The organism is Candidatus Spongiihabitans sp., from assembly GCF_965237845.1.
GTDB lineage: Bacteria > Pseudomonadota > Gammaproteobacteria > Arenicellales > Poriferihabitantaceae > Spongiihabitans.
Genome location: NZ_OZ250154.1, coordinates 1,382,483 through 1,438,523, shown reverse-complemented (window position 1 = coordinate 1,438,523; position 56,041 = coordinate 1,382,483). Strand labels below are relative to the sequence as shown.

Below are 56,041 nucleotides of genomic sequence, written 5' to 3'. Positions count from 1 at the left end.
GCCAATGTGGAAAAAATGATGCCGCGAAGTTTTATCACCAAAGATGGGTTTGGCATTACGCGGAAATGCCGCAATTACCTTGGACCATTGATGATGGGGGAAGATTATCCGCCGTATAAAAATGGATTGCCGGATTATGTTCGATTGAAGAATGTGCCGGTGAAGAAAAAACTGAAAACCGAATTTAAGTTATGACACTCGACAAAGCGCGAAAATTACTCAAAGTGCAAGTCGATTTCGGCGGCTCGTATAACCGCCACTCGGCGCAACTGATCCTCGCCGAAGTGGTACGCGAACATGGTCGGAAAGCGGCGGATGATTTGATTGTGGATCTGGAGTTGAATCGAGTTTTTGATTTTGTGGTTGGGGGCGATTTGTAAAAGCGTGCAGGCAGGATTACGCCGACCCGGTTTTTAGTTTTTGCTTTATTTCCGGTATATGTTTGTGAAATGCCCGATGCATTCTGATGGCACTATCAATCAAGAATTCGGTTATTTTTCCCCAGTCCGCTTCTTTGGAACCATTGACCCCCTTTAAACAATGCTCTACTTTGGATGCCTGACGGTTTTCCAGTCTTTTCCAGACGAGTTCGCCTTGAAAATCAGATTCAATCTGAATTTTTTTAGCAAAAAACAAATCATAGATTTTTTTATTTTCCTCCTTATTTCCTTTGGCTATGTATATTTCCGATCGTGCATGCTGGTTGGTTATCACAAGATACACGCCTACTCCGCTTATGCCGGTCGATATTGTGAGCCAACTATTTTTTCCCGGATTGATGTTTTGACAAATTGAACTTTTTTCATTTATTTTTTCAATAAATTGTTTCCAGAATTTATGTTTCAACGTATGCTGTTGCGCGGATTTCTTTTTTTGCGCCCCAATTTGTTTAATATCAGTATTTGGTTTTGTAACAACCGTGAAAAGCGGCGCCGCCATCATCTCGCTTTCAATTCGTATGGCCTCTAACTGTATTAGATAAAAAGAAATATTATCCGGTGTCGTTTCGTTCAACCAATCTATCGCCCGTTTATGCTCTTCAACGGGATTACTCGAAATCCAGATCGCCGTTTTTGCATCGAGATTTGTCAGATAGGTAAGAATTTGCCCAAGATGGGTGTGGTTGGTTTTTTCCAGTTGATTTTCGATGATGACCTTGTCACCATTGTCGTCCTCGCCATATAAATCAACACTAAATGGCCCGATTTTCTTTTCCCGGGATTCAATAGTTATATCGAAGTCAAGAACATCGGTCAGGTAATCGATGTTTTCTTCGAGCCACTTAGTAAAGTTTATGTTTTCGCTTTTCCAAAGTTCGCGCAAATCAACCTTGCGGATTTTGCCAATTTTTGTGTTCATAATAGCCAGTCTCACTGATCCAATATTTTTTTCAGTATTTGCTCTTCGCTGTATTTTTCTGGAATGTGGTCATCTATGCGTTCGACGCTTTTTTTATAAAACTTATTGGTGCCGTCGATGTTTTTACACAGCAAGGCCACTATAACCCTGTTTCCAAATTCCGCCTTTATCTTGTTAACCACTTCTCGTGACGCATAGAATTTTTTTGCAAAATCTTCCGAGCGTATGCGTCGCCCTTCGACAATTTCCCGTTGCTGCACAAAATTCCATGCTGTCATCGGTGATTGATATACAAACAAAATAAACACATCCCGATTCTTATTTAATGATCTTTTGATATTTTCCCTCGCTATGTTTTCATTGGCAAAAGTGCCGTCAAGCAAAAAACTTATTCTGTTTTTCAGCGCCGAGTTGTGTATTTCGTGCACCAATTTAGTCGCCGCTTTCTGAAATAAATGAGAGTTGGATTTTTTATAATCATGGAAGTGGTTGCGCAATTCATCGGCATCAATTCTGAGCATATTGTCGATGTTTTTCAACAATCGCATTGAAGTCTCGGTTTTACCTGCCCCTGGCGAACCAGCCATAAAAATGGAAACGGGATTTGTTTCCAAGTGAAAACCTTCCGTTATCTGTGCAACTATGGTTTTGTGGTTTTCCTTAGCGTATTGCAACGCTTTATCAGATATTTCCTTTTCACTAATGTCGGCCATGATGTATTGACGAATGCGCTGACCAAACGATGATCGCGCAAAAAGAAACGCCGCTTGAAGGACAGTTATTAGCCAGCTTTATGAGAGAGGCAATCCGCATCCATTTCTTGTTTCTTTCTCCTCTCGGCTCTTATTTGGGCGGCGCGCTCGATGATTTTTTGCTGGTCTTTGATTGATTCCTCAATAACTTTCTTGAACACCCGCTTGTGCTCTCTGGCAGAACCATTTCGCATGAATTCTGCAAGTGCATTATCTATTGTTGCTGGCTTTTTCTTGAATAAGGAAAACATTTTTGAATCTCCAACTGTTGGCGGAAAACTATAACAAATATTAACGGAAAGTTGAAAATAATATAGGGGCGATTCCACAAACCTACAACAACGGCGCGATCACCAAACTGACGATTGCCATTACGTTGATCAGGATATTCATTGAAGGACCGGAAGTATCCTTGAATGGGTCGCCAACGGTGTCGCCGACCACAACAGCCGCGTGCACATCGGAGCCTTTACCGCCCAGATTTCCTTTCTCAACGTATTTTTTGGCGTTATCCCAGGCACCGCCGGCATTTGCCATAGTCAATGCCATCAATACACAACCCAGCAACGCGCCGCCTAACATGCCGCCCAGGGCTTCAGCGCCTAATCCGAAGCCGACTATCGGCGGCGCCGCCACCGCAATCACGCCGGGCAGAATCATTCTCTTCAGCGCCGCCCGCGTTGCAATATCGATACATCGATCCGAATCAGGTTTTGTGGCGCCTTCCATCAGCCCTGGAATTTCGCGGAACTGCCGACGAATTTCATGAATCATTTCAAATGCGGCGGCGCCTACGGCGTTCATGGTAATGCTGGAAACCAGAAATGGGAATATGCCGCCGATAAACATCCCCGCCAATACCTGCGGGTTGCTCAATTCCAACGCAAATCCAGGTTTCAGATACGCCACCGTTTCAATGAAAGCCGAAATAATCGCCAGGGCGGCCAAGGCCGCGGCACCGATGGCAAAGCCCTTGCCGATGGCGGCGGTGGTGTTGCCCAACTCATCAAGAGAATCGGTGATTTCACGAACTTCCTGCCCCAATCCAGACATTTCCGCTATTCCGCCTGCATTATCCGCAACCGGCCCATAAGCGTCAATGGCCATAGTGATGCCCACAGTCGCTAACATACCTACGGCGGCGATGCCGACGCCATAAAGACCAGTAAGTTCGGTGGAGATTAAAATGATTGCAGCGATAATCAGCAAGGGAACGACTACCGATTCCATGCCAATTGCCAGCCCGGCAATCATTACCGTTGCCGGGCCGGTTTCACCGCTTTTAGCGATATCGCGTACCGGCTTGCCGCCTGTGTAGTACTCGGTGATTAACCCGATACCGATACCACCTACTGCACCCACGGCAACGGCAGCCCACACATTTACGCTGACATCAAAATATTTTATCACTGCGTAAGCGACCGCCATAAAAATTATCGTCGCCCCGATGGTGCCGATTCGCAGAGCCAGTTCGGGCGATCGGGCGGTATTCATTTTTACGATGGCAATACCGAGGATGGAACACACCAAGCCTGCTGACGCCAACGCAAGCGGCAAGAACATCAGGGTAGAGCGCTCGCCCATCACCGCAAATGTTGCCACAGGCAAGGTCGATGCAATGGCGATGGTGGCGATTATTGAACCACAGTAGGATTCAAAAATATCCGAGCCCATACCGGCAACATCGCCAACATTGTCACCCACATTATCGGCGATCACGCCGGGATTTCTGGGATCATCTTCGGGTATGCCGGCCTCGATCTTACCCACCAGGTCTGCGCCAACATCGGCGCTCTTGGTGAAAATGCCACCGCCAACCCTGGAAAATAATGCCACCGATGAAGCGCCCATACCAAATCCGTGGATAACATGTGCGGTTTCAGGATCGCCGCCATACAGCAAATACAGGAAGCCAATACCCAACAAACCCATGGATGCGACACACAAACCCATCACTGAGCCACCAAAGAAGGCGACCGCTAATGCGCTTTCTGCACCCTGTTGTTGTGCTGCCGTTGTGGTTCGGACATTGGCGCGTGTTGCAGCAATCATGCCGAGATATCCGGCTATTCCAGAACATGCCGCACCAACCAAAAAAGCCAGCGTGGTTTTTGCGCCAAGCTCGGAGATGAATATCAGTGCGGCGACAATAACGACAAATGCCAATAAATAAGTATATTCCCGGCGCATAAAAACCATTGCACCGCGGTGGATTTGTTCCGCAATGTCTGCAACCTTGCCCTCTCCCGCAGGGTACTTTAATACCATTTTGTATACCAGCAGGGCGGCAAACAGGCCGACGACACCCAGAATTACAGGCAGTGTTTGAATCATTGAATTTGCTCCGTAGAAAAGCGCTAATCTGTGAAAAAATTGACCGCGAACTATATCCGTGATGGGCCTGGATATCAAATGGGGTCGATGGACTGCCTATTTCGAAGACTTGCGCGCTCGGGGATGCGCGTTGTCATAGACCTTGGCAAGATGCTGAAAATCCAGATGGGTGTATATTTGTGTGCTGCCGATATCTGAGTGTCCCAGCATTTCCTGCACCGCGCGCAGATCACCGCTGGATTCGAGAATGTGACTGGCGAATGAGTGGCGCAACATATGCGGATGCAGTCTGCGACCAAGCCCTTTTGCTTTTGCCCATTGGTTTAATCGATATTGAATACCGCGCACACTCAACCTTGTGCCATTTTGATTGACAAATAATGCATTTTCCGGCTGCGTATCATTCTGCGGCTTTGCCAGATTTTGCGGCTTCACCAACTCGTGCCGCCTGGTCAACCAAGCTGTCAGCGCGGCAACGGCTTTGCGACCCACCAGGACTATCCTTTGTTTGTTGCCCTTGCCGACAACGATAATTTGGTTTTGTTGAAAGTCGATGGACGTGTCATTAAGAGAAGCCAGTTCGGACAATCGCAACCCTGAAGAATAAAATAGTTCAAGCATGGCATGATCGCGCAAGGATAAAATGGAACTATCGTGTTGCTCAAGCAACTCACTGAGTTCATCAACGCTTAGCGTCTGGGGCAATTTTTTCGGATATTTTGGGGCCGCTATCCCGGCAAATGGATTAACCTCCGCACCGCCTTGTTTTAACAGGAAACGATAGAACGCCCGACAGGCTGAGAGCATACGCTGTATACTGCGCCCGGATAATCCGTGCTGGTGTAGTTTTGCTGGAAAAAATCGCGCTTGCCGGATTGATAACAATGACCAATCCGAAATTCCCTTGTCATTGGCAAATTCAATTAGCTGCCGCAAATCACGCCGATAAGCATGGATTGTGTTCGCCGATAGTCTTCTTTCGCGCTCAAGGGCATTGAGGAATTGCCTGACCTGGCCTTGCAGGCGAGCATCTTGCGGACGCGGCATGGATTATTTGCCGCTCTGAAAATAGCTGCCTACCAAAAGGCCCAATCGGTCAAGAAACATAACCCCGATTCCTGGTTGAAAGCGCGCTTCTGAAGTTGAACCAAGCACCATAACGCCCTTAATTTCATCTGAAAAAATTAACGGGACAAAGGCACAGGATTTAATTGCCTTGAAGTTATCATTAAACAAAGATGCAAGTAAATTACTTGAAACCCGGTCATCACAGATACTGCTTTGATGGACTACCCGTTGCCTGACATCGTCGTACTTGGGATGACCGCAGGCGCCCTCCTTCTTATTCAATAGAATCGCCACATCGTTAACATTAAATTGTCGCTTTACCAGCGCGATGACTGTTTTAACCGCGTCTTTTTTATTTTGCCGACCGCTGAGCAGACCAATAGCCATCTCCAGCAAGTCAGACTCCAACCGCTGATTGGTTTCTGCGCTATCAACGATTAAATCAATCTTGGTTTGCTGTTGATTTTCCCGGTCTTTCCAAACCTTGCGCTGCCTTTCATAAAATGGCGCGACGCCTTTTCCATCGCCAAAATCCAAATAGCGCAGCAACTCCTGATTTTCCTCGAAGAAAGACGGATGTTGTTTTAAATAATCGATTACTTCCTGGGTTTTGGTCATTATCTGAGTATTAGACATCATGTTTATTTGAGAAATGGTTTTACGTTAGCGGCTGATTATACCCTGCAACGGTTTTCCTAAAAACGCTCAAACTAATGGGAATATATTAGATTTCTATACTGCCTTCGTAAACCATATGCACCGGGCCCGTTAGATAAACCTGGGATTCCGCTCCCAGCCAATCAACTTGGGCACTTCCACCGGGCAATACAACTTCAACCCGGGAGTCGAGCAAGCCGCTGCGGATTCCGGACACCACGGCAGCACATGCACCACTTCCACACCCCAAAGTTTCTCCGGCACCACGTTCATGGACTCGAAGTTTTATTTCCCGGCTTGAAATTATCTGCCTGAACCCAATGTTGGCCCGCTCAGGGAACAGATGATGGCTCTCCAACAACGGCCCAAGGGTCGCGACATCTGCATTTTCGACGCTATCCACCTGAATGACACAGTGCGGGTTACCCAGAGATAGCGCGCTAAATTCCACCTCCCCGAACTCGGTAGTGGCGTGGTAACTCGGTAATTGCCCGGCAACCGTCAATGGTATTTTTTCTGGCGCAAATTCCGGTACGCCCATGGCCACGGTAACGGTATCATTCTGATTCAGGTGTAACTGTAATGTGGTGGTTTTTGTCTGCACCTCGATAGTTGCCTCATCTGATAATCCCTGGTCATGTAAATATCGGGCAAAACATCGCGCGCCATTGCCACATTGCCCAACCTCGCTGCCATCGCTATTGAATATTCTCAATCGATACCCACTGTTATTAATACGCTTGCGGCCTAACGGTTGTGCAACCAAAATCTGATCGCAACCAATTCCAACATGACGATCCGCGATATGCATGGCAATCGTTTGTGTCATTTCGATGCGCTCAGCAACCCCATTGAGCATCACAAAATCATTGCCGAGAGAGTGCATTTTAGTGAATCTGCATTTCATATTTTTGTTTAGATTAATTTATGATACAACCTATCATCATACGTTATGCCATACCAAAATAAACCCGTGCCAAACAACCTGATAAAATCATTCCAGTGAATCGCCGATTAAAACCGCTTTTTGAATATGTTAGGTCTATGCCGTCTTTACCGAGACAAATTCTCGGTATATTACTATTGCTGGGCGGACTATTTTGGTTTTTACCCATACTCGGTTTGTGGATGATACCATTGGGGCTGCTGATATTATCTATCGACTTCCAATGGGCGCGCCGTGGCTACCTTTCGATCATTTCCTGGCTGCGAAAACGGCGTGGTCACCGAAAAAGAAAAAAAGCGGATTAAGTGCAGCCTATCCACCTATAGCCTGAGTTCGTCGTTTTACCAGTGACATCCCTTTTAACATGTTCAACGCTTCCCCAAGTTGATGATCTTTTTTAGTTCGCTCTGACAGTTGAATTTTCTCCTCATCCGCTGGGTTGTCTTCGAATTCGCCATTTTCCAAATGCCCGGCTAAATCAGATTCGCTGATTTGCTTTTCTGTATCATGGATGGTGTCATCATCGGCTTTGGCATCCTGCGTCGCCTTGCATCCTCCATCCCTGGTGTCGTCGGCTGAAAAATCCGCCTGTTCAACCGTGATATCCGGCACAATTCCTTTAGCTTGAATGGATCGGTTCGACGGCGTGTAGTACCTCGCTGTTGTGAGTTTTAGTGCACCGCCATTATTCATCGGTACCACCGTTTGCACCGACCCTTTCCCAAATGTTTTTGTCCCCATTATGATTGCGCGCTGATGGTCTTGCAGGGCACCGGCAACAATTTCCGAAGCCGACGCAGACCCGCCGTTCACCAATACCACCATGGGCGCATCATCAATCACATCATCGGGGCGCGCCAAAAAACTTTGACCTGAGGTTGTGGTTCTGCCTCGGGTGGAAACGATCTCACCCTGTACGATAAACATATCGCTTACTTGTACCGCACCCATGAGTACTCCGCCGGGATTGTTACGCAAGTCCAGCACCAACCCTTTTAAACCTCCTTCGCTTAATTCGTTTAATTGTTTTATTTTTGAACGTAAACTTTGCACCGTTCCACTTTGAAAGCTGGATAGTCTGACATAGCCAAACCCATCTTCCAGAATCTCGCCTCGGACGCTGTTTATTTTAATGATCGCACGCACCAGTTTAATGTCCAAACGATCATTTACGCTCTCCCGAAAAATTGTGAGCTTGATTTTAGATCCCGGATCACCTCGCATTTTGTCCACCGCATCTTTCAAGCTCAGGCCATGCACTGAGACATCATCTATCATCAATATTAGATCGCCAGGCTTAACTCCGGCATCAAATGCGGGGGTACCGTCGATGGGTGTGACGACTTTAATTAACCCGTCTTCCGTGGTCACTTTGATGCCAAGCCCGCCAAATTTACCCTCCGTGGTGATTTTAATTTGCTCAAAGTCCTCGGGCTCTAAAAACGTGGAATGGGGATCCAACCCAGCCAGCATACCCTGAATCGCATCGCGCAAAAGCGTTGTGTCATCAACCTCATCGACATACTCGCTCTTAATCCTGCCAAACACTTCTGAAAACAGTTGAAGGTCTTCCAGCGGCAGAGAACTCGATGCCGGTGCTTGAGTTTGTTCTTGAGTTTGCGCCTGAGTTTGTCCCTGGATGGACAACACAGAAGTCGCGCCTGCTACAAAAATTAGCAACGACAAAAACCCGATTCTATGTTTCTGCTTTATAGTTTGCACTTTTATATCTTTCACTATTTCACCTTACATTTCTGGGGCAATAACCACGCTACATTATCAAACAAATCTTAAGAAAACTCGGATTGATTCAGAGCATCCTCAAAGCATCCTGATGAGCACAAGGATGTGCGAGCAAAATCGCCCTTTTGGATTTTCTTGCTCAGATAACGCTAGGATAGCATTATTCAGCGTTTCTTTAAGCGGCTTGTATTGGTTACAGTATGCCCATTTGGATTGGCACCCAAATCCTTATGCTATCGGGCTGGTGTATAATTGGCTTTTTAGATAGCGACGCTCATACCCCACTGCCCAAACTGTCTCCGCACCCGACCGCACTAGGGGATAATTTCCGAAACTTTTCAATTTGATTTTAAAATGTATATCGAATTTATAACCGAGTACTGGTATTTATTTGCCACGCTCTTTGTCATCATCTTGTTACTGAATTTTGATCCGGGCACACGCGGTGTGGGCGGCTCCAAATTAGTTACGCCTGCACAGCTACCTCAACTGCAATCGCGTGAAAACGCGGTAATAGTAGATGTCAATGAAGCGGATAAATTCAAGCATGGGCACATTCCCCAAGCCATAAATTTACCCTTTGGGCGTTTCGGCGATTCCATCGGAAAATTAAAGAAGCACAAGAACAAACCCATCGTTCTTACCTGCGATACCGGCACTAATTCCAGGAAGGCGGTTGCCATTTTAAAAAACAATGAATTTTCTGATATCTATGTGCTTTCCGGTGGTTTGGCGGCTTGGAGAAAAGATAACTTGCCGTTGGTGAAAAGCTAACCTTCAAATATTTTTGACAAATCAACAACTACTCAACTATGGCCAAAAACGAAACTGATTCAAAAACCAGGTCAGCCTCTACTGCTCAAGCTATTGCTATATTCGACACAAAAAATATACCTTGAAGAATTAAATAATTTGATTACCAAGGGTGGATTCAGTGCCTTCCTATTGATTCGGCAATGCTGCCTGAGCGCGTAACCGTTATCGGAGCGGGTTCATGGGGTACGGCGTTGGCGATTCTGCTGTGCAGCAATATCGCTCGAGTTTTATTGTGGGGAAGGAATGCGAAAGCCATGGAGAATATGGCGAAAGCGCGCGCTAATGCCCGGTATTTGCCTAGCATTGCGTTTCCCCGGAACCTCGAAATCCAATCTGATTTTCAACGCATTGTTACTGATGACCTTTGTTTCGTCGTAGTGGTGCCGAGTCATGGTTTCCGACAGACGCTGGAAAATCTTAAAAACCATATTATCAACCAAGGATTTCAGTTAGACGACGCTACGATAATTTGGGGTACAAAAGGATTCGACACTGCGACCGGGCGCCTGTTAAGCGAGGTAGCCGATGAAGTGTTGGGTCATTCGGTTGGTCGTGGCGTCATTTCCGGGCCAAGCTTTGCCAAAGAGATGGCGAATTCCCTGCCAACCGCATTAACCTTGGCCAGCGCCTCCAATGCGAATGCCGAAAACATGGCAAGTTGGTTTCGCACACCAACCACGCGGGTGTATTTTAGCGATGACCTGGTGGGCGTACAGCTCGGTGGCGCTATAAAAAACGTGATGGCAATTGCCGCCGGGATAAGTGACGGTTTAGGCTATGGTGCAAACGCCAAAGCCGCATTAATCACTCGAGGACTATCGGAACTCACCCGGCTGGGATTGGCCCTTGGCGGCAAAGCAGAGACATTTATGGGACTCACCGGGGTTGGGGATTTGATACTGACCTGCACCGATGACCAGTCCCGAAACCGCAGATTTGGATTGCGGCTCGGCACCGGCAAATCAAAAGCCGAAGCAATCGCCGAGATTGGACAAGAAATTGAGGGCATCAATACGGTGCGGGAATTGTTTGAAATCAGCAAAAATCTTGATGTGGACATGCCGATTACCGAGCAAGTCTATAAAATTATTCACCAAAACAATGATCCCGAGACTGCGGTGCAGTTATTGCTGCAACGAAACCCGAAAGCGGAATCTGATTGACGCTTTACGGTTTGCGTGCCGTGCCAGCAAAATTATTCCCCGAAAATCCGTGTTGACGCCAGGCTTCATACACCACAATCGCAACGCTATTCGATAGATTCAGGCTTCGACTGTCTTTTTGCATGGGAATCGTCAGTCGGTTTTCAATCGCAACTTGCTCTCGAATTTCCTCGGGCAGCCCATGAGTTTCCGACCCGAATAGAAGAACATCCCTGGGTTGGTAATTGAAGTCGCTGTAATGCCGCTGATTCCTGGTAGAAACCGACAGCAATCGACCGCTGGCTTGTTGATGGAACTGGTGCCAGTTTTCCCAGGATTTAACCTCGCTATACTGATGGTAATCCAAGCCGGCCCGGCGTAATTGTTTTTCGTTCATACTGAACCCCAAAGGCCCAATAAGATTTAACTGACAACCGGTATTCGCGCAAAGGCGAATTATATTTCCGGTGTTGGGGGGGATCTCAGGCTGATACAGCGCTATGGAGAACATTCAAAAAGGCTTTACCACTGCTAATATGATAATCCCTGCAAGGAGCAGTACCGGCAGTTCATTCATCCAACGATAAAAAACCGGGCTACGGGAATTGGCATCCTTTCTAAATGCAACCAATGCGTTATAGCACCACAGGTGATGAGCAATGACCAATACCACCAGCAATAGCTTTATATTGAGCCAGTTTCCGGAAAAACCATAACCCATCCATAGCCAAAATCCGAATACAATGGTCAGAATCGCGCCCGGGGTCATAATCCCAAAAAACAGTTTTCTCTCCATCACTTTAAACCTGTCGATACTGGTTTGGTCGCTGGACTGAGCATGGTAGACAAAAAGTCTGGGCAAATAAAATAGCCCGGCAAACCAGGTCACCATGAAAATAATGTGAAAAGTCTTGATCCAGAGCATAAGGATGGCAGCAAATGATTTACCGGGAATTCTAGCAGGCTTTGCTGGATTGATTTCCCGGGCAATTAATAAAGGTGCCAGTATGCTTTACGCATAAAAAAAGGACGTTCGGGGAGAACGTCCTGAGTGATAAACACCAATGGAGGATAAAACTTTATGCGGCTCGTCGAAAATCCGCGGATGTATCAGGTTGGCTGGTTGGTTGTACGGCCAGTTGTGTCAATGTGCCTCGGGTACGAACCAATGCATCAATCTGATAACGCTCGACACCGATATCGCGAAGCAGTCTGTCGGGCAGGGCATTCAAATGACGAATTGCTTTTTTGCGTTCAATCAAAGCCTTGACCCGGTGAAACGCCCGAATCACTTGAGACAATAGTCCCCGACCGAATTCGCCGTGTACAACCTTTGAGTTGTCTTTCATATTTACAGTATTTTTCATATTCGCCTCCTAATTGACCAAGAACATGATGATGGTTAATAATGTGAGGGCACCTACGCACGCAACACCCACTTTGTTAAATAATTCGTTTGTCATTTCTCTACTCCCACTAAGTTGGTTGTTTAAGTTAGTTTCGCTATGTATTAGCAGATGGTCAGAATATAATAGTAGAAGCCCTTGCAGACAAACGAAAGTTTTTCATACAATACATGACTAATTACTCATGTATTAAATTCGTAATGTTAATCTATTGCATTAAATTAACTCGGGATTGAATGTGGCAATTCGATTCCCGCCGATGGCAGCCCTGCGCGCTCTGGAAGCGGTCGCCCGACATTTAAGCTATACCCATGCGGCTGAGGAGCTATTTGTCACCCAAAGCGCCATTAGCCACCAGATCAAACACATCGAAGATCTGTGGGAAATCAGGTTATTTGAGCGACGTGGGCGGCGCATCGTGCTTACCGAAGCCGGGCATGCTCTGGTGCCCGTAGTGCGTGATTTTATCCGCCGCATCACCGCAACCCTGGAGGAGATTACCGAAAAAGACGGCAGTCCGTCGGCCCTTCGAGTCACTCTGCTGCAATCTTTTGCCTTCAAATGGCTGGTGCCGCGGCTCGGTCACTTCAACCATGAATATCCTGATATCGACGTGTGGATATCAACCTCAGATGAACTTGTCGTTTTCGATTCGGAAAAAGCTGATGTGGGTATCCGCCTCGGTTATGGGCGTTGGGGAAATCTCTATGAAGAACTGTTGCTGCAGGAATATGTTTTCCCTGTGTGCAGTCCGCACTTCCTTGAACAATACGGTGTACCGGAAAATCCTGAAGATTTATTAACCCTTCCTCTGTTGCGCCGCAATGCCGTGGACATTTTACAACGATGGCGTGATTGGTTCACGGATGCCGGTGTGGTGGTCAGCAAAATGCCCAAAGGCACGCAATTCCCCGAAACCAGTCTAGCGCTTCAGGCGGCCATCGACGATCAAGGGGTTGCTCTGGCTCGCAGCGCCCATGTCCTAGATGATGTTAAAGCGGGTCGCCTGGTGCGGTTGTTTCCGGAGGTCAAAAGCAAGTCAGCCGTATCCTATTTTTTCGTTTGCGTTCCGGGACGCGAAAGCGAACCACAAATTGCAGCATTCAGAGATTGGCTCAAGCGCGAATCTGCACAATCAGAAAAAGAATTTGAGGAAATGTTAAGCTGATGCCAAACAGGAATCTGGCGTGAATTCATGAATCATGCGAATAACCTCATCGTTGTCCAGGCGAGACAAACAATGGCGGGAACAATGACGGTTATCGCATACATCGCATCCCGGTGCACGAATAACGCGATTCCGCTCACCCAGCGGGCCCACCTTGTTTTCGTCAGTGGGGCCGAATAAAGCGATCACCGGAGTTTGTTTTGCCACGGCGACATGCATTGGAAAACTATCACCGGTGAGCATCAAGGACGCTCGACTGGTGAGTTCAACGAACTCAAGCAAGGACTGCGCGCCAGCCATATTAACCGCACTTTGGCAACAGCCATCCTCCATGCCCCGGTCAATCTGAATTTTTCGATCAGGCGATCCGGTGAACACGACCTGATAGGCGTTGGATACGGCTTCACATACTTCCATATAATTTTTCAACGGCCAGTCTTTCGAAGGCCATCTTGAAAATGGACTGACAATGAGTATGGGTTTGTTTTCGAGGTTAATTTTCAACAACAACCGATCTACCGACAGCTTGTCGTCGTTGCCAACGACCAACTCCATGGTCGTGTCCGTGGTCGGGATGCCAGCAACCTGCAGGAGTTGATCCATTTCCTTTATTGCGTGCAACTTTTTATTCCTGAACCCTTTTAACCCCCACCAGTTTCCCTTGACAAATTTATTTTCGGCTTTCGCGCCATAAAGAAAAAACACCGACTTGGCCAGCCCCTGAAAATCAATGGCGAGATCAAACTTGTGTTGACGAACCTTGGACAGCGTCCGCTGCATTTCTTTTATTGCCCTCATCGGTTTTTTGCGCCAATTCTCCTTGATGCTATCACGATCGACCAGTATTAATTCGTCAACCCAAGGGCTGTGTCGATAAATATCGGCTGAAGTATTGGCGGTTAACAAAAACAATTTGCTGCCTGGGCATTGTTTTTGGTAGTGTTTTTTAATCGCCCGAATATGACCACTGGCGTGAAGCACATCGCCCAGAGAGGTTTGTTTTATCACTAAAATATTCATGCCGTGATGAAAATATCATGTCTGGACAGCTATTTATAAAAATCAGGCTTTTCATCCGGCTGGGTTCGAAACCAGCGAAAAGTCCACATGTACTGTTCTGGAGCATCGAGTATTAGTTTCTCCATTGCCTGATGCATATTTGTCGCATCGGCGACATAATTACCCGCCGGGAAATTTTCCAGTGGCGGGCCTATTGTAGTCCGGTATCGGCCAGTTTCCGGCATCAGTCTGCATATACTCGGGATGACCACCGCATCGGTAATTTTAGCCAGCCGGCTGATTATGTTCAAGGTCGAGCGTTGTTGCCCAAAAAATGGCGCAAATACGGCGTGCTTTCCATCTCCAAAATCTTCGTCTGGAATAAAGTAGCAAAGTTTGCCGTTGTTCATGCCCTTGATAATTCCGCGCAAGCCCTGATCGCGCATCAAAACAAGCACCTTTTTATAGCGGGTTCGTGAGCGATACAGAAACCAGTTAAGCACCGGATTTTTGTCACGTTTCATCATGGAAACCAGATCTATGTCAGCCAACACTAAACGCCAACCCATGTCCAAAGTGGTGGTGTGATAGGTAATAAGCACTATTTTTTGCGTTTTCGGTAATGCCTTCAAATTCTCAAATCCAACCACGTCCGAATATTTTTCAACTCGCCGGACCGATCCCATCATCGCCAAACCCATGTCCACCAACCCCCGGCCATAGCAACGAAAATGATCCTTGACCATTTGTTGCCGCTGGATTTCCGAGAGATTGGGGAAACACAATCGAATATTAACTTCGACAATGTGACGGCGCTTGGAATTGCGCCGGCGCATTTGATCGCCAACAAATGCGCCGATCTTCATAGTCCATTTTCTTGGCAGCCAGATGACCAGCCATAAAAATGACAACATCAACCAGGTGCCCCAGTATTTCGGTTTCAAAAACAGGGGTTGAAACTTTATCGTCGGGGCATAGAAATAGGTCTGCTTGGCGGACATGGGAAATATGGGTGTCATTCAAAATTATAAGCCAAAACTACAAGCCTGTTCCGATAGTGACGTAAACTCGAAACCCGAAAAAGGGGTTATGATAATCAGATCACAAACCCCTGATATCTTTGATCCTGCGACCCAAGCCAGCATAGATCGTCCCAATTATCGATGTCGCGCAATTCGGCACAGTGCGATACCGCGATACCCAGGCGTTGGAAATTTCCACAAATCCTGGACAATACTTGATTGCCTCCCCAATCAACCCCTTCAAAAATCCCCTCGTCTAGCCTGCTGAGTCCCAATAAATAAAACCCGCCATCGCTGGCCGGGCCGATGACATTATTTTTTGCTGCCAATAATCGATGGACCTGAACCAATATTTCATTGGTTATCTGCGGCACGTCGCAGCCCATCACCACTGCGCCGCCATGTTGTTCGATGCCATTTCTAAGAACGAACAACAACCGCTGGCCCAGATCGCCTGAAATCTGGACCTCCAAATCCAGATTATTATTTCGCGCAAAATTTTGAAATAGCGGGTCATTAATGCTGGGCGAAACAGTTAGAATCAATTTCCCGGGCCAGAACCGGCACACTTTATCCACTGATTGTTCCAGCATAAGCGTTGCCAACTGTGCAGACTGATTTTCGCTTAAATAGGGATGCATCCGGGTTTTTACTAACCCCGGAATTGGCGCCTTGGCAAATAAGTACAGCGGTAGTTGAGCCTTAGCGATCATTTGCGCGATCATTTTCATACATGCTGGCAAGCCGATTGGAATCCACCCCTATCCAAAACAGGAAACGCAACTTCCACATCAGCAAAATGGTCTCTAAAGCCCCTTTGTTTTGCCAGCGACGGGCCGAGGTGACCACGGCTTTTTTTATCAGCCCGGGCCGGGAATGTCGATTAAGCTTTTTACAGATTGCGATATCTTCCATTAACGCGATCCGCGGATAACCTTCGCATTTATTGAACAAAGATGATGCAATAAACATCGCCTGATCGCCGGTGCCAATTCGACGTACTCGAGACCGAAGATTGACCATTCGTTCTATTACCCGATAAATCAATCCTTTCGATTCCAGGGATATATCAAATCGACCCCAGGCATAACCGTTTTCAATAACCCGCCGAATCAACTGCATAGCGTCGCCAGGCAAGCGTGTATCGCAATGCAAAAAGACCAAAATATCACCATCGGAAGATTTTACCCCCAAATTCATTTGCGCGGCGCGACCTGGCTCATTGCTGGCAACCAAACCAATCTTTGAGGCGTTGGGCGATGATTTCGGCAGGGCCTGCAAGGTGTTCGTTACTATGGCTCTGGAATCCGGTTGATCGCTGGCATCCACCAGAATCGCCTCATGGAATCCCTCTAACCGCTGCAAGTGTTCAACCAACTTAACCACATTACTGCCTTCGTTATAAAGCGGAACAATGATTGAAATTAATGCAGCGGCACTCATTTAATGCGGGGGCAATATGGGTTAGTTTAGTCAGCCTCAAAAATCGGTATTCCGCTTTCTGTTTGCAGCAATACGAAGACGTAGCGCGTTCAATTTAATAAAGCCTGTGGCATCTGACTGATTATAGGCGCCGGCGTCTTCCTCAAACGTCACAATTTTTTTATCAAATAACGAATCCGAAGCCGATTGGCGGCCAAGCACATCGACATTGCCTTTGTACAACCGTATTTTAACTTCGCCGTTAACCGACTCCTGAGTGGCATCAATCATTTTTTGCATCATCAATCGCTCCGGGCTAAACCAATAACCATTGTAAATTAATTTCGCATATCGCAACATGAGCTCGTCTTTCAAATGCGCCACTTCCCGATCCAGGGTCAACGATTCCATGGCGCGGTGCGCTTTCAGCATAATGGTTCCACCAGGGGTTTCGTAACATCCTCGGTTTTTCATGCCCACATAGCGGTTCTCCACAATATCGGCGCGCCCGATGCCATGTTTGCACCCCAATGTATTGAGCGCGGTTAAAACCCCAGCCGGGGTTAACACCTTGCCATCGACTGCGGTGATGTCGCCTTGGCTAAATCCAATAATCAATTGTTCGGCTTCATCCGGCGCGTCCCTGGGAGAAGTTGTCCAGCTCCATACCTGATCGTCCGGTGTCTGCCAGGGATCCTCTAATTCTCCGCCTTCATGGGAAATGTGCAGTAAGTTGGCATCAATGGAGTAAGGCGAACCGCCGTCTCTTTTCTTTTCAACCTCGATACCATGCGTTTTGGCATATTCCATCAATCTTTCCCGGGAAGTTAGATTCCATTCTCGCCAAGGCGCAATAATTCGAATATCGGGGTTTAATGCGTAGGCGGATAACTCAAAACGCACCTGGTCGTTGCCCTTGCCGGTTGCGCCATGAGCAATCGCGTCGGCACCGGTTTTGTGCGCGATTTCAACCAAACGTTTTGCGATCAACGGGCGGGCAATGGCTGTTCCCAGCATATATTCGCCTTCATAAATGGTGTTTGCGCGAATCATCGGGAATACATAATCGCAGGCAAACTCTTCTTTTAAATCCTCGACAAAAATCTCCTTGACACCGAACTTCCCGGCTTTTAATCGGGCCGGCTCAAGGTCTTCCCCCTGACCAATATCCGCGGTGAAGGTCACCACTTCACAGTTATATTGGTCCTGCAACCATTTCATAATAATCGAAGTGTCCAACCCGCCTGAATAGGCAAGCACCGTTTTATTTATCTCAGACATCTTGATTTGTATTGTGGGTAGGTAAAAAGGTAAAGTATATCATTGCACCTGATACATATTCTCTTTATAAGGAAACGGCACGAGCCAAACTGAAAATACATAACTTGAATTCACGGTATCTTGTGCCCTTTATGCCCTCATGGTTTGGGTATATATAAGAATATTGTTAAAAAGGGGGCACCTGATACATATTCTCTTTATAAGGAAACGGCACGAGCCAAACTGAAAATACATAACTTGAATTCACGGTATCTTATGCCCTTTATGCCCTCATGGTTTGGGTATATCTAATAAATATCATGAAAAAGGGTAGAAAATCATTGTCGTTCAAGTAAACTACACTGACAATAGGCGCCGATTTACTGGCGTTTTTTTGTTTACTTGCTAACAACAAGCCAGCAATAGAAATTACCGCCATGTCGATTCGACACTTTTTAAGTTTGATGGATTTAACCACTGCAGAAATTCGGCTGATAATCTCGCGCGCTATCGAATTGAAAGCCGAACTGCGATTGGGGACGTTTTCAACGCTGATGCAAAATCAGTCCGCGGTTTTAGTTTTTGAAAAATCGTCCACCCGGACACGGGTGTCATTCGAAACCGGGGTCACCCAATTTAGTGGCAATTCAATTTTTCTTGCGCCATCGGATTCCCATCTCGGCCGCGGTGAGCCGATAGAAGATACCGCTCAAGTGCTATCCCGAATGGCAAGTCTAATCGTGATGCGAACCGGTCCTCATGAACGCATTGAAAAGATGGCGCAGTATGCAACCGTTCCGGTTATAAACGGCTTGTCCGATTTTAATCATCCGTGCCAGTTGCTTGCCGACATCCAGACATTTACTGAACACCGTGGAGATATTCGAGGACGAAAAGCTGCCTGGATCGGCGATGGCAATAATGTATGTCACTCCTGGATGAATGCCGCCCGACAACTGGATTTTGAACTTCACATTGCGACCCCAAAGGATCATCGGCCTGACCAGAACTTGATTAAAGATTGCTCAAACAATATTGTGCTTACCGAAGACCCCAAAGCGGCAGCGAAAGATGCTGCCCTGGTGGTAACCGACACTTGGTCGGGAATGGGTCATGAAAAAGAAAAGGAAACGCGAGAAAAAATATTTGAAGGCTATTGCGTGGATGAAAACTTGATGAGCGTTGCGGCGAAGAATGCCTTGTTTATGCATTGCCTGCCCGCTTATCGCGGCAGCGAAGTGACGGCCGGGGTCATTGACGGAGCGCAAAGTGTTATCTGGGATGAAGCGGAAAACCGGCTGCATGCGCAAAAAGCATTAATGGAATTTTTGCTGACAAACAGCCATGACAAACAGTTATGAGATAACTCAATGACTCCCGAAAAGCATTATCAATGACGAAAGTTTTAATACTCTATTACACCCGCCACGGATCAATTTCTGAACTGGCTAAACATGTTGGCCGGGGTGTTGAAAGCGTCGATCAGTGCCAAGCAGTCATGCGCACGGCGCCGGCGGTATCCACGGTATGCGAAGCAACGGCAAGTGAAATTCCTGAAAGTGGCGATATCTATGTGACCACAGATGATCTCGAAAACTGTGATGGCCTGATTCTCGGCAGCCCGACGCGGTTTGGAAGCATCGCTTCGCCGCTGAAATATTTTTTCGACCAAACCGCGCCGCAATGGTTAAGCGGTACGCTGGCGGATAAACCGGCCGGGGTGTTTACCTCGTCATCAAGTATGCACGGCGGTCAGGAAAGCACCTTGTTAGCGATGATGCTGCCGTTAATCCATCACGGCATGGTAATGGTCGGCATCCCATATAGCGGGACGCCGTTGGCACAGACCAAATCCGGCGGCAGCCCATATGGCGCCAGCCATGTCGCCGGCGGCAATAACGCCAATCCGGTCTCGCAGGAGGAAAAAGCGCTGGCGGAAATCCTGGGTCGCCGAGTGGCGAATTGTGCTGCTGCTTTATCCAATTGTAATCTATAACAGCGTCACATCAATGTTTTGACAAAGGGAATGGTGATTTTTCGGTGCGCCTGAAGCGACCCGCTGTCCAGTTTATCCAGCAATGCAAACAAGGATTTGGTGTCGCGTTGGTAACGTGACATGATGAACCGCACCACGCTGTCGTCCAGTGCAAAGCCGCGCTTGTCCGCTCTTAATTTTAACGCGGTTCGCTTTTCATCGTCATCCAACGCATAAATATTAAAAGCGCCGCCACTGGATAATCGGGATTCAAGATCCTTTAATGTTATACCGATTGAACCCAGTGGGCTGGTTCCACTGACCACGATAGCGCCCGCGCCATGCATGATTTTCTCGTACAGGGAAAAAATCTGGTTTTGTCCTAGCTCGGAACCTGCAATTTGCTGTAGATCATCGATACAAACCAGCGCGTCTTTATGCACATCACTCAGTTTCTCAAGTCGCCCACCATCTCGCCCACCGTCCTGTTTAAGAGACGCATATAAATTTTGCATACCCGATTTTCCTGCCGCCCGGCAACACGCATTGAGCAGATGGGTTTTGCCGCTGCCGCTTTCCCCCCACAGATACAATACCCGCTTGGCGCACACGCCAGCTAGGAGATTTTTTAGTTGCTCTATTAAAGGCTGGTTTCGTTGGCTGTAAAAGCTCTCCAAACTGTCATCTTCAATACTAATTGGAATAACGGTTTGTCGACTCATTTTTCGGAAGCGCCCTCAAATTCCTGACGAATGCCCCATAACCACACGTATTGAACCCCGCTGACAACCGTCGTAATCAATACGCCAAATATCAATGCATCCACGATCAGCGGGACTTGGACAATTGAAACTTTCTCTAACAACACCACAACCATCAATGAAATCTGAACGAAGGTATTTACCTTGCTGCTATAGGTCGGGCGCACGGGAACATCAATCCCCATCATTACAAAAATAAAGTATCCGACGACGATCACCAAATCACGGAACATGACCACTATCAGCAACCAAAACGGGATGTCGCCCAGAATCGCCAGCATGATATAGGTGCTGGCAATCAGTAATTTATCCGCAACCGGGTCAAGCACTGCCCCGAAATTTGAAACACAGTCAAATCGTTTGGCAATATAACCATCAAGACCATCGGTAATCCCGGCTGCCAGAAACAGCACTAAAGCCAGCTGATAATTTCCATTATGCAACAGCAAAACCAGAATAGGACAAACCGCGATTCGGGCCAGTGTCAATAGATTCGGGATTTGGGACAGCAAATTTTATTTCCTATTGGTTAAACAATTAGATGAAGCGTCCCCATACCAAATACAACGTTTTGATGCAAACGAGAACACTCACATGATCGCCGATTGTACGACCCTTTTGAAGGAAATCCACCAGCAAATCTACCAAGAAATCTAAAACAGCTATTTTAGCGGTTTGGGTTGTTGGATGTTGCTCTGATAACCTCAGGATGGCATTATCGGAACTTCCCATATTTATCGCACTCGTCCGCACTCGCCCATGCGCCGCCAAACCAACGTAAATGAATCATTGAGCTATAGCGAAAGCGGTGTCAATATAGACGCGGGTAATGAACTGGTAGAAAGGATCAGGCGCGCAGCACGGGAGACATTTCGTCCCGGCGTGTTGCAGGGCCTAGGCGGGTTTGGCGCATTGTTCGAGATTCCCGCCCAACATTATAAAAACCCGGTTCTGGTATCCGCTACCGATGGTGTCGGCACCAAGCTGAAACTTGCATCCATGCTGAATCGCCACGACACCATTGGCATTGACCTGGTGGCGATGTGTGTTAATGACATCATCGTCTACGGCGCCGAACCATTGTATTTTCTCGACTATTATGCCACCGGAAAACTGCAGCCTGAGCAGGCCGAAACCGTAGTTCGAGGCATCGCCCAAGGCTGTCTGCAAGCCGGCTGCGCGCTCACTGGCGGGGAAACCGCCGAGATGCCGGGAATGTATCAATCCGGCGACTATGACCTCGCCGGCTTCGCAGTCGGCATCGTTGAAAAAGATAAAATAATCACACCAGAGCGGGTAAAAGCCGGAGATCTGATTCTAGGTTTGGCATCCACCGGGATCCATTCCAACGGCTATTCGCTAGTCCGAAAAATAGTTGAGGTTACCCGTAGCGATTTATCTCAAACATTCGAAGATACCAGCTTGGGGGAAAAATTATTGACACCGACACGAATCTATGTGAAATCGATCCTGACCCTGCTCGAGTCGGTTCGAGTAACCGCAATATGTCATATTACCGGCGGTGGCATCCTGGAGAATCTGCCCAGAGTACTGCCCCAAGGGGTGAGTGCGAAAATATCCAAATCTTCCTGGCCCCTGCCCGCACTGTTTCAATGGTTGCAGGAGAAAGGCAAAATCGAAGAAACCGAAATGTACCGCACATTCAATTGCGGCATCGGTATGGTGATATGCGTCGACCCCAAAGACGCGGACGCTGCCATAGCCGGCCTTGAAAAATCCGGTGAACAGGTTCACACCCTTGGAGAAATAAACGCATCCGAGCATACCGAAGTTGTGTGGCACCACTAAGTCGTGTGATAAATGCCTAATAAATGCCTAATAAATGCTTGAGCGAATCATCAATCTGGTGGTACTCATTTCCGGTGGCGGCAGCAATCTTCAATCCATCATAGACCGCATCAATGAGGGCTGCCTCAATGCCAAAATTGACCTGGTGATCAGTGACCGGGAACAGGCTTATGGACTGGTGCGCGCCCGCGATGCCGGTATTGCCGGGCTTGTCATTCGGCCTACGGGTTATGCATCCAAAGTCGAATATGAAAATGCACTGGCCAAAGCCGTGGCCAACTATGATCCTGACTTGGTGATACTTGCGGGATGGATGCGTATTCTTGGCAGAAAATTTGTGCAGCAATTCCACGGGCGATTGGTGAATATTCACCCGTCTTTGCTACCCAACTACAAAGGTCTCAATACCCATCAACGCGTTATCGACGCTGGCGATAAGACCCACGGTGCAACCGTACACTTTGTCACCGCGCAACTTGATGACGGCCCGATAATCATACAGGCACAGGTTGCGGTTGATGCCAATGACGATGCCGTCACGCTGCAACAAAAAGTCTTGCACGAAGAACATAAAATTTATCCCAAAGCCATACAGTGGATCGCCGAGGGGAAAGTCAATTTTGCCCACTTGATAAAAACGCCCGCCGCATAAATATGAATGTGATTCGGCTAAATTTAAAAGCCATTAAATCTAAAACGGCGTTAGCTGTTTGCGGTCTGATGCTGTTAGCCCACGGCTCCCCGGCTCAGGTCATGTCTCAGGCCATGTCTCAGGCGGTAGCTCTCAAAAGCCAAACATTGCGCTATTCGATTAAATATGGAAAACATAATGCGGGTGAGTTGGAAATTGTCATTGAGCGTAGTCAACAACAAATCAAAACCACTGCCATTAGTCACTTGAATATCCTCGCCAGAATGTTTATCACCGGTTTGACGGTGGAAAACTGGTTCGACATTGAACACGAAAAAGTCTATCTGAAAAGCGGGCATATGCTCTCCCATGACCATAAAACCGTCGAGCGCAGCTTTGTCATTGATCGAAAACAAGGACTCATCAAACTTCAACCGGGCGAACAGGTTATCCCAATAAATATAGAAGATATTTTCGAGTCGCCCGCCTTCCCGATTACCTTGATAACCAGCGACATTGAATCCATCCAAGGGCAAACAGTCCGGGAAATCAGCCCCAAACGCATCAGGGAATACGTCTATTTAGCGCCCGAACAACACACTCTGGAGCTCAACGACAGACGATTTGAAACATGGAAAGTGACGCGCCAAAAACTGGGAGACACCACGCGCACGGTAACATTATGGCTGGATAAAAATAATCAGCAAATTCCAGTGAAAATCATTGCCACAAAGAAAAACAAGGACACGGTTATGACTTTGTTGCCTGAAGCCTGAGAATCCAACTTTGTGCGCTATTAATCATGCCTGCATCGAACCTTGAAAATTGCCCAGAATGCACCATCTTTATGCAATTATCCTGAGCAAAATAAATTCAAAAATAACTCATGGTTGCCGCGCTTACCCTGTCCAATCTAAAAAAAACCTATGACGATGGACATGTCGCACTAAATGGCATTGATATGACCGTTGAACAAGGAGATTTTTTTGCGTTGCTTGGCAAAAACGGCGCCGGCAAATCCACCACCATCGGCATTATTTCTTCTTTGGTCAACAAATCCGCAGGTTCGGTACAGGTTTTTGACGCGGATATAGATGTCGACTTTGCCAAGGCAAAATCATACATCGGTATCGTGCCTCAGGAAATCAACTTCAGCGTTTTCGAAACCGCCGACCAAATCGTTATGAACCAGGCCGGGTATTATGGCATATGCCGTAAAATCGCCAGGCAACGGGCCGACCATTATCTCAATCAATTGGGGCTGTCAGGGAAAAAGGATGTGCCTACAAAATCATTATCCGGCGGCATGAAAAGACGATTGATGATCGATCGAGCACTGGTCAACGAACCTAAGCTATTGATCCTGGATGAACCCACTGCAGGCGTTGATATTGAAATCAGGCGCTCAATGTGGGACTACCTCGCGGAAATAAATGAGAAAGGCACAACAATTATTTTGACCACTCATTATCTTGAAGAAGCGGAAAGTCTGTGCCGCAACATCGCAATTATCGAAAGCGGCGAGCTCATAGAAAACACCAGCACCAAAACCCTTCTTGCACAACTCAAACAAGAGACCTACGTACTTGACCTGATCGACCCACTGGACAAATTGCCAGATCGGCTGGCTCGGTCCGACGCACAAATCTGGACCTTAAAAAATGATATGACTCTGGAAGTTGTGGTGCCAAAGTCTCTGGGCATTAATCCATTCTTTGAAACCCTGACCAACAACAACATTCGAGTGCAAAGTATGCGTAACAAAACCAATCGATTGGAGCAGTTGTTCCTGGAAATGACCGACCACGCATCAAAATCCAACGGCATAAAATCCAACGGCAGGGGGAACAACGCCCGATGAACTGGCAACAGAATTGCATCGCATTTATGACCATTCTGCGTAAAGAAATTACACGCTTCATGCGTATCTGGCAACAAGCGATCCTGCCGCCGGTAATAACCACATCACTATACTTCATAATTTTCGGAAATCTTATCGGCCCCCGAATTGGCGATATGGGTGGCCATCCGTATATGGATTTTATTGTTCCGGGATTAATTTTAATGTCGGTAATCACCAACGCCTACGCCAACGTGTCGTCATCTTTTTTCAGCGCAAAATTTCAGCGCTCCATCGAGGAACTACAGGTTTCTCCCACCCCAAACAGCATCATACTGCTCGGCTATGTAGGCGGCGGCGCGGTACGTGGCCTTATGGTCGGAATAGTGGTCACCGCCGTCTCATTATTTTTTAGCAAACTGTCTGTGCACAACCTGACAATAATGGTGAGTATTGTCATCTTAACTGCGATACTGTTTTCTCTGGCCGGTTTCCTGAACGGTATATTCGCCCAGAAGTTCGACGATGTAACCATCATACCGAACTTCGTCCTTACTCCACTCACCTATCTTGGCGGCATTTTTTATTCCATCAAATTACTCCCCGATTTCTGGCAGACCGTATCCCATATCAACCCCATCCTCTATATGATTAATGCTTTTCGCTATGGTTTCCTCGGCATTTCCGACATAAATCTCGGCCTGTCTTTCGGTATCATTCTGGGGTTTATCGTGCTCCTGTTTGTGATTAGCCTCCGGTTACTCAACTCTGGATTTGGAATAAGGCAGTAATTCAGAATCGCCCGACTAACCAAAGTCATTGACATGCGGAAGGCGCATAAGCGGATTTAATATCCTGCCTCAATCCACTGTTTCAATCTCCTGTCGCTTTCGGAAAAAATTCTGGAACGAAGTTTTGGTCACCGAGCGGCGGCCGCACATAATTTTTTTCAATCGGCGGGCGCGTATCAAGCTCTACTTTTTGGGGCGTGAGATCGTCGTAGTCGATCAGGCTTAATAAGTGTGTGATACAGTTTATTCTAGCGGTTTTCTTGTTATCAGAATTCACGACATACCAGGGGGCTTGTTTGATATCCGTATGCGCAAACATAAAATCCTTGGCCTTGGAGTATTCCACCCATCGCTTTCTTGACTCCAGATCCATCGGACTGAGTTTCCAGCGTTTTGTTGGTTTTACCGATCTATCCTGGAACCTCCTTTCCTGCTCTTCGTCGCTGACCGAAAACCAGTATTTAATCAGTTTGACTCCGGATCTGACCAGCATGCGCTCGAATTCCGGACAACTCCGCATGAATTCCTCATACTCTTCGTCGTTACAAAACCCCATTACCCTTTCCACGCCACCGCGGTTGTACCAACTACGATCCAGAATAACCATTTCGCCGGCAGCGGGAAGATGGGCAGCATATCGTTGAAAGTACCACTGAGTTTTCTCTCTTTCCGTAGGCGCAGGTAACGCCACTACACTACAAATTCTGGGGTTAAGGGATTCAGTAATTCGCTTAATAGTGCCCCCTTTTCCGGCCGCATCCCGGCCTTCAAAGATAACCACCACCTTCAATCCTTTGTGCTTTATCCACTCTTGTAATTTAATCAGTTCAACCTGCAGCCTTCCCAGCTCTTTTTCGTATTTTGCATTAAAGGCTTTTTTCTGTTTTTTCCTGGCTTTTATTTCTTCGGTAGTTTCAACATTTGACATGATATCTCCTCTTAAAATTAATGGGTCCAAAATTGAAGTTTTGGGCACCTTGATTGACCGGGTTTAGTTTACCTAATTATTGCACAATTTTGCAATATCATCATATATAAATGTTCAAGATGATCCAGGCGCTTCGCGAGTAAACCACGGGTTGGCTGGATGTGGCGCATAATTTCGAGCACTCAGCGACTCCGAGCGCCCTGTCATTGCCAACTATGGATTGGGTATTTGGCTTCGTAAGCGTGAATAAATAAATCAAAGCCTGCCTCAACCCAGCTTTATGAATCAAATATGTCAATCGGCCAGTACAGTTGCACAAATTTGTTTTTGTGCGCCCAAAACCGGGACAATATGGGGCAATATCAGATCATTCTCCCACAAGAGTGGAATCAATCTTGGGGATAATGGGTTTTATTACGATTTTGGATCAAAGAATTCGCACGATGTTCGGATGATCATCGCAACCGTGCGTTGACATGGAGATTAGGAGGAAACAGGATGAGTATTTTTCGGAGTGGGCTCGCGCACTGGATGGGGGGTTGGGTTGGGCTGAACCGATTCACTGCCGATTTGTAGTTAATCCAGTATCTGTTTAGCGAGGGTGTTGCTTTGTTACTACTCTGTCGCCCCGAGCCGGTGCGGTTTGCAGAGACTAACAGCAGGCGCTTCAGGCGAAAGCTTACATCAGCTAAGGGCCGAAGGCTACCTGGCAATGTAATTGAATGTCCCAATAAATCAGCCATTGATGACCCGTGTCCAGATTCCAGAACGACACCGAATTGAGACTACGACGAGAGCGAGTTGAAACGAATCGGGTTCACCGCGCCATGACTTGTTGGTGCGGAGTTTTTCAGTCCAGATTCTTTCTCTTTAACCGAGTGCCGCGTTGCGCGCCGTAGTGTTCAGACAAGTAATCGAGGATTTTTGGTTCGTCTTTGCCCAACAACCACAACCCTTGTTCTTCCTGCATCCAGCGGACGGTCTCTTCCCATGCGCTCCTGTCCAGTCCGATTTGGGTGATTAATTTTGCGGAGTGGCAAGCGGTGCAGTGTACTCGAACCACTTGCCAACGTTTTGCATCATCAATGATCAGACCGCTAACCGAATCAATTTCCTGCACGTCGTCCTGTGCATGAGCTCCGGTGGCAATGATGATCGTCGTCGCGAATGTTGTTACTAGGCGAAGCCAGGGCGACGATCGCAACAATGTGCCGGCGGGCCGCATTCAGGCCGCGTACACCGCTATCCTGTGGCATGAATTGTTGAGGTAGCCCTTGGGATTCCAGCCCGGTACCACCATCGGTTGCGACCTGCCGGTTTCATCCACGGCGCGCGCCCATACCTCGTAATAGCCGGGGTTGGGAAACTCCACGGATAAATCCCAGTTCTGCCAGGCTAGGCGATTGGCGGGTTTTTGCAGCCTGGCTTTGCGCCAGGTCTGCCCGAAGTCAATGGAAGCGTGCAATGCGCGCACCTTGTGATCGCCCGCCCACGCATGGCCATGCAGATGCAGGGGCTTTGCCGATGGGTGCCTTATACCGCTCTCGGGATAAGTGATTAGCGACTTCACGGGCATGGATTCGATGATGCACATGTCCGCGTCGGCCACATTGGAGCCGGGCGCCACCGGCGTGCACGGCACACGATAAGATTTTCCCACCATTTTGGGTCCGTCGTGGATCTTGTCGCGTACCGAAATCCGCTTGAGCCATTTGCCGGAAGTGGATCCCGGCCAACTGCCAAAGACCAAGCGCAACGGATACCCGTTCATCTCGTGCAAGTCATAGCCGTTCATGCCCCAGGCAATCATTGATTCTTCTTCCAGTGCCTTGTTCATCGGAACGCCTCGCGAGATCGGCAACTTGTCCGGTTTGCCGCTCAAATGGGTGTCGGCACCGTAGTAGCCGATGTACACCGCGTTTTCCTGATAGCCGCAATCTTCCAACACGTCCTTCAAGCGCGCACCATTCCAGCGGGGACACCCGACCGCGCCCAGGGTCCACTGGTTGCCCTTGGCTGGTGGATCGAACTCGAACCTGCCGTTACCACCGCACTCCAGCGTCAGTTGTTTGCTGATCGGGGTGAAGCGCTTCTTTAGATCGGCAAGGGTATACGTTTTGGGGTTTACTACGGCCTCGCCGTCAATGGTCAAGGTCCAACGCAGGGTATTCACTCCCTGCGGGGGAACGCCGTTGTTGCGAATGAACAGGCGTTCAGTCGGCGTTACGTCGTCATTCAGCAGGAACGCCGGGGTTTCAGCGTTCAGCGGACGATCATTCAACAAGGTCAGCCCATTCTTGCCCTGGATACGAAAAGGCTGCGAGGAGTTGGCATAAGCCGCCGGGATTAGGCCCGTAGGCATGAACCTTGCAAACACGATTTCAGCGCCGATCACCGCCGACAACTGCGCCAATCCGCTCAGGAAGCCACGACGACTGGATGGCTCCGATTTTCTGCCCCAAGCTTCCCGGTCGGCCCGTTCCGGGTCGGTGGCGAAGTATTCATGGATGCCCCGTTCTCTGTTCATCGTATTAAGCCCCCGCTCTGCGCTCTGAGTTTCCGAATTTTGAGTTAGTGTTGACTATCATGAGAGGTACTTGAGTATAAGAAAGTAAGTATACGCTACTTTGTAGAAATGCACCAACCAACATCGGCTGACATGTTAGTAATACATTAACTGTTCGCTTTTGTACACAATAAATGCGTCCGGATTTATAGTGACTGGTTTTGGAGGTTGCTATGCGCTGGGCGCGTTGGTTACAGCAGGCAAAACCGATGTGATATGAATAAGCATATGAAGGTTATCAATGCAAACGATTAAGCCATGAGGCGGTTTCGATGTTGCTGGACGTGTGCTCGCGGACAGATTAAAGCCATCTGTGTCGCCACGAGGGGTCGGGGGTTGGCGGGGTTGCTGGATAAGCGGTTGAATCGGGCCTAGCGCCACAAAGCGCCTGTCGATGAAGTGATGCGGCTGGTTGATTTATACCGCGGGCGTTATCGCGGGAAAGAATATGAAACACTTTCATGCTTGGTATCGGCGCGACCACGGCGGCGGCCGTAGTTGTCGTTGGGTTAGGAATGTGTGCAACATGCCAACCTGGCAGGCCACATAGAAGTAGATGAGTCGTATTTTGGAGCCCCAGCGCATTCGTGGCAAACGCAGACAGGCGCTGGCGGCAAAACTATCGTATTTGGTTTGTTCAAACGCAATGGCTGGATATGCACAGAAATTGTGCCAAATGCACGAAAGTCCACGCTCCAAGCGGTTATCCGCGGTAAAATTAATCTATATAGTGTGATTTATTCCGATGGTTGGCGTGGCTGCCATGGTTTGGTTGATGTCGGCTATGCACAGCATTTTCGGGTTGAACATGGCTGCGATGGATTTGCTAATGAGCATTCTCATATTAACGGCATCGAGTCCTTTCAGGCTTACGCCAAATTGCGGTTGAGCAAGTCGAAATGGATTCACAAACCCAGGTTTTATTACCCTCTCAAAGAAACCGAATTTCGTTTTACTCACCGCCGTGACAACCTTTATCATGTCATACTCAAACTGCGTCGTGAGAAGCCAATTTAACGTCTTAACTTTCTATGACCCTTTTATATTATACTTGTCAAATAATGGTTCATTATGGCATCATTAATATTCAACGATTTCCATCAGAGTCCTGACAAATTAGTTGCGGGCAGTCCATCGGCTTAATTTCTGGAGAATCTTATGTGGGGTTTTCATAATCCAGTGCGAATCTGTTTTGGCGTCGGCGCATTTGATTCTGTCAGCAATCTCATTAACCGGCGCCCTTATTGCCTGGCGACCTACGACCAACCCTATTTTGTTCGATTGGGTACGGAATTGGCGGACAAGGCGGGCAAGCCCGAAGCCGTTATCAACAACATTACGCCAAATCCCGACTTTTTAACCTTGGCGGACTCCTGCCAAACGTTTGCCCAGGCGGTCACTAGCGATACGGTCATTATTGCTCTTGGAGGCGGCTCGGTTATCGATACGGCCAAGGTATTAGCGTCCAGCGACCAAGGCTTTGCGCCGGTGCGACGGTTTCTGGAAACGGGCGAAGACGAGGAGCACTTGGCCGCTTATCCGATCATAGCCGTGCCAACTACGGCCGGGACCGGCAGTGAAGTAACCCACTGGGCGACGGTATGGGACCGGGAGGCGCAAAAGAAATACTCGTTGGCGCGCTACGCCCTTTATCCGCGGCATGCGGTTATTGACCCGGCGCTGACGCTCGCAATGCCGAAGGATCTGACAATCAATACCGCGCTGGATGCGCTGTCCCATGCGCTTGAAAGCCTGTGGAATCGTAACAGCAATCCGGTTTCCGCCAATCACGCGGTATTCGCGGCAACGGAAATGATCGCGGCCCTGCCGCTGCTTGTCGATGACCTTAAGAATGTTGCGCTCAGGGCACGGGTTGCAGGCGCTTGCCTGTTTGCCGGGTTGGCCTTTTCCAATACCAAAACGGCGTTGGCGCATTCGGTCTCCTATCCGATCACCCTCAAATACAGCATTCCCCATGGCTTGGCCTGCTCCTTCAGCCTGCCAATGGTCCTGGCCAGTGTCATCGGCGAAAACACGGAGTGCGATCGAAATCTTCGCCGAATTTTTGGAGACGATCTCGATTCCGCCGCAACAGAACTGGAAAATTTCCTGAACCGTCTGGGCGTTGCCACCAAAGCATCGAGTTATGGCATTCAAAGCGACGAATGGAAAGAACTTGTGACCGCGGCCCTCGCTGGCGAGCGCGGGCGCAACTTCATCGGCACATCCGAACGGGTGCTGGAAAAATTCACCGCATAGGAGTAATTTTATAGTTTGGGAAAAACCAATCGTCCAATCCCACCGCCCAATCCAACCGAAAAGGGCGGAATCACGCAAGCAACACCAATCACCGGAGAAAGAGAAATGCAAATGAAACTTCAAATATCATCACTTCCTGTTACTCGGATAAGAAAAAAATTGATGGTTGGCATCGCGACAGCGATCTGGATCAGCCTTGGCCTTGCCGTAAATTCAGTCGCCTTGGCGGCCTCATGCGAAAACCCCGATACGCTGACATTCGCCATTATCCCGACGGAAGAGACAGTGGCGGAACTTCAACTGTACAAACCGGTAACCGACCGGATGATGGCGCTGACTGGCAAAAAAATCGCCTTCTTCATGCCCACATCTTATGCTTCGGTGGTCGAAGGATTGCTGAGTGAGTTTGTCGATGTTGCGGTTCTGGGGCCATATTCCTATGTAATCGCCAATGGCAAGGACGAAAATATTGAAGTTTTTGCAACATATGCGAAAAAACCGGGCTATCTTCAGGAAGAGGGGCCTGGTTACAAAGGGGTGCTGATTTCCAAAAAAGGGTCTGGTCTAAAGACAATAGAAGACCTCAAAGGCAAACTTATTGGCCTTACCGACCCTGGGAGCACGTCCGGGAACCTGGTTCCGCGCGTGGTTTTCTCTAAAGTCATCGGCATGGATATCGACGACTATTTTAAGAAGACTGTGTACACCGGGTCGCACGAGCTTTCCACCGTTGCTGTTCATCAGGGCAAAGTTGACGCCGCTTTCGTCGCTTCCCATCGGTTTGACAACGTCGTCACCAAAGGCGAAGTGAAATTGGAGGACTTCAATATAATCTGGTCTTCGCCGGCCATTCCACAAGATCCGTTTGTTTATCGCAGTCCGCTTTGCGAGGACATCAAGGCCAATATCCGCGAGACTTTCCTTGGCCTGAAGGACGAGCCCGGCGCAAAAGCGTTTCTTGAAAACGTCAAGTCGAACACATTCGTGGCCATGGCTTCATCGGCTTATGATGTGATTCGTGATCTGAAAAAGGCCAAGGATGCGCGCAAGAAGCAAGGCGGCTAAACCGGCGCGTTTCAGCGAACAAGCGTTGCATACCGCGTATCCGTCTGCAACGCATCTCGCAGACAACCGCTCATATTGGCCGACATGCCAAGTCCGATTGTTTAGCCGATTGTCTCGCCGCTTGCCTGTAAAGAGACCGGGAAATGGCCATTCTTGAAGTGAGCGATCTGAGGGCCAGATACAATTCAAAGGGCCCGGAAATACTGAAAGGGATTAGTTTTCAGGTCGAAGAGGACGACTTTTTCGCCATCATCGGCCCCAGCGGAGCGGGGAAATCAACCCTGATTCGATGTATCAACCGCCTGCTTGAGCCTGTTTCCGGAACCATCAAACTGCATGATGTCGATGTATTAAAACTTGGCGGCAGGGAATTGCGCCGCCTGCGTCGTCATATCGGCATGATTTTTCAGGAGTTCAATCTGATTAACCGGCTGTCCGTTATGGACAATGTCCTGTCCGGGCGGCTTGGATACGTCGGCCCGTTGCGAAGTGTTTTCAGGGTGTTCAGCAACAAGGACATTCAGCGTGCGCTTGAATTGCTGGAGCGAGTGGGGTTGCAGGATCATGTCGATAAACGCGCCGACGAGCTTTCCGGCGGACAACGTCAACGCGTCGGCATTGCCGGTGCGCTGATGCAGGAGCCCAACCTGTTGCTGCTGGATGAGCCGACTTCCGCGCTTGACCCAAAAATTTCAAGGGAAGTTATGGATCTGATCAAAACCATTGCAACGGAACTCAGGATTCCCGTGTTGTGCAATATCCACAATGTTGATCTCGCCAAGGAATATTGCAACAAGATTATCGGTTTGCAGGACGGCAATAAAATGTTTGACGGACCAACCGAGATTCTCAAGCAGGCGAATCTTGAGGAAATTTACGCGATGGAAGTCCTGTAACGGAAACACACGATGCCAAACGAGACACCGGTGTCAACAGTGGACGATATCGTGAGACGCCGCAAAAAAAGCAGCGAATTCAGTTTGGATTTTACCTGTTTTTGCTCGCCTTGATCGTGTGGAGCATTAAAGCGACCGTTATCGATGACACCGACTGGGATAGAATCGGGTCGCTGGCGGCTATCGGCAAGTCCATATCGCATTTCATCGGCATCGATTTTCCCCTCATCCCAAATCTGCTGGGACCTACCATCGAGACCTTTATGATCGCTTGTATCGGCACGTTGTTGGGCTTTATCATTTGTCTTCCGGCGATCTGGTTCGGCGCATTGAACGTAACGCCGTTCAAATCAGTGACCTATCCGATTGCGCGTGCGGCCATGACCATCAGTCGATCAATCCATGAAATCGTGTGGGCGTTAATCTTTGTCTCCGCCGTGGGACTTGGAGCATTTGCCGGCATTCTTGCCATTGCAGTGCGCTCCCTCGGATTTATTGCGAAAATGTCAGCCGAGGCGGTCGAGAATATCGACCCTAAGCCGGTTGAAGCGATCCGAGCGGTGGGAGGCAATAATCTGTAGGTGATGCTGTACGGAATTTTGCCTCAAGTCTTGCCGGTTATTCTAGGGATTGTTATTTTTGAATGGGAAATCAATATCCGTCGTTCGGCGGTTCTTGGCCTGGTCGGCGCTGGCGGCCTGGGGTTGGTTTTTTTCCGGCAGATGCACACCTTCAATTACCCGGGCGTGACCACAGTCATCATCGCCATCTTCGGGTTGGTGCTGATTGGCGAGGTGGTGTCCCACTATTCCCGAAAAGCGCTGATTTGAAGCGCTGATTTGAACAAGGAAAAATGGAATGAACCGGTCTGACCAACTGCAAAATTATTCAATACAAGGTGACGATGTTCACCGTGAATGGAGCCGTTTCAAATACCCGCAAACGCTGGTCAAGTATGGTGTGCTGTTAAGCATTTTGGTGTTTCTTGCCTACTCGATACAGTACCTGAACATCCCCCTGGACCGAATCCTGGGAATGTTTGGACGCCTCGGAGATGTTCTGGCCAACCGTTATTATCCACCCGACCTGGAGTATGTCGCAGAGCGGGAATATCTGTGGGCGATTGTCGAGACCATACAAATGGCCTATTTGGGGTCGCTGTTTGGATTGCTGTTTTCAATCGTGCTCGGCTGGTTTGCGGCCCACAATGTCAGCCCGTCGCAAAGGTATGTCTATCCGCTCGCCCGGGTGATCACGATGGGATGCCGCTCGGTGCATGAGATGATATGGGCGATCCTTTTTGTCACGATTCTGGGGTTTGGAATGCTGCCCGGCGTGCTGGCATTGACGATGTTCTCGATCGGCTTTGCCGGAAAACTGTTTTCCGAGGAAATCGAGGCCATTGACATGGGAGAAGTGGAGGCAATTCGCGCCGTGGGCGGCAGCCACCTGCAAGTATTCGTCTATGGCGTTTTTCCGCAAGTCCGCACCGCCTTTACCGGCATCGCCATTTATACCTGGGATGTCGCATTTCGAGCGGCCACAGTAGTCGGTTTCGTCGGCGCCGGCGGAATGGGTTGGTACTTGAAGCGCAATGTCATGCAAATTGAAACCCATCGAACGGCGGCAATTCTGCTTTCCATCATCGTGCTTGTCATCATTTCTGAACTGGTTTCCGCGTGGGCCAGAATTCGTGTTTCCAAAGCGAAATAAGGCCGTTGCGCCGCTGTCATCGCAGCATGGCGCTTATATTGCGTCGTTGATATATGCGTCGTTGACCGCCGCCAAATGGTTGCAGGAAAATCTGAATCAACCCAGGTTTCCCAAGCCTCCGCGATTCATTGAAGCGCCAATTCATTTTCATCGGTGTGTTCAAAAACTTTGCCGTAGATATCCACTTGCGTGGTTTGTGAATAGGCCAGCTTGCCGCCACCTACCATTATGGTGTGACGAAATGCGGTGGTGCGCGCGTTTTCTTGCATGAATGGCGATTGAATTATTTGCCAATCATGGTCATCAATATTTGCTGCGACTTCCATTATCACGCGCCCCTGCGCGGTTTTTTCCTGCGCATATTTTCCTCCGGCAAGTACGCATACCGCACGGGGTATGGTCAGCGCGTGCATAATTATTTGCGCTTTTGGGTCCCACATCCAGTAGCCGGTTTCATCGTGAAACACCTCGTCATTTGATTTACGCTGGACGATTTGTCGATAGTGAACCGCCGACAAAACTTGTGATTCGGCATTGGTGACATCATCATCCACAGTGGTGTAAATAATTGTCTCATAATAAGGGTTGCTCTCTGCGCCATCCGGCTCCGGCGCCACATCGAAACCCTTGCTTCCCTTCCAAACACCAATTAACGCTTTCAATGGACCATAGTCGATGTCTTTTCTATTGCTCATTGGTTTCTCCGGTTATCGGCGGCGCTATAAATTGTCGGTCGTCCAGCGAAATGTTCGGGGACAATAACGTTCTTCAAGATACTCAGTCCAACAGGATAGTCAATAGAGACGCACTTAACCGAAAAGCACCAGCGCCCAAACCAGCAACGCCATTATTATGCTGATCAAAACCGCTGCCGAGCCCAGGTCTTTGGCATTTCCGCTTAACGGATGTTGCTCTTCTCCAAATCGATCGACGACCGCTTCAATGGCCGAGTTCAGCAGTTCCACCAGCACGACTAACAACACCACAAATATCAATAGTGCGCGCTCAAGGCCGGTCTCTGCCAACCATAAAGCCAATGGAATCAAGACCGCGCAGCCAAACAACTCCTGGCGAAAGGCGGCCTGGTTTTGCCAGGCTGTGGTAAGGCCCTGAATGGAATAATCCAGGGCCTTGTAGATTCGTTTGAGGTCGGTGGATTTTGGTTTCGACACTATTGGCGCCCGGAATTTGTTGGCGCACTCTAAAAACTACGCTCGAACAGCCTCATCATTGCCGCCCAGGACTCACGCTCCGCTTGCGCGTTATAGCCTACCGGAATACCGTATTTTTCCCTATCTTTATCTGCTTCTTTGCTGGTGAATCCATGTTGCGCACCTACGTGCACGATAACTTCATAGTCAGCACCGGCATCGTCCATTTCCTGCTTGAACGTGGCGACATCATCCATTGACACCTTCGCATCATCGCCGCCATGACATACCAGCACGCTGGCTTTGACTTCCCCGCAAGCGGGCTTATGAAACGATCTAAGCGCACCATGAAAACTGGTTACCGCATTTAGTGGCAACCCGATGCGCGCCATATGTAATGCCATGGCACCGCCAAAACAATAGCCAATGGCCGCGGTTGTTTCCGTATCAACCTGAGGTTGTTCCAGCAAAGCGTCATAGCCGGCTTTTAGTCGGGTAGTGCCCATTTTCATATCCCCCAATACCGCGTTCATCGCCTCTTCGGCCTGAACCGGATTTTCAGCGACCCGACCTTCACCGTACATATCGATGGCCAATGCGCAATATCCCTGCTGCGCCAACCTGTCGGCGCACCCGCGAACCTGGTCTCCGAGGCCCCACAAGTCATGGATGACGATAATTCCAGGGCGTGGGGTCTTGATATCCTGGTCCCAGGCCAGATAACTACGATGGCGCACGCCTTTGGATGAGTATTCGATTATTTGATGGGTTAGATTCATTGATATACTCCAGTTTGTTTGATCGGTTTGTTTGATCGGTTTGTTTTATGTCAGATGTTTTTAGCTTCAGGCTCTATGGTTGCACCTCGTTTTAAGTATTCTTTTTGTTCGGGCGCAAGTGTTTGTTATATTAAAGCGCTTCATAAGAAAAGGCTCGGCGCTCGTTCCTCAAAAATATTCATGCCCGAAGTGCGCGCAAACCGCACTATCTTATTACCCGTTTATTTCGCTGATGAGTTGTTTTATTACTTTTTGGTCGGCGGTTTTTAACAGCCTGTTAACTTTGGGTTCAATCTTGGCGGTATCAGTTAGCCGAATCTGTCGTTTCACTTCCAAAAGCGCCGAGGGATCCATGCTGAAATCGCGCAAACCCATGCCAAGTAATACGCGCGTATATTCAATATCACCGGCCATTTCGCCGCACATCGAAACCGGAATATTTGCGGCTTTCCCAGCATCGATGGTCATTTTAATCAGCCTCAATATCGACGGATGCAACGGGTTATACAAATAATTCACTTCATCGTCAATGCGGTCTATGGCCAGGGTATATTGAATCAGGTCGTTGGTGCCAATAGATAAAAAATCCAGCTTGTCAGCAAACAAATCCGCCGCTATCGCCGCTGCCGGGACTTCCACCATGCCGCCAATAGGGATGTCAGGATCAAAGTCATAACCCTGGCTGGTAAGTTCTTGTTGCACTTCATCGAGTAACACAAATAATTGCTCCAGTTCGTCAATGTTTGACATCATGGGTATCATTAATCTCGTTTCACCGTGCATCGAGGCACGATAGACTGCGCGTAATTGAGGTTTGAATAAACTTAAATCATGCAAACACAAGCGAATCGCCCGACGCCCCAATGCCGGATTGGTAGTGATGGTGTCACCAACTCTGCCGCCATCGACCTGTTTGTCGGCTCCCAGATCCAAAGTACGAATAGTTACCGGCCTGGTGGATTGCTGTAATACGCGGCTATACATCTCGTATTGCTCTTCTTCGCTTGGCATTGTCTCACGATTCATATATAGAAACTCTGTTCGATACAAACCAACCCCCGCAGCATTTTGAGCTACGCTTTCCAGAATTTCTTCGGGAAGCCCAATGTTAGCGTTTAACGATACCGACACGCCATCCAGCGTCTCTGCGGCGGCATTGAGTAACGAATCCATCTCCTGAATGCGCCTGGCAATTTTCTCCCGTCGGCGGTGGTAGGTGATCAAAGCCGCTTCGTCTGGATTAACCAACACCACTCCGCGCTTGCCATCAATAATCAATAAATCGCCGCTGCGCAGATATCGAATTGCACCATGCAACCCGACTATGGCCGGGATTTTCATGCTGCGCGCGAGTATCGCGGTATGGGAAATCGGCCCTCCCAGATTAGTAATAAACGCGCCAATTCGATGTTTTATCAGTTCGATGGTATCGGCCGGCGTTAAATCATTGGCAACGATAATTTGGTCATCAAATTTTCCTTCGGGCTGTGCGGTCAAGCTCCCTTGCTCATCCAGCAGCTCGCCCTGTATTCGATTAATAATCTGGGCGACGTCCGCTGATTTGCTGCTCAGGTAAGGATCATCAATATCATTAAACATCTTTTCAAGATTGTCGGCGTGTTGCTGTAACGCCGTTTCGGCATTGATGCTCTGAGCGCGGATGATGCTGCTCGATTCCTGGCTCAACATCGGGTCTTGCAGCATTAACAAATGCGCCTCGAGAATGGCCTTGACCTCATCGGCGCCTTCGGCAGGCATCTGCTTTTTAATCGTCTCCAGCGCCTGGATTGCGCTTTCTATCCCATCGGTAAGGCGCTCGACTTCCTGATCAATCTGTTCCGGCTCAATGTTGTATTTGGGAATTTCCTGGCCCGGCCGATGGATAATCCTCGCTATTCCGATGGCAATACCTGCCCCAACTCCATTTCCATGTAGCGTGAACACTAAACCATCCTCCCTATTCTCCTTCGCCAAAGCAGTCATTAAATAATGCCGCAATATCTTCGGCGGCTTGTTCTGCATCGACGCCTTCGGCAATTAGTTTTAGTTCAGTTCCCTGAGCGGCCGCCAACATCAGCACGCCCATAATGCTTTTCGCATCAATCTGTTTATTGCCATTATACAATTTGATGATGCTCTTGAAACCGGCGCTTAATTTTACTAATTTCGCGGCGGCCCTGGCGTGAAGCCCCAACTTATTGATGATTTTAATTCGCTTCTCTATAATCATTTGGCTAATTCCCGATGCCTGACCTGGACTATGATGTCTTGTTTGGAAAATAAATTCTCCAGTTGTTCGCTGATGTAAACTGAACGATGTTGACCGCCAGTACAGCCAATAGCCACAGTTATATAGCTGCGGTTTTCATTGGCGAAACCCGGCAACCATTTACTAACGAACTTAAAAATTTCGATGGTCATGTCCTGAACTTCGGGGTTGCCTTTAAAAAATTCCTGTACCGGCGCATCTATACCCGTTAACGGCGCCAAATTTTTATCCCAATAGGGATTGGGCAGACAGCGCACGTCAAATACAAAATCCGCTTCCCGTGGCGTGCCATTTTTAAATCCAAACGATTCAACTAGAAACAACGGCGCAGACGACAATCCGGCGCCGGCAAAATCCCGAATCAGCCCGCGTAATTCATGCACAGTGGTGTCCGTGGTATCGATGACTTTCTCGGCTCTATCGTGAAGCGGCTGCAACAACGTGCGTTCCAGTCGAATGCCTTCTATCAAGGAGGTTTGGTCATCGGTAAGCGGATGCTTTCTGCGCGTTTCGCTATACCGCCGAACCAGCTTTTGTTCCTCGGATTCCAGAAACAAAATTCGATAATGGATGCCGTGGTTTCCCAGCTTGGTTAATGTGGCATCGAGTCCTGACAAAAAATTCTTGTTCCTGGAATCAATGCTGACCGCAGCGCCAGGAAATACATCTGTATCGGAGCCGTCGATACGTGGCAGCAGCCGAGCCGAGAATTCGAATAACAGCGCCGCAGGGAGGTTATCTATGCAGTAATAGCCAATGTCTTCCAAAGACTGCAACGCAACACTCCTGCCGGAACCCGAAAGACCGCTAATAATAATCATGTCTGTGGTCGTGTTATTCATCGCATTCAGATGCTGCCATTATCCGACAGGCACAACAAATGCGCCCACCCTGCCGCTTCCAACTCCCGTGCATTCATAGATGCTTTTAAATATCGGAAAACAGATTATAAATCTCCGTGGTTGAAACGGTTTCCTTAACTTCATGAACAAAATCATCATCATCAAATTTGGCTGCCAGAGTGGCCAGTAAATTCAAATGGACATCATTGGCTTCAGCGGGTACTAACAGACACACCGCCAGCCAGACCGGCATCCCGTCAGGCGCATCATAATCCACCGGGTTTTCAAGTTTGGCAATGGCAATGACCGGCTGCGCTAGCCCGGCAATTCGACCATGGGGAAGAGCAATACCCTTGCCAAGTGCAGTACTCCCTAATCGCTCACGGTCATGTAAGGTGGCGAATATTTGCTCAATATTTGGAACGTTTTCACTATGCTCAGAATTGCAGATGGTCGTGTTAGCGGTGATTAACTCGGCGAATTGTTCGAGCAATCGTTTTCGGCTTGCTATGCACAGATTCACGACCACGAGATTTGGTTGTAGATATCGGGGGCTGACCATGGAAGAGGTTTGCGGCTCACGATTGCTGTGAGCCACATCTGAAACTGCGTCAGTCATTTGAGTCAGTCACTCAGGGATTTGTTTTATCGAATCTTCATTTCTGTGATGGTCGTTAAGCTTTTCCTTGTGCTTGATGACCTGTCTATCCAGCTTGTGTGCCAATGCATCTATTGCGGCGTACATGTCTTCCGCTTCACTGGAAGCGTGAATCATAGCACCTTTTGTATTGACAGTGGCCTCGGCAATATAGCGTGTTTTTTCTACATGGAGAACCACATTGGTGCGGGTAACGTGATCGAAATGGCGGGTTATTTTCTCTACTTTTTCTGAAACATGGTGATGTAACGATTCTGTAATTTCCATATGTTGTCCACTGATTGAGATTTGCATAAAACATACTCCAAAATTTGAGGTTATTGAATGATTGATAGATTTATCGACTTGCTAATGCACCGACTTTCAAATGCGCGGATCGTCCCAGATGGATTTGTCAGGATCGGAAAGTTGATCAAATTGAAACTGTGTAATATCTATTTCGACGACCTCAGCAACCGCACCCGATCCGGAATCTATGGCATTGAGATTATCTTCTATCGGTTCGGGCAGATCTTCGCAACGGAAATCCGACTCCGGCTCGCTTTCGTCCTTCATCTCCAGCAATGGGTTGGTTTCGCGTGCGTATTGCAGATCTTCGCTCAACTCGCTTGCGGACATTTGCAATAACTTGACCGCCTGCTGCAATTGCGGCGTCATCGTCAATTTCTGACTTTGTCTTAAATCAAGCGCTTGTTTCATAACATGGAACTTTCACTCCCGGTGTTTTCCCGGCGGGTGTTTTCATTGAATTTAGCCCAGTTTGATCTAAAAATAATAATCAAATTTTCGTGCTATGCTTGATTGGTTCTAGCGACTCAAAATCTATCGGCAACAAATTTTATTTCTCGATCTGAGTCTCCACATTACATCCTGAAATCATTTCCCAGATACACATCCCGGGCTCTTTTATCGGCCATTATAATCTTTGGCGCACCCGATATCAGCACTTCTCCGCGATGCAAAATATACGCCCGATCACAAATTCCCAGAGTCTCCCGAACATTGTGATCGGTGATTAACACACCAATTCCCCGGCTTTTCAACACTGTAATTATGTGTTGAATGTCCTTGACCGCAAGCGGATCAACCCCGGCAAACGGTTCATCGAGTAATATAAATGCCGGCTCCAAGGCCAAGGCGCGGGCAATTTCAACGCGTCGTTGTTCACCACCGGAAAGCTGTATTGTTTGTTTATCTCTAAGTCTGGTAATCCCGAACTCTTCCATTAGTTTGTTGCAGATATTGTGCTGATCCGCCTTATTATGTTTTGCTGCGGCTTCAAGAACCGCTAGAATGTTTTGTTCTGTGGTTAATTTCCTGAACACCGAATGCTCCTGGGGCAAATACCCGATGCCTTTGCGAGCGCGCTCATGCATAGGTAATTCAGTGATGTCCTCATTGTCTAACAATATTGCGCCGGAATCGTTGCGCACCAATCCAATCATCATATTGAAACAAGTCGTTTTACCTGCGCCATTTGCACCCAATAGCCCAACAATCTCGTTATTGGAGACGCTAAGATCAACCCTATCAACGATGGTGGTGTTTTTATATTTTTTAACCAGTTTTCTGGCAGACAAATTTTTCATTGCTGGCTATTATTTCGGGAAGTTCCAAAATTCCGATCAGGATTCTGGCATAGAGTGCAGTTAAAACGACAACCACTATTCATTTGTTTTCTTTTTACGCGGTTGGATCGTCAAACTAGACCGGGTGCTTTCTGAACTTGCTTGTTCCGCCACGGTTGACTTTCCAGGGGTTGACTCTCCAGAGGTTGGATCTGAAGACTGTTCGCCATCCGCGGTTTCTGTCATAGCTTTTATGCCTTGGGACCCACCGCCTTTGACAGACGCCTTTTTGGTAAGCTTATTGTAAGTAATGATTGGTCCGGTTATGGTCAAACCACCCTGTACGACTTTCGCCTGACTTTTGAGTGTAACCAAATTTTCAATTTCATCCATTGTAATTTCCATGGCAGACCCGACGATGTCCACTTCGGAATCTTCCGGTCGCTGTATAAATATACCCGGGCTACCGATACATATACCTCTATCTAATTCAGCGTCATCATTTAGATAAGTGGTTAATTCATCGCATGTCAACTTAATACTGCCCTGTCGAAAAACCACGTTGCCACGATATATTCTGACCCCGGTATTCAAATCTATTTCGAACTCATCGGCATTTAAAGTCGTTGGTTGTTCGGAATCGCTATCCAGAGCATAGCCTGTCTGGCAGAACACGCCCATTAACAATCCGCCCATTAACAATTCAACCATCCGCCTGTTCAACATTTTGACCAGCCTCTAAATTAAGATGAGCCTTTGTCTCTAAGATGTATCACCATTTTTTGTACTGCTACCGTACCACTCGCACCACTCGATTGCATGCCGTTCAATTGATTGTCAATTACGCGAACGTTGCCGGTCAGCAACACGGTAGATTGATTATCGTATAGCCAACCCGATTCCGCATAAATATGCTTTGGGTTATTGTTTAAATCATATTGGATGATATGGGGATTATCCAGCAGCGCCCGGCGGCCAACCGGGTAGTGAACCATGCGATCGGCAATAATCCGGTACTTTTTGCCCGATTCATCCATCCCGGACGAGACAAACATTTCAGCGTAATAATCCGGATTATTTTTCTCCGCTTCAGTGATCCCGGCGTTCGGCTCCTCTAACAATCCAAACTGCAGCCAGATTGACAACAAAACCAGGCACAGGAAAACAGCGCCGATTAAAATGTTATCTTTAAATTCCATTGCTCAACTGACTATTTATGCGTGGCCCGGCAGAGTTAGATTCGGCTCTAGATCACGCCCGCTCTCAGTAAATCATGGGTGTTCAGCGCACCAATTACGTGATGGTCGTCATCGACCACAAACATGCTATTAATAGCATGGGGGCCGTGCTGTGCGTATTCTCGCATTATCTGAATGATCTCTTCTGCCAGAGTATCTGCATGAATCGTAAACGGATCGACACTCATCAAATCGCGTGCCTTGCTTTTATAAATGTCGATACCCTGCCCTAGACCTCGACGTATATCCCCATCGGTGAACATCCCCAACAGCTTTCCGTCGCCATCCACTACGCCAGCCATGCCTAATGATTTCGAGGTCATTTCCAACAGCAATGTGTCCATGGTTGCGCCTTCATCTACCAATGGCAATTCATCACCGATGTGCATTAAATCGCCGGCGAACAACAGCAATCGTTTCCCTAAAACACCGCCAGGGTGAGTGCGGGCAAAATCCTGAGCAGAAAACCCACGCAGCCTTTGCACCGCCACGGCCAAAGCATCGCCCATGACCAATGCTGCGGTCGTGCTCGCGGTTGGCGCCAGATTATGCGGGCAGGCTTCTTTATCCACACTGACATTTATGCAAGCGTCTGATTTTTGAGCCAGTGTTGAATCGACATTCCCTGTCATTGTTATTAATTTAACGCCCAGGCGCTTGACGATGGGTAAAATAGAAACCAATTCAGCGGTTTCGCCTGAATTGGAAATAGCGATAACTAAATCATGGGTAGTAATCATCCCGACATCTCCGTGGCTGGCTTCACCCGGATGAACGAAAAACGCCGGCGTGCCGGTACTCGCCAGCGTGGAGGCAATTTTCCCGCCGATATGTCCTGACTTGCCCATTCCAGTCACCACAACCCTGCCCTCGCATTTCAGAATCAGGCTGCAGGCCTTGTCGAAATTATTATCCAGCCGCTCAAGCAGCGCGGCAACCGCCGCCGCTTCAATCTCAATGACGCCTCGAGCGTGCTCTATCGGTGAAAGACTGGATTCGGAAATTGGCATAGATAATTGGAGGTTTTTAAAGGTCAAGTATAACAAATTGCTAAATTGTTTCCTGCCAACAGTCGTAGTTCTCCCTCGCCATCCCCCCCCGAATCGGAACCTAAACCAATCCTGATGCTTCAGAACCAAAAGCAAGTTTTAATTACCCGTGGAAAAATAGTCAGTATCAGACCCATAATGTGGTGGACTTGCACATAAAGTCGAAGAAGGCTTGATTTGGGGTAGAATGACAGGACGGTTTTTCAATCAACCTTGCTAATAGAAGCAATATCAATGAAAAAGATTTCTCTAATACTCGTCCTCGGGTTCATTGTTCTGCATGTGACCAGCACACCTGCAAGTGCCACTTCGGAGCCAATCTATACTTCACGGGATATTGAAATATTGCGTAGCAGAGCAGAACAAGGGGACACGGTATCGCAATATTATTTGGGTTATGCATATGCTAACGGCAAGATCGTTGCCAAAGATGAGCGTGAAGCGGTGCGTTGGTATCGCCAAGCAGCGCAACAGGGACATGCAGAGGCGGCACGGCGACTACAAGAAATCGAAAGCAGTCAGCGCACATCCGCTGGAAAACCTGCCGATAATGTGAGTGTCGCCAATGCCTTCCCAGCAATGAAACCACAGAGTGCCGCCAACATATTTGAAAAAGTATGGCAGTCGGTGGTGGTGGTTTATAACGGCAATGGACACGGTAGCGGCGTAGTCATTCAACCGAATGTTGTGGCGACCAACTGTCATGTCGTCAATCAAGGTAGTAGCATTGTCGTGCATAAATCTGTTAATCGTCGTGCAGATAGAAATTCCGTCTTTCATGCGGCAATGCGCCATGTCGATCAAGAACGGGATATTTGTTTGCTGAATGTTAACGGTTTGCAAGGCATTCCAGCGACAGTTCGCCGATACAATACAATCAGAGTCGGCGAAAGGGTCTATGCCTTGGGTGCGCCCTATGGATATAATTTATCAATTTCGGAAGGGATTGTCTCGCAACTGCGAACAGACAGCAATAACAGCTGGATTCAAACGGATGCCGCCATATCGCCCGGTTCATCAGGTGGGGGATTGTTCGACGGTGACGGCAATTTAATTGGTATTATGACTGTCAAGATCTCCGATGAAAGCGTCGAGGGAATTGGCTTTGCGATTCCTGCGGATTTGGTGTTGAGGCAGTGATGAATAAGATGCATCGCTACCACTTTGCCCGCTACATACGTTACTGCTCCATCATTTTAGCTATTGCATCGGGGCACCCGCCCAAAGTTACGGGCAAAAAGATACTACCCTTAAAATACTCTTTCCACATACCTCTGTGGGCGTTCTTTTTTTCGGCGCGTTTGAGGATTGTGTGACTACTAGGCTGATAGCAGAGCAACACCTCATCGAAATTGTTTTTCGGAGGTGTTTTCATGTGGTCGGGAGCATATTTTTTTCGCCTCTGATTAATGTTGTCTATTGTCCATGAGCCGTGCTGCTCCCGATATTGGCTAAACCAGTTGGCATTTTGTATCATGTCGGAGAAGACAATAAGCCTTATCGGTACATCTCTCGGACCGCCGGAGGCATCGCTTATAATGTCTTCTATGCTACCGATAATGTAGGAACGTTTTTGCTCGGTGTTTCCTCCAGGGACAGTTTTCACGGCATCCTTGATCTTTTTATTCAAGTCATCCCGGTCTTTGCAAATGCCTCGAATACGTTCACGAGTTGGATCACCCACGCGAGGGTGAAACTTGAACTTTTTATTGATTATGTCATGGCAGTCTTTCTTAGGATAAACGCTACGTCCGACTGCATCTGTAATGCTCTTAATATCAACCGAATTGCACAAATTAAAAAGGGGAACTCTAGGGTTGTCTGGATCGGGTTCCATGCGGCTAATGGATATCCGTTCATGCTTTTGCAGATTCTCAGATGCCACTTCGATTAGTTTTTGCAACTCGCCTTGTTGCAACTCCGAGAGCGGCTCGCTGAGATCCATGAGGATATAAGTTTTTCTCGAGATATGTCGTTCATCAGCCGGACACAGGGTGAAGTCGTTGAGTGGAATTTCAACGTTTTGCTTGTTGCTTAGCCACAGGATGAGCAGGGTGATAGGAACGAATACGGCTATCAGGGCGTAGCCCCACTTATTGTAGTCGTTACCTCCCGCTTCCTCGATTCGCCGACGGCGGTCCATCTCACCCTGGCGTCGCCCACGGCGTCTTTTCTTACCGTTGTGGGAGTTTGTGTTGTTGTCTGCCTCCTCTTGCTCAAATAGGAAACTTTTGAGTTTCTCCATCATTGGGTAGTTTCTTGTTGTTCATCGCTTTGGGGTGAAACGGCCCCTGTTGCCGAGCCAGTTCTTCTGGCGGCAGCAATTATAGTAGCGAATTCCGAGGTTAACTCTGCACGAAGTGCTGGACGATCGGTTTGCCACTTTGCTTTTGCCTGATCAATCTCGCCAATATATTTCTCCGCTTGCTCAAGATCCCCCTGCTTTTCAGCAAGAAATTTTTCGATAGATTCGAATTCTGGAAAGTGTTGATCAACTTCGCAGAAAGATGCTTCGTCATCGAAGTAGCCTGGGGCAGGGTTGACTTGCAGCGCACGGTTCGCACAGTTACTCGCACGGTATTCTCTCACATATTCTTGATAGGCCGGGCGAAGGATGCTCGCGTATGCGTTGGAAATGATTCCCTTTATGTCGGTCAGGACTTCTACCTTTTTCTGTATGTCGTCGAAATATTTTTTTGCCACTTCGCTGTTGGCGATAGCCTTATTATTAGTATCGTCCAAAGCATCGGCAATCTTTTCTTGAGATTTCTCAGACATATCATCCCAACGCTTTTCAGCGCGACGGAATGGCCCGTCGACTTGGCTGTAGCCGTTGAATTTGTCAAAGAAGTGCAACACTTTCCAGTAGAACACAGCCAGTGCTATAAGGTTGACAAGAAAGACAACTACGTTGGTCAGGTTGACCGTCAAAGATTCATACCCGCTCAAAATAGCATCAAACCTGCCAGCAACATCTGCGCTGGCAGTAACTTCGCGAAAGTTCAGAAGCAGTCCAAACGCGAGGAAAATGAAGAAACACACGCACAAAAATACTATGATGGCGGGCAAACGAATGTGGGGCAGTTGGCTGTGTCGCATAAATCGAAATAAGAACCCAGCGAGAAAAGATAAAATGAAAATGATAACGACGGCGTAGGCAGCTATCTGTACTGCGGATTCCCCAATCTGGCTTTTGAGAAAGAACCAACTGATGGCAAATTCGATCAAAGCAAAGGCAATGCCCCAGACAACCAACTTTTCGCGTGTAGTCCTGTCATTATCCGCCCAGTTCGGTTGCTCGGCTTTCCGTAGTTCAAGGGAGTCAATAAACACCTTTCTTGCTTGCGTGGTTGTGGTGTAGACACTTTGATTTTTTTGGACTACGATTGGCGAAATTTCCGTTCCTTTTTCGTTATAACTGGCACGAGCTATTTCTTTGTAGGTTTGTCTGACGATATCTTCTCGGATGTTCGACAAGTTTGTCAAGGCATCGCCAATCTTAGCCATGAGATTATTTACTGTATTCTGCGTAAACCTGTCGCCGAGTGCTTGAAAACCTTGCCGAACTCGCACCTCGTAGCCTCCTCGTGACGGCTCTCGGTCGCTTTCTTTTGGAAAAGGGCCGCCGGCTCTAGTGGCATCATCCATCCCTATTTTCCTCGGATCTTCTAAACTGGCCCCGTAGGACTCAACTTCATCTTCCAGTTCATTGCGAATACGGTTTGCTTCTGTTGCTGGCTTTACGACAGCTGGAGCGAGCGGTTTTTTCTTGCTTCTTTTAACGAACCCGGCAATGATGAGGGCGATGCCCCAGCAAAAAGCGATAAAGAAAAATCCATATCCCTTGCCAAGTATGCTGTCGGATGGCCCTGGCAGGTATAATGGAAGCCCAGTTACTGTTTGTTCGCCAGCCCACTCGAAATTTGTTATGGGAGTGAGATAGTCCAACAGAAGGGCGATGCCAGCAGATACGGCGATGAGTATGCCGAATCCAAGGATAGCTTCCCAACGCAGGGATGATTTTAGTATCTGGACGATGCTTGCAATAGCGGCAACGGTAGCGAGTAAGAGAAGTAAGTTCATGAAATTGATTGGGCGGTGTTAGTTAAAAATGAGTTGGGGAGTGCAGGGATTATCCCAGAATTATACAATCTTCGCCTAACCGAAATGTTTCAATTTAGTAATGTTGATGAACAGTGTAAAATTCCGATATTCATCAATTAATTTATTTTTTTGGCATGGAAATTTTTAATCTCGATAATTTGTTTACGCTTTTCATGCTGACATTGTTGCAAGCTGTTTTAGGGTTTGACAACTTATTATATATTTCGTTGGAGTCCAAGCGGGTTGAAGTATCCCGTCAGGCATTGCTTCGCCGATGGGGCATCGGTCTGGCGGTAGTTTTAAGAATTATCCTGCTATTCGTTGTATTAAAGATTGTCGCCTTGTTTCAGGATTCACTATTTTCAATATCCGTTGAACATGTTGTGTCGGCAAATTTTAACTTGCACAGCATTATCGTGTTATTTGGCGGCGTATTTATAATCTATACCGCCATTAAGGAAATCATGCACCTGCTGATTACCGATGATTTGTCGTCAGGCAATACGGCGAACAGCTCATTCGCAAAACAATTGTCGTGGATAGTGATTATGAATGTGGTGTTTTCTTTCGATTCTATTCTCAGTGCTATGGCATTGACTGATGTGTTTTGGGTAATGGCTGTAGCCATCATCATCGGCGGGATGCTAATGATATGGCTTTCAGATCGAGTAGTGCAGTTTCTTGAAAGAAACCGAATGTATGAAGTAGTTGGTCTATTTATTTTATTTATCGTCGGCATCATGCTATTGACTGAAGGTGGCCACTTGGCGCACTTGCAACTATTCGGCTATCCGGTTGAAGCGATGAGTAAAGCCACTTTCTACTTCGTTATCGTCGTTGTTGTGCTCGTAGATCTGGTACAAACGCGCTACGCAAACAACTTACTCAAACTCAATGCCGCAAGATTAAAGCGCGCCCGCTGATAAAATACGTGAGAAAACACTATGACTGAAATACCGAAAATAGACGACCAGCAAAGAACTGAAATCGAAGCCGCGTTGTTTAGAAAAATGATAGCGCATTTTTGCAAATACCCTGAAGTGCAAAATATCGAGTTGATGAACCTGGCATACTTCTGCCGCAATTGTTTTTCGAAATGGTATATGGGTGCGGCTAAAGACCGAGGCATCGAAATGGATTACGAGCAGGCCAGGGAGATTATCTATGGCATGCCGTTTAGCGCATACAAAGCCAAGCATCAGGAAAAAGCATCGCCAGAACAGTTGTCAAAGTTTGAAGACAGCCAGGCAAAAGCGACAGAATAGCCGTTACGTGACACCGGTTGCGCTGTTATCAACCTGCCGTCGCCCTGATGGCGCGCAACGATCAGGAGCCTGCTCAATTCCGTTATTTTTGCTAAGTTCGCTTACTTTCCCGATGAACCGTATTCACCAGCGTTGCCACCCGATCCGGGTTGATGGTGGGATGGATACCATGACCAAGGTTAAAAATATGCCCATCACCACCGCCAAAGTCATCTAACACGCGCTTAGCTTCTTGCTCGACTTTTTCGGATGATGCGTACAGAACCGTAGGATCCATATTGCCCTGCAACGCCACCCTTTGCCCGACCCGTTGTCTGGCAGCGCTCATCGACATAGTCCAGTCCAACCCAATCGCATCGCACCCGCTATCGGCAATTTTTTCAAGCCAGTGTCCGCCGCCTTTTGTAAATAGCGTAATTGGAATATCCACAGTATTCGGATCAGATTTTATTGCCGATACAATTTGCGCCATATAATCCAGGGAAAAGTTGTCATAGTCCGGCGTTGTTAAAACACCGCCCCAGGTATCAAAGACCATTAACGCTTGCGCCCCGGCATTGGCTTGACCCTTTAAGCAACCAATCACCGCTTCAGTAATTTTGCTTAGCAGCTTATGCGCGACCGCAGGCTGATCATGCATCATTCCTTTTACGTATCGGTACTCCTTGCTGCCGCCGCCTTCAACCATGTAGGTCGCCAACGTCCACGGGCTTCCGCTGAAACCAATTAATGGCGTTTTGTTTGCAAGCGCGATGCGGGTTAAACGTATCGCCTCCATGACATACCCAAGTTGAGCATCAATATCGATTTCAGGCAGGCGTTCCACGTCGCCCTTGTTGCGTAGCGGGCGCTCGAATTTTGGGCCAACACCTTCATTAATAGACAGGCCCAATCCAAAAGCATCGGGAATGGTCAATATATCGGAAAACAAGATTGCCGCATCCAGCTCAAAACGACGAATGGGTTGCAGCGTTACCTCACATGCCAATTCCGGAGTCTTGCACAGGGTCAAAAAATCGCCGGCTTTGGCCCGGGTCTGGCGATATTCCGGCAGATAGCGTCCAGCCTGGCGCATAATCCAAACGGGCGTGCAGTCAACCGGCTGGCGCTGCAATGCTTTTAAGAATCGATCATTCATTATGTGCATGGATGAGGTGATGGATGCCACACTATGATGGCATTAACCGTAAAGGTGCGCCAGAAAAAAAGCCGCGTAAACCATGCCATTCAACACTCAAATAGAAGACATCTATCATAAACGAGCTTACTACAATCGGTATTAATTTAGCAAAGCACATTTTTCAAGCAGCTACATTAAATCATCGGCCGAAAAACGCTGAATTAGAGAACGCCTCATAAGGTGTTCTCCAATTCAAACACAACCTTGACTGTTGCACTTAAAAGTTGAACCCGCAAAGTAATTTAGTGGTAAAAGTGTGATTTATGTTATATCTTTTTTATTTCCATTTGGTTAGATTTGTACCTTGTTAACTTGAATATAGTGGGGAAACAATATGGAGAATCGAATACAGAACAGACGCCATGAGCTCAAAATGTCAATAATGCAATTAGCACGGAAAGCTAATATTGATCATGCAATAATAGTCAGGCTTGAGCAAGGTAAATATAGTTATTCAAAGTATTTGTTTGAGATTTCCGAAGCATTATCGGTAAATGTTGAATGGCTATACAGGGAGAAAGGGCAAAAACTCCCATGTCGATGCAAGAGAAATCCGTAATTTAAATCGCGCACTTGTCAAATTTTTGTGCTATAGCTATTTCATATGTCGTATTAATTTGGTAGGAGTTGTGAAAAAGATTGGTTTAGTAGGTTGGTGTGGAATGGTAGGGTTAATATTAGGTAAACGAATGGTGGATAAAAGTGATTTTGATAAAATCAATGCTCCCTTATTCAGTACATCGGTGCCTAGCAGCGAATATATTGACAGCAAGGAACGGTTGGGATGGTTATCGGACCATTTGAACAAAGAATAATTGTCAAGCTCATGTTCTATTCTAGATCTGTTGGATCAGAATGTTCAACAAAAAAAAGGGGGTAGAAAGTGATTACAAAAAATGCAACCCAATTGAAGTGACCATAAATCCTGGGGAAATGTTGTTTCTACCAGCTACAACACTACACCATGTGTTTAGTATTGATATGTCTATTTCAGTTAATATTGATTTTCATACTTCGGCAACATCTTTGAAGGGGTTGACAGGAATTAAGCATGGAATGCCTTTAAAAAACTCTTATTATAATGTGATTTCTTTCCTGGGTTTGGTATGTAAAGTACCATCCCGTTTTTTATTTCCATTATATCAATCTTATTTAAACTACGTGTCCTAATAGTTTAAACCACAGGTAAATACGCATGATTGAATTTCAAAGTGGCTCGATTTTATCGTTGTTAGTCTTTGCTATAGTAATGATTATGACTCCAGGGCCAAATAACGTCATGTTTATGAACTCAGGGGCAATATATGGATTAAGAAAAACCGTTCCACATATATTAGGCGTATCTCTAGGATCGCCAATGGTATTGTTTGCAGTTGCAACAGGAGGAACTATCTTATTCAAGATAAAATATGTTGAAGGGGTTTTTGGATTTATATGCTCATTATACTTACTATATTTGGCATATAAAGTCGCAACATCCAAGCCCCCAGGAGGAACAGTTAGATCATCCAAGCCCTTTACATTCCTTGAATCCGCTGGATTTCAATGGGTGAACCCTAAGATTTGGAGTCAGTACATCACGGTTTTAGGAGTTTATATTGGCGGGGCAGATAATTATTTAAGTGCGGTTTTGTTTGCTGCACTAATATTTGCTGTTATTGGAATACCAAATGCTATTATCTGGACAATATTTGGCATATTTTTGTCTAAATTCTTAAAAAACAAACGAAGTTTCAGAATATTCAGCATTACCATGGCAGTTATTCTTGTTATATCGGTATTACCATTAGTAATAAATAAATATTGGTTAGTATAAACCTCGCCATATTACAACAGGTGGAATTTTATGCCAGTATTTAGTGATATTAGCAAAGCCTTGACCAAGGATAGTTTCGATGTCGTATCATAGGGACTACAAGCGCGCTGTAATTATAGGAGGTGGAATCTTAGGTGTTTCGATACTATATCACTTGGCCGAAAATGGATGGAATGACATAGTTTTACTAGAGTAATCGGAGCTTACTAGTGGATCAACATGGCATGCTACAGGTCATCTAGGTCTTGCGGTAACGTCTCCCTTACACATGTGGTTTGTTAAGTATTCTATTGATTTGTATAAAAAGCTTGATAAAAACTCTAATACTAGTATTTGCTGGCATGAACCAGGCGGACTACGAATGGCCTATAACAACTCAGAAATACGTTGGTTAGAAAACCAGCTAGAAACTGCTAAAAAATACAATATTGATATGGATATGGTCACCCCGCATGAAATTAGTAATATGAACCCTTTTTATAATATCAATGGAGTAAAAGCAGGATTGCGCACATATACTGATGGATACGTAGATCCGTCTGGGGCGACATTAGTTATGGCTGATTCAGCGAGAAATCTAGGTGCTAATATTAGTCGAAGAAATAGAGTTAAGGGTGTCAAAAGAATAAGAAGTGATGCATGGCTAGTTATAACAGATAAGGGAAACGAAATTCTTTGCGAACATGTGGTAATAGCGGCTGGATCCTATTCCAGCCAAGTGGGGATCTGGTTTGGGTTAAATATCCCCATTGTCTCATTACTACATCATTACTTTGTTACTGATAGTATCAGGGAATTTTCGACAGGAATTCAAGAGATTCCGATCATTAGGGATGAAAGATGCGGTGGATATATAAGGCAAGAGCAAAATTGTGGCCTTATTGGCACGTCAGAAAATAAATCTGCAACTATCGTGTGGCAAGATGGAGTCCCATGGAAAGTGGAACATGAATTGTTTGAATCGGACTATGAAGCCATATCACACTTATTAGAAAAAGCTCTCTACAGAATGCCCATTTTCTTGAATGTAGGTATAAGAAAAGCCATATGCGGGGCTATTACATACACTCCGGATGGTGAAATGTTACTGGGAAAGGCTAAAGAGGTAGACAATTTGTGGATAGCTAGTGGAGCGTCATCGGGGATTGCATGGGGAGGAGGAGCTGGAAAGTGTTTGGCGGACCTGATGACCAAAGGTGTATCGCCTATTCCGATACAATCATTGAATCCCAGCAGATTTGGATGTTACAAAAAAGAACACATGATTGAACAAACCAAAAACTATTTTTTGTGTAGAGGGAAAACCCTGGTTTAGTTTAGCTAAGTTAAGGAGCAAAAATCGGTTGTGTTCAAACCTTATCAGCCAATAAACACTCCCGCGAAAAGCAAAAATCGTCAGTATGGTCTCAAGCACTATTCTGGTAACTCGCTATACCCTTGAAGAAACTGATCGACCGACCGCGCACATTGCCGACCTTCTCGAATAGCCCACACCACAAGCGACTGCCCTCGTCGCATATCACCCGCAGAAAAAACGTTTTTGACATTGGTTTGATACGCGCCTTTCCCATCGGTGGCGGCGTTTACATTTCCTCGGCTATCCAGTTCAATCCCCATATCTTCCAGCAAGCCTTGATAAATCGGATGAACGAATCCCATCGCCAACAGCACCAATTCGGCTTTCAACTCAAATTCCGAACCCTGGATTTCCCGCATCCGCCATTGATCATTCTCATCGGCATCCACTCGATCCCATGCCACTTTGATACATTTCAGCGCCGATACATTTTCGTTGCCGTCGTTTACGCATGATTGGGTCTTCACATCCCAGATTCGGTCACACCCCTCTTCCTGTGAAGAAGACGTGCGTAATTTATGCGGCCAATTTGGCCAGGTCAGCGCCTTATTTTCTTTTTCCGGCGGCTCAGACAGAATTTCAATTTGGGTAATGGATTTCGCCTGTTGCCGGATCGAAGTGCCGATACAATCGGAGCCGGTGTCGCCGCCGCCGATGACCACTACATTTTTATCCTTGGCCGATATGCAAAGCGCCCGATCAGAAATAGAGTCCGAGGTGAACTGTGCGTTATCGACGAAATTTCCCTGCACTCTGCGGGTATTGCTGGTTAGAAAATCCATAGCGAAGTGAATGCCATTTAATTCCCGTTGCTGAACTTCAAGATCTCGCGGATGCTCGGCGCCGCCGGTCAGCACTATGGCATTGAAGGTCTCGAATAAAAATGAAACAGGAATATCGACGCCGACCTGGGTGCCGGAATGAAATTTCACCCCCTCGGTCTTCATTTGCGCCATCCGACGGTCGATGATGTGTTTTTCCAGCTTGAAGTCGGGAATCCCATAACGCAACAGCCCGCCGCTGCGACCCTGCTTTTCATAAAGCGATACAGAATGCCCGGCCCTGGCCAATTGTTGAGCGCAGGCAAGGCCGGCCGGTCCCGAACCCACTACGGCGACGTATTTACCGGTGCGGTGTTTGGAAATTTGCGGTTGTATCCAGCCTTCCTTCCAGGCCCGCTCAACGATGCTGTGTTCAATGGTTTTGATGGTGACCGGCTGATCTTCGATGTTTAAAGTACATGCCGCTTCACAAGGCGCAGGGCAAACGCGGCCGGTAAATTCAGGAAAATTATTGGTCGAATGCAATACTTCGCTAGCCTGCTTCCAATCCCCGCTATAAACCAGATCATTCCAATCTGGAATAATATTGTTTACCGGACACCCGGTTTGGCAATATGGAATGCCGCAATCCATACATCTGGCGCCTTGATCCTCA

The 56,041-nt window shown here is 47.4% G+C and carries 64 protein-coding genes and 1 pseudogene (2 of these 65 cut by a window edge); 28 read left to right on the top strand and 37 right to left on the bottom strand.

All coding sequences use genetic code 11. The annotated features are described in order from the left end of the window. Both ACPXXB_RS06925 and ACPXXB_RS06920 read left to right on the top strand, forming a co-directional pair. Positions 1-195: the end of a 6-phosphofructokinase gene (locus tag ACPXXB_RS06925; protein WP_423905839.1), read on the top strand. 1,071 nt of this gene lie to the left of the window's left edge; only the last 195 of its 1,266 coding nucleotides appear in the window; the start codon falls outside the window, past its left edge; its stop codon occupies positions 193-195. Continuing rightward, on the top strand, positions 192-380 hold the full coding sequence (locus ACPXXB_RS06920; protein ID WP_423905836.1) for a hypothetical protein: 189 nt from the start codon (positions 192-194) through the stop codon (positions 378-380). The genes ACPXXB_RS06925 and ACPXXB_RS06920 overlap by 4 nt, the downstream gene beginning before the upstream one ends. Before the next feature lie 16 nt (positions 381-396). Here ACPXXB_RS06920 and ACPXXB_RS06915 read toward each other — a convergent pair whose 3' ends face one another. Together ACPXXB_RS06915 and ACPXXB_RS06910 are read right to left on the bottom strand one after the other, a co-directional pair. Continuing rightward, positions 397-1,359: a DUF4268 domain-containing protein gene (locus ACPXXB_RS06915; RefSeq protein WP_423905835.1), complete on the bottom strand. Its 963-nt coding sequence runs from the start codon at positions 1,357-1,359 to the stop codon at positions 397-399. Between the two features lie 11 nt (positions 1,360-1,370). Beyond that, positions 1,371-2,072 (bottom strand): zeta toxin family protein, encoded by a 702-nt coding sequence (locus tag ACPXXB_RS06910; RefSeq protein ID WP_423905833.1) that lies wholly within the window; start codon positions 2,070-2,072, stop codon positions 1,371-1,373. Positions 2,073-2,101: 29 nt separating this feature from the next. Between ACPXXB_RS06910 and ACPXXB_RS06905 the strand changes: the two genes are divergently transcribed. Then, a complete protein-coding gene (locus ACPXXB_RS06905) occupies positions 2,102-2,248 on the top strand; it encodes a hypothetical protein (protein WP_423905830.1) in 147 nt (48 codons plus the stop codon). A 196-nt stretch (positions 2,249-2,444) separates the two neighbouring features. Here the strand turns inward: ACPXXB_RS06905 and ACPXXB_RS06900 are convergent, their stop codons facing one another. The 4 genes from ACPXXB_RS06900 to dapF form a co-directional block, all read right to left on the bottom strand. Further along, positions 2,445-4,445, bottom strand: a complete 2,001-nt coding sequence (locus tag ACPXXB_RS06900; protein WP_423905828.1) for a sodium-translocating pyrophosphatase — start codon at positions 4,443-4,445, stop codon at positions 2,445-2,447. Between the two features lie 96 nt (positions 4,446-4,541). Then, entirely contained in the window at positions 4,542-5,492 is a 951-nt protein-coding gene (gene xerC, locus ACPXXB_RS06895) for a tyrosine recombinase XerC (protein ID WP_423905825.1), read from the bottom strand. Between the two features lie 3 nt (positions 5,493-5,495). After that, entirely contained in the window at positions 5,496-6,152 is a 657-nt protein-coding gene (locus tag ACPXXB_RS06890; RefSeq protein WP_423905822.1) for a DUF484 family protein, read from the bottom strand. Between the two features lie 85 nt (positions 6,153-6,237). Further along, positions 6,238-7,077: a diaminopimelate epimerase gene (gene dapF, locus ACPXXB_RS06885; protein ID WP_423905819.1), complete on the bottom strand. Its 840-nt coding sequence runs from the start codon at positions 7,075-7,077 to the stop codon at positions 6,238-6,240. Between the two features lie 137 nt (positions 7,078-7,214). Here dapF and ACPXXB_RS06880 point away from each other — a divergent pair, with 137 nt between their 5' ends. Next, a complete protein-coding gene (locus tag ACPXXB_RS06880; protein ID WP_423905817.1) occupies positions 7,215-7,421 on the top strand; it encodes a PGPGW domain-containing protein in 207 nt (68 codons plus the stop codon). Positions 7,422-7,428: 7 nt separating this feature from the next. On the opposite strand, the gene ACPXXB_RS06875 is transcribed toward ACPXXB_RS06880, so the two are convergent. Next, positions 7,429-8,853: a S41 family peptidase gene (locus tag ACPXXB_RS06875; protein WP_423905815.1), complete on the bottom strand. Its 1,425-nt coding sequence runs from the start codon at positions 8,851-8,853 to the stop codon at positions 7,429-7,431. 360 nt (positions 8,854-9,213) lie between these two features. Here ACPXXB_RS06875 and ACPXXB_RS06870 point away from each other — a divergent pair, with 360 nt between their 5' ends. Together ACPXXB_RS06870 and ACPXXB_RS06865 are read left to right on the top strand one after the other, a co-directional pair. Next, positions 9,214-9,633, top strand: coding sequence for a rhodanese-like domain-containing protein (locus tag ACPXXB_RS06870; protein ID WP_423905812.1), 420 nt, complete (start codon positions 9,214-9,216; stop codon positions 9,631-9,633). Between the two features lie 182 nt (positions 9,634-9,815). Continuing rightward, positions 9,816-10,838 (top strand): NAD(P)H-dependent glycerol-3-phosphate dehydrogenase, encoded by a 1,023-nt coding sequence (locus tag ACPXXB_RS06865; RefSeq protein ID WP_423905810.1) that lies wholly within the window; start codon positions 9,816-9,818, stop codon positions 10,836-10,838. Positions 10,839-10,842: 4 nt separating this feature from the next. On the opposite strand, the gene ACPXXB_RS06860 is transcribed toward ACPXXB_RS06865, so the two are convergent. The 3 genes from ACPXXB_RS06860 to ACPXXB_RS06850 form a co-directional block, all read right to left on the bottom strand. Next, positions 10,843-11,328 (bottom strand): tRNA (cytidine(34)-2'-O)-methyltransferase, encoded by a 486-nt coding sequence (locus ACPXXB_RS06860; protein ID WP_423905807.1) that lies wholly within the window; start codon positions 11,326-11,328, stop codon positions 10,843-10,845. Beyond that, the gene (locus ACPXXB_RS06855; protein ID WP_423905805.1) at positions 11,329-11,742 is read right to left on the bottom strand and encodes a CopD family protein; all 414 of its coding nucleotides are present in this window, start codon (positions 11,740-11,742) and stop codon (positions 11,329-11,331) included. 154 nt (positions 11,743-11,896) lie between these two features. Next, a complete protein-coding gene (locus ACPXXB_RS06850; protein WP_423905802.1) occupies positions 11,897-12,184 on the bottom strand; it encodes a DUF1127 domain-containing protein in 288 nt (95 codons plus the stop codon). A 277-nt stretch (positions 12,185-12,461) separates the two neighbouring features. Here ACPXXB_RS06850 and gcvA point away from each other — a divergent pair, with 277 nt between their 5' ends. After that, positions 12,462-13,391, top strand: coding sequence for a transcriptional regulator GcvA (gene gcvA / locus ACPXXB_RS06845; protein ID WP_423905800.1), 930 nt, complete (start codon positions 12,462-12,464; stop codon positions 13,389-13,391). Here gcvA and ACPXXB_RS06840 read toward each other — a convergent pair. The 5 genes from ACPXXB_RS06840 to ACPXXB_RS06820 all read right to left on the bottom strand — a co-directional run bounded on the left by ACPXXB_RS06840 (position 13,383) and on the right by ACPXXB_RS06820 (position 18,115). Then, entirely contained in the window at positions 13,383-14,411 is a 1,029-nt protein-coding gene (locus ACPXXB_RS06840; RefSeq protein ID WP_423905797.1) for a glycosyltransferase family 9 protein, read from the bottom strand. The two genes, gcvA and ACPXXB_RS06840, sit on opposite strands and share 9 nt — an antisense overlap. Positions 14,412-14,440: 29 nt before the next feature. Further along, positions 14,441-15,409 carry a lysophospholipid acyltransferase family protein gene (locus ACPXXB_RS06835; RefSeq protein WP_423905796.1) on the bottom strand — a complete coding sequence of 323 codons (969 nt, stop codon included), beginning with the start codon at positions 15,407-15,409 and terminating at the stop codon, positions 14,441-14,443. Positions 15,410-15,486: 77 nt separating this feature from the next. Continuing rightward, positions 15,487-16,137, bottom strand: coding sequence for a TIGR04282 family arsenosugar biosynthesis glycosyltransferase (locus ACPXXB_RS06830; protein WP_423905794.1), 651 nt, complete (start codon positions 16,135-16,137; stop codon positions 15,487-15,489). Next, entirely contained in the window at positions 16,115-16,855 is a 741-nt protein-coding gene (locus ACPXXB_RS06825; RefSeq protein ID WP_423905792.1) for a TIGR04283 family arsenosugar biosynthesis glycosyltransferase, read from the bottom strand. Before ACPXXB_RS06825 ends, ACPXXB_RS06830 begins: the two co-directional genes overlap by 23 nt. Positions 16,856-16,891: 36 nt before the next feature. Beyond that, positions 16,892-18,115 (bottom strand): argininosuccinate synthase, encoded by a 1,224-nt coding sequence (locus tag ACPXXB_RS06820; RefSeq protein WP_423905791.1) that lies wholly within the window; start codon positions 18,113-18,115, stop codon positions 16,892-16,894. 416 nt (positions 18,116-18,531) lie between these two features. Here ACPXXB_RS06820 and argF point away from each other — a divergent pair, with 416 nt between their 5' ends. Both argF and wrbA read left to right on the top strand, forming a co-directional pair. Further along, positions 18,532-19,455, top strand: a complete 924-nt coding sequence (gene argF / locus ACPXXB_RS06815; RefSeq protein ID WP_423905789.1) for an ornithine carbamoyltransferase — start codon at positions 18,532-18,534, stop codon at positions 19,453-19,455. Between the two features lie 32 nt (positions 19,456-19,487). Further along, positions 19,488-20,090, top strand: coding sequence for an NAD(P)H:quinone oxidoreductase (wrbA, locus tag ACPXXB_RS06810; RefSeq protein WP_423905786.1), 603 nt, complete (start codon positions 19,488-19,490; stop codon positions 20,088-20,090). 5 nt (positions 20,091-20,095) lie between these two features. On the opposite strand, the gene hda is transcribed toward wrbA, so the two are convergent. Next, positions 20,096-20,791 (bottom strand): DnaA regulatory inactivator Hda, encoded by a 696-nt coding sequence (gene hda, locus ACPXXB_RS06805; protein WP_423905784.1) that lies wholly within the window; start codon positions 20,789-20,791, stop codon positions 20,096-20,098. Continuing rightward, complete coding sequence (locus ACPXXB_RS06800; RefSeq protein WP_423905781.1) at positions 20,788-21,342, bottom strand: CDP-alcohol phosphatidyltransferase family protein; 555 nt, start codon at positions 21,340-21,342, stop codon at positions 20,788-20,790. Before ACPXXB_RS06800 ends, hda begins: the two co-directional genes overlap by 4 nt. A gap of 247 nt (positions 21,343-21,589) precedes the next feature. Here ACPXXB_RS06800 and purM point away from each other — a divergent pair, with 247 nt between their 5' ends. From purM to ACPXXB_RS06775, 5 genes are all read left to right on the top strand, one after another. Further along, positions 21,590-22,639, top strand: coding sequence for a phosphoribosylformylglycinamidine cyclo-ligase (gene purM / locus ACPXXB_RS06795; protein WP_423905778.1), 1,050 nt, complete (start codon positions 21,590-21,592; stop codon positions 22,637-22,639). Positions 22,640-22,673: 34 nt separating this feature from the next. Continuing rightward, on the top strand, positions 22,674-23,291 hold the full coding sequence (gene purN, locus ACPXXB_RS06790) for a phosphoribosylglycinamide formyltransferase (protein WP_423905776.1): 618 nt from the start codon (positions 22,674-22,676) through the stop codon (positions 23,289-23,291). An 8-nt stretch (positions 23,292-23,299) separates the two neighbouring features. Continuing rightward, on the top strand, positions 23,300-24,046 hold the full coding sequence (locus ACPXXB_RS06785) for a DUF3108 domain-containing protein (RefSeq protein WP_423905773.1): 747 nt from the start codon (positions 23,300-23,302) through the stop codon (positions 24,044-24,046). Positions 24,047-24,156: 110 nt separating this feature from the next. Continuing rightward, entirely contained in the window at positions 24,157-25,131 is a 975-nt protein-coding gene (locus ACPXXB_RS06780) for an ABC transporter ATP-binding protein (RefSeq protein ID WP_423905772.1), read from the top strand. After that, positions 25,128-25,901: an ABC transporter permease gene (locus ACPXXB_RS06775; RefSeq protein ID WP_423905769.1), complete on the top strand. Its 774-nt coding sequence runs from the start codon at positions 25,128-25,130 to the stop codon at positions 25,899-25,901. Before ACPXXB_RS06780 ends, ACPXXB_RS06775 begins: the two co-directional genes overlap by 4 nt. A gap of 82 nt (positions 25,902-25,983) precedes the next feature. On the opposite strand, the gene ppk2 is transcribed toward ACPXXB_RS06775, so the two are convergent. From ppk2 to ACPXXB_RS06760, 3 genes are all read right to left on the bottom strand, one after another. After that, positions 25,984-26,829: a polyphosphate kinase 2 gene (gene ppk2, locus ACPXXB_RS06770; RefSeq protein ID WP_423905766.1), complete on the bottom strand. Its 846-nt coding sequence runs from the start codon at positions 26,827-26,829 to the stop codon at positions 25,984-25,986. A gap of 850 nt (positions 26,830-27,679) precedes the next feature. After that, positions 27,680-28,054 (bottom strand): hypothetical protein, encoded by a 375-nt coding sequence (locus ACPXXB_RS06765; protein WP_423905764.1) that lies wholly within the window; start codon positions 28,052-28,054, stop codon positions 27,680-27,682. Continuing rightward, complete coding sequence (locus ACPXXB_RS06760; RefSeq protein ID WP_423905761.1) at positions 28,055-29,356, bottom strand: sulfite oxidase; 1,302 nt, start codon at positions 29,354-29,356, stop codon at positions 28,055-28,057. 558 nt (positions 29,357-29,914) lie between these two features. Here ACPXXB_RS06760 and ACPXXB_RS06755 point away from each other — a divergent pair. From ACPXXB_RS06755 to phnE, 7 genes are all read left to right on the top strand, one after another. Then, positions 29,915-30,412, top strand: coding sequence for an IS1595 family transposase (locus ACPXXB_RS06755; RefSeq protein WP_423905758.1), 498 nt, complete (start codon positions 29,915-29,917; stop codon positions 30,410-30,412). A 141-nt stretch (positions 30,413-30,553) separates the two neighbouring features. Continuing rightward, positions 30,554-31,654, top strand: coding sequence for an iron-containing alcohol dehydrogenase PsrA (psrA, locus tag ACPXXB_RS06750; RefSeq protein ID WP_423905756.1), 1,101 nt, complete (start codon positions 30,554-30,556; stop codon positions 31,652-31,654). Between the two features lie 111 nt (positions 31,655-31,765). Then, a complete protein-coding gene (locus ACPXXB_RS06745) occupies positions 31,766-32,719 on the top strand; it encodes a phosphate/phosphite/phosphonate ABC transporter substrate-binding protein (protein WP_423905753.1) in 954 nt (317 codons plus the stop codon). 143 nt (positions 32,720-32,862) lie between these two features. After that, positions 32,863-33,615, top strand: a complete 753-nt coding sequence (phnC, locus tag ACPXXB_RS06740) for a phosphonate ABC transporter ATP-binding protein (protein ID WP_423905750.1) — start codon at positions 32,863-32,865, stop codon at positions 33,613-33,615. Positions 33,616-33,716: 101 nt separating this feature from the next. Then, entirely contained in the window at positions 33,717-34,196 is a 480-nt protein-coding gene (locus ACPXXB_RS06735; protein WP_423905749.1) for a PhnE/PtxC family ABC transporter permease, read from the top strand. 3 nt (positions 34,197-34,199) lie between these two features. Further along, the gene (locus tag ACPXXB_RS06730) at positions 34,200-34,445 is read left to right on the top strand and encodes a hypothetical protein (protein WP_423905747.1); all 246 of its coding nucleotides are present in this window, start codon (positions 34,200-34,202) and stop codon (positions 34,443-34,445) included. Between the two features lie 28 nt (positions 34,446-34,473). Continuing rightward, on the top strand, positions 34,474-35,328 hold the full coding sequence (gene phnE / locus ACPXXB_RS06725) for a phosphonate ABC transporter, permease protein PhnE (RefSeq protein ID WP_423905745.1): 855 nt from the start codon (positions 34,474-34,476) through the stop codon (positions 35,326-35,328). Positions 35,329-35,453: 125 nt separating this feature from the next. Here the strand turns inward: phnE and ACPXXB_RS06720 are convergent, their stop codons facing one another. From ACPXXB_RS06720 to ACPXXB_RS06660, 13 genes are all read right to left on the bottom strand, one after another. Beyond that, positions 35,454-36,023, bottom strand: a complete 570-nt coding sequence (locus ACPXXB_RS06720) for a heme-binding beta-barrel domain-containing protein (protein WP_423905743.1) — start codon at positions 36,021-36,023, stop codon at positions 35,454-35,456. Between the two features lie 114 nt (positions 36,024-36,137). Beyond that, positions 36,138-36,500 carry a diacylglycerol kinase gene (locus ACPXXB_RS06715; RefSeq protein ID WP_423905740.1) on the bottom strand — a complete coding sequence of 121 codons (363 nt, stop codon included), beginning with the start codon at positions 36,498-36,500 and terminating at the stop codon, positions 36,138-36,140. A gap of 29 nt (positions 36,501-36,529) precedes the next feature. Further along, the gene (locus ACPXXB_RS06710) at positions 36,530-37,258 is read right to left on the bottom strand and encodes a dienelactone hydrolase family protein (RefSeq protein WP_423905737.1); all 729 of its coding nucleotides are present in this window, start codon (positions 37,256-37,258) and stop codon (positions 36,530-36,532) included. Between the two features lie 213 nt (positions 37,259-37,471). Beyond that, entirely contained in the window at positions 37,472-39,241 is a 1,770-nt protein-coding gene (gene ptsP / locus ACPXXB_RS06705; RefSeq protein WP_423905736.1) for a phosphoenolpyruvate--protein phosphotransferase, read from the bottom strand. Next, positions 39,216-39,485, bottom strand: a complete 270-nt coding sequence (locus tag ACPXXB_RS06700) for an HPr family phosphocarrier protein (RefSeq protein ID WP_423911035.1) — start codon at positions 39,483-39,485, stop codon at positions 39,216-39,218. The genes ptsP and ACPXXB_RS06700 overlap by 26 nt, the downstream gene beginning before the upstream one ends. After that, the gene (gene rapZ / locus ACPXXB_RS06695; RefSeq protein ID WP_423905733.1) at positions 39,485-40,369 is read right to left on the bottom strand and encodes an RNase adapter RapZ; all 885 of its coding nucleotides are present in this window, start codon (positions 40,367-40,369) and stop codon (positions 39,485-39,487) included. Before rapZ ends, ACPXXB_RS06700 begins: the two co-directional genes overlap by 1 nt. A gap of 85 nt (positions 40,370-40,454) precedes the next feature. Then, the gene (locus ACPXXB_RS06690) at positions 40,455-40,988 is read right to left on the bottom strand and encodes a PTS sugar transporter subunit IIA (RefSeq protein ID WP_423905731.1); all 534 of its coding nucleotides are present in this window, start codon (positions 40,986-40,988) and stop codon (positions 40,455-40,457) included. A 9-nt stretch (positions 40,989-40,997) separates the two neighbouring features. Continuing rightward, positions 40,998-41,321, bottom strand: a complete 324-nt coding sequence (gene hpf / locus ACPXXB_RS06685) for a ribosome hibernation-promoting factor, HPF/YfiA family (protein WP_423905729.1) — start codon at positions 41,319-41,321, stop codon at positions 40,998-41,000. A gap of 69 nt (positions 41,322-41,390) precedes the next feature. Continuing rightward, positions 41,391-41,726 (bottom strand): hypothetical protein, encoded by a 336-nt coding sequence (locus tag ACPXXB_RS06680; RefSeq protein WP_423905726.1) that lies wholly within the window; start codon positions 41,724-41,726, stop codon positions 41,391-41,393. Between the two features lie 164 nt (positions 41,727-41,890). Beyond that, a complete protein-coding gene (lptB, locus tag ACPXXB_RS06675) occupies positions 41,891-42,616 on the bottom strand; it encodes an LPS export ABC transporter ATP-binding protein (protein WP_423905723.1) in 726 nt (241 codons plus the stop codon). 75 nt (positions 42,617-42,691) lie between these two features. Next, the gene (gene lptA, locus ACPXXB_RS06670) at positions 42,692-43,321 is read right to left on the bottom strand and encodes a lipopolysaccharide transport periplasmic protein LptA (protein WP_423905721.1); all 630 of its coding nucleotides are present in this window, start codon (positions 43,319-43,321) and stop codon (positions 42,692-42,694) included. A gap of 17 nt (positions 43,322-43,338) precedes the next feature. Then, entirely contained in the window at positions 43,339-43,794 is a 456-nt protein-coding gene (gene lptC / locus ACPXXB_RS06665) for an LPS export ABC transporter periplasmic protein LptC (RefSeq protein WP_423905719.1), read from the bottom strand. A 47-nt stretch (positions 43,795-43,841) separates the two neighbouring features. Next, positions 43,842-44,843, bottom strand: a complete 1,002-nt coding sequence (locus ACPXXB_RS06660; RefSeq protein WP_423905716.1) for a KpsF/GutQ family sugar-phosphate isomerase — start codon at positions 44,841-44,843, stop codon at positions 43,842-43,844. A gap of 273 nt (positions 44,844-45,116) precedes the next feature. Here ACPXXB_RS06660 and ACPXXB_RS06655 point away from each other — a divergent pair, with 273 nt between their 5' ends. Continuing rightward, a complete protein-coding gene (locus ACPXXB_RS06655; RefSeq protein WP_423905714.1) occupies positions 45,117-46,022 on the top strand; it encodes a trypsin-like peptidase domain-containing protein in 906 nt (301 codons plus the stop codon). Positions 46,023-46,062: 40 nt separating this feature from the next. On the opposite strand, the gene ACPXXB_RS06650 is transcribed toward ACPXXB_RS06655, so the two are convergent. Together ACPXXB_RS06650 and ACPXXB_RS06645 are read right to left on the bottom strand one after the other, a co-directional pair. Beyond that, positions 46,063-47,130, bottom strand: a complete 1,068-nt coding sequence (locus ACPXXB_RS06650) for a hypothetical protein (protein WP_423905712.1) — start codon at positions 47,128-47,130, stop codon at positions 46,063-46,065. Next, entirely contained in the window at positions 47,127-48,965 is a 1,839-nt protein-coding gene (locus tag ACPXXB_RS06645; protein ID WP_423905709.1) for a hypothetical protein, read from the bottom strand. Before ACPXXB_RS06645 ends, ACPXXB_RS06650 begins: the two co-directional genes overlap by 4 nt. A gap of 155 nt (positions 48,966-49,120) precedes the next feature. Between ACPXXB_RS06645 and ACPXXB_RS06640 the strand changes: the two genes are divergently transcribed. Next, positions 49,121-49,909 (top strand): TerC family protein, encoded by a 789-nt coding sequence (locus ACPXXB_RS06640; protein WP_423905707.1) that lies wholly within the window; start codon positions 49,121-49,123, stop codon positions 49,907-49,909. 39 nt (positions 49,910-49,948) lie between these two features. Then, positions 49,949-50,251 (top strand): DUF1244 domain-containing protein, encoded by a 303-nt coding sequence (locus tag ACPXXB_RS06635; RefSeq protein ID WP_423911032.1) that lies wholly within the window; start codon positions 49,949-49,951, stop codon positions 50,249-50,251. Between the two features lie 91 nt (positions 50,252-50,342). Here ACPXXB_RS06635 and hemE read toward each other — a convergent pair whose 3' ends face one another. Beyond that, a complete protein-coding gene (hemE, locus tag ACPXXB_RS06630; RefSeq protein WP_423905704.1) occupies positions 50,343-51,398 on the bottom strand; it encodes a uroporphyrinogen decarboxylase in 1,056 nt (351 codons plus the stop codon). A 527-nt stretch (positions 51,399-51,925) separates the two neighbouring features. Between hemE and ACPXXB_RS06625 the strand changes: the two genes are divergently transcribed. The 4 genes and pseudogenes from ACPXXB_RS06625 (at position 51,926) to ACPXXB_RS06610 (ending at position 54,562) form a co-directional block, all read left to right on the top strand. After that, positions 51,926-52,246, top strand: coding sequence for a hypothetical protein (locus ACPXXB_RS06625; protein WP_423905702.1), 321 nt, complete (start codon positions 51,926-51,928; stop codon positions 52,244-52,246). A 40-nt stretch (positions 52,247-52,286) separates the two neighbouring features. Beyond that, positions 52,287-52,601 carry a cupin-like domain-containing protein gene (locus tag ACPXXB_RS06620; protein ID WP_423905699.1) on the top strand — a complete coding sequence of 105 codons (315 nt, stop codon included), beginning with the start codon at positions 52,287-52,289 and terminating at the stop codon, positions 52,599-52,601. A gap of 25 nt (positions 52,602-52,626) precedes the next feature. Then, positions 52,627-53,247 (top strand): LysE family translocator, encoded by a 621-nt coding sequence (locus tag ACPXXB_RS06615; RefSeq protein WP_423905696.1) that lies wholly within the window; start codon positions 52,627-52,629, stop codon positions 53,245-53,247. A 79-nt stretch (positions 53,248-53,326) separates the two neighbouring features. Then, positions 53,327-54,562 (top strand): annotated as a pseudogene (locus ACPXXB_RS06610) (NAD(P)/FAD-dependent oxidoreductase). A 98-nt stretch (positions 54,563-54,660) separates the two neighbouring features. Here the strand turns inward: ACPXXB_RS06610 and ACPXXB_RS06605 are convergent. Further along, positions 54,661-56,041 carry the 3' portion of a glutamate synthase subunit beta gene (locus tag ACPXXB_RS06605; protein WP_423905694.1) on the bottom strand. 116 nt of this gene lie beyond the right edge of the window, so 1,381 of the gene's 1,497 nt are visible here — the last part of the coding sequence; its start codon lies off the right edge, out of view; the stop codon is at positions 54,661-54,663.

Bases quoted from the DNA above. Each gene is read 5' to 3' on its own strand.
- ACPXXB_RS06920 (WP_423905836.1), top strand. From the start codon at position 192: ATGACACTCGACAAAGCGCGAAAATTACTCAAAGTGCAAGTCGATTTC.
- ACPXXB_RS06915 (WP_423905835.1), bottom strand. From the start codon at position 1,359: ATGAACACAAAAATTGGCAAAATCCGCAAGGTTGATTTGCGCGAACTT.
- ACPXXB_RS06910 (WP_423905833.1), bottom strand. From the start codon at position 2,072: ATGGCCGACATTAGTGAAAAGGAAATATCTGATAAAGCGTTGCAATAC.
- ACPXXB_RS06905 (WP_423905830.1), top strand. From the start codon at position 2,102: ATGATCGCGCAAAAAGAAACGCCGCTTGAAGGACAGTTATTAGCCAGC.
- ACPXXB_RS06900 (WP_423905828.1), bottom strand. From the start codon at position 4,445: ATGATTCAAACACTGCCTGTAATTCTGGGTGTCGTCGGCCTGTTTGCC.
- xerC (WP_423905825.1), bottom strand. From the start codon at position 5,492: ATGCCGCGTCCGCAAGATGCTCGCCTGCAAGGCCAGGTCAGGCAATTC.
- ACPXXB_RS06890 (WP_423905822.1), bottom strand. From the start codon at position 6,152: ATGATGTCTAATACTCAGATAATGACCAAAACCCAGGAAGTAATCGAT.
- dapF (WP_423905819.1), bottom strand. From the start codon at position 7,077: ATGAAATGCAGATTCACTAAAATGCACTCTCTCGGCAATGATTTTGTG.
- ACPXXB_RS06880 (WP_423905817.1), top strand. From the start codon at position 7,215: ATGCCGTCTTTACCGAGACAAATTCTCGGTATATTACTATTGCTGGGC.
- ACPXXB_RS06870 (WP_423905812.1), top strand. From the start codon at position 9,214: ATGTATATCGAATTTATAACCGAGTACTGGTATTTATTTGCCACGCTC.
- ACPXXB_RS06865 (WP_423905810.1), top strand. From the start codon at position 9,816: ATGCTGCCTGAGCGCGTAACCGTTATCGGAGCGGGTTCATGGGGTACG.
- ACPXXB_RS06860 (WP_423905807.1), bottom strand. From the start codon at position 11,328: ATGTTCTCCATAGCGCTGTATCAGCCTGAGATCCCCCCCAACACCGGA.
- ACPXXB_RS06855 (WP_423905805.1), bottom strand. From the start codon at position 11,742: ATGCTCTGGATCAAGACTTTTCACATTATTTTCATGGTGACCTGGTTT.
- ACPXXB_RS06850 (WP_423905802.1), bottom strand. From the start codon at position 12,184: ATGAAAAATACTGTAAATATGAAAGACAACTCAAAGGTTGTACACGGC.
- ACPXXB_RS06840 (WP_423905797.1), bottom strand. From the start codon at position 14,411: ATGAATATTTTAGTGATAAAACAAACCTCTCTGGGCGATGTGCTTCAC.
- ACPXXB_RS06835 (WP_423905796.1), bottom strand. From the start codon at position 15,409: ATGACACCCATATTTCCCATGTCCGCCAAGCAGACCTATTTCTATGCC.
- ACPXXB_RS06830 (WP_423905794.1), bottom strand. From the start codon at position 16,137: ATGATCGCGCAAATGATCGCTAAGGCTCAACTACCGCTGTACTTATTT.
- ACPXXB_RS06825 (WP_423905792.1), bottom strand. From the start codon at position 16,855: ATGAGTGCCGCTGCATTAATTTCAATCATTGTTCCGCTTTATAACGAA.
- ACPXXB_RS06820 (WP_423905791.1), bottom strand. From the start codon at position 18,115: ATGTCTGAGATAAATAAAACGGTGCTTGCCTATTCAGGCGGGTTGGAC.
- argF (WP_423905789.1), top strand. From the start codon at position 18,532: ATGTCGATTCGACACTTTTTAAGTTTGATGGATTTAACCACTGCAGAA.
- wrbA (WP_423905786.1), top strand. From the start codon at position 19,488: ATGACGAAAGTTTTAATACTCTATTACACCCGCCACGGATCAATTTCT.
- hda (WP_423905784.1), bottom strand. From the start codon at position 20,791: ATGAGTCGACAAACCGTTATTCCAATTAGTATTGAAGATGACAGTTTG.
- purM (WP_423905778.1), top strand. From the start codon at position 21,590: ATGCGCCGCCAAACCAACGTAAATGAATCATTGAGCTATAGCGAAAGC.
- purN (WP_423905776.1), top strand. From the start codon at position 22,674: ATGCTTGAGCGAATCATCAATCTGGTGGTACTCATTTCCGGTGGCGGC.
- ACPXXB_RS06780 (WP_423905772.1), top strand. From the start codon at position 24,157: ATGGTTGCCGCGCTTACCCTGTCCAATCTAAAAAAAACCTATGACGAT.
- ACPXXB_RS06775 (WP_423905769.1), top strand. From the start codon at position 25,128: ATGAACTGGCAACAGAATTGCATCGCATTTATGACCATTCTGCGTAAA.
- ppk2 (WP_423905766.1), bottom strand. From the start codon at position 26,829: ATGTCAAATGTTGAAACTACCGAAGAAATAAAAGCCAGGAAAAAACAG.
- ACPXXB_RS06765 (WP_423905764.1), bottom strand. From the start codon at position 28,054: ATGCGGCCCGCCGGCACATTGTTGCGATCGTCGCCCTGGCTTCGCCTA.
- ACPXXB_RS06760 (WP_423905761.1), bottom strand. From the start codon at position 29,356: ATGAACAGAGAACGGGGCATCCATGAATACTTCGCCACCGACCCGGAA.
- psrA (WP_423905756.1), top strand. From the start codon at position 30,554: ATGTGGGGTTTTCATAATCCAGTGCGAATCTGTTTTGGCGTCGGCGCA.
- ACPXXB_RS06745 (WP_423905753.1), top strand. From the start codon at position 31,766: ATGAAACTTCAAATATCATCACTTCCTGTTACTCGGATAAGAAAAAAA.
- phnC (WP_423905750.1), top strand. From the start codon at position 32,863: ATGGCCATTCTTGAAGTGAGCGATCTGAGGGCCAGATACAATTCAAAG.
- ACPXXB_RS06730 (WP_423905747.1), top strand. From the start codon at position 34,200: ATGCTGTACGGAATTTTGCCTCAAGTCTTGCCGGTTATTCTAGGGATT.
- phnE (WP_423905745.1), top strand. From the start codon at position 34,474: ATGAACCGGTCTGACCAACTGCAAAATTATTCAATACAAGGTGACGAT.
- ACPXXB_RS06720 (WP_423905743.1), bottom strand. From the start codon at position 36,023: ATGAGCAATAGAAAAGACATCGACTATGGTCCATTGAAAGCGTTAATT.
- ACPXXB_RS06710 (WP_423905737.1), bottom strand. From the start codon at position 37,258: ATGAATCTAACCCATCAAATAATCGAATACTCATCCAAAGGCGTGCGC.
- ptsP (WP_423905736.1), bottom strand. From the start codon at position 39,241: ATGACTGCTTTGGCGAAGGAGAATAGGGAGGATGGTTTAGTGTTCACG.
- rapZ (WP_423905733.1), bottom strand. From the start codon at position 40,369: ATGAATAACACGACCACAGACATGATTATTATTAGCGGTCTTTCGGGT.
- ACPXXB_RS06690 (WP_423905731.1), bottom strand. From the start codon at position 40,988: ATGACTGACGCAGTTTCAGATGTGGCTCACAGCAATCGTGAGCCGCAA.
- hpf (WP_423905729.1), bottom strand. From the start codon at position 41,321: ATGCAAATCTCAATCAGTGGACAACATATGGAAATTACAGAATCGTTA.
- ACPXXB_RS06680 (WP_423905726.1), bottom strand. From the start codon at position 41,726: ATGAAACAAGCGCTTGATTTAAGACAAAGTCAGAAATTGACGATGACG.
- lptB (WP_423905723.1), bottom strand. From the start codon at position 42,616: ATGAAAAATTTGTCTGCCAGAAAACTGGTTAAAAAATATAAAAACACC.
- lptA (WP_423905721.1), bottom strand. From the start codon at position 43,321: ATGTTGAACAGGCGGATGGTTGAATTGTTAATGGGCGGATTGTTAATG.
- lptC (WP_423905719.1), bottom strand. From the start codon at position 43,794: ATGGAATTTAAAGATAACATTTTAATCGGCGCTGTTTTCCTGTGCCTG.
- ACPXXB_RS06660 (WP_423905716.1), bottom strand. From the start codon at position 44,843: ATGCCAATTTCCGAATCCAGTCTTTCACCGATAGAGCACGCTCGAGGC.
- ACPXXB_RS06655 (WP_423905714.1), top strand. From the start codon at position 45,117: ATGAAAAAGATTTCTCTAATACTCGTCCTCGGGTTCATTGTTCTGCAT.
- ACPXXB_RS06650 (WP_423905712.1), bottom strand. From the start codon at position 47,130: ATGATGGAGAAACTCAAAAGTTTCCTATTTGAGCAAGAGGAGGCAGAC.
- ACPXXB_RS06645 (WP_423905709.1), bottom strand. From the start codon at position 48,965: ATGAACTTACTTCTCTTACTCGCTACCGTTGCCGCTATTGCAAGCATC.
- ACPXXB_RS06640 (WP_423905707.1), top strand. From the start codon at position 49,121: ATGGAAATTTTTAATCTCGATAATTTGTTTACGCTTTTCATGCTGACA.
- hemE (WP_423905704.1), bottom strand. From the start codon at position 51,398: ATGCACATAATGAATGATCGATTCTTAAAAGCATTGCAGCGCCAGCCG.
- ACPXXB_RS06625 (WP_423905702.1), top strand. From the start codon at position 51,926: ATGTTGAATGGCTATACAGGGAGAAAGGGCAAAAACTCCCATGTCGAT.
- ACPXXB_RS06620 (WP_423905699.1), top strand. From the start codon at position 52,287: ATGTTCAACAAAAAAAAGGGGGTAGAAAGTGATTACAAAAAATGCAAC.
- ACPXXB_RS06615 (WP_423905696.1), top strand. From the start codon at position 52,627: ATGATTGAATTTCAAAGTGGCTCGATTTTATCGTTGTTAGTCTTTGCT.